General features: G+C 61.3%; 48 protein-coding genes and 2 pseudogenes (1 of these 50 only partly in view). 26 read left to right on the top strand and 24 right to left on the bottom strand.

The genetic code is table 11. From position 1 onward, the window contains the following. Positions 1-919, bottom strand: the 5' portion of a protein-coding gene (locus tag BLW22_RS10225; RefSeq protein WP_074846029.1) for a purine-cytosine permease family protein. The gene continues 488 nt to the left of window position 1, outside the view; only the first 919 of its 1407 coding nucleotides appear in the window; its start codon is at positions 917-919; its stop codon lies beyond the left edge, outside the window. A gap of 321 nt (positions 920-1240) precedes the next feature. Between BLW22_RS10225 and BLW22_RS10220 the strand changes: the two genes are divergently transcribed. Continuing rightward, positions 1241-1726 (top strand): flavin reductase family protein, encoded by a 486-nt coding sequence (locus tag BLW22_RS10220; protein WP_065925516.1) that lies wholly within the window; start codon positions 1241-1243, stop codon positions 1724-1726. A gap of 56 nt (positions 1727-1782) precedes the next feature. Next, positions 1783-2826 carry an LLM class flavin-dependent oxidoreductase gene (locus BLW22_RS10215; protein ID WP_065925517.1) on the top strand — a complete coding sequence of 348 codons (1044 nt, stop codon included), beginning with the start codon at positions 1783-1785 and terminating at the stop codon, positions 2824-2826. A gap of 50 nt (positions 2827-2876) precedes the next feature. Here BLW22_RS10215 and BLW22_RS10210 read toward each other — a convergent pair whose 3' ends face one another. Beyond that, on the bottom strand, positions 2877-4178 hold the full coding sequence (locus tag BLW22_RS10210; protein WP_074846027.1) for an Nramp family divalent metal transporter: 1302 nt from the start codon (positions 4176-4178) through the stop codon (positions 2877-2879). 244 nt (positions 4179-4422) lie between these two features. Here BLW22_RS10210 and BLW22_RS10205 point away from each other — a divergent pair, with 244 nt between their 5' ends. Continuing rightward, positions 4423-6831: a glucose/quinate/shikimate family membrane-bound PQQ-dependent dehydrogenase gene (locus tag BLW22_RS10205; protein ID WP_074846024.1), complete on the top strand. Its 2409-nt coding sequence runs from the start codon at positions 4423-4425 to the stop codon at positions 6829-6831. A 423-nt stretch (positions 6832-7254) separates the two neighbouring features. Continuing rightward, a complete protein-coding gene (locus BLW22_RS10200) occupies positions 7255-7563 on the top strand; it encodes a DUF6124 family protein (protein ID WP_065926263.1) in 309 nt (102 codons plus the stop codon). A 275-nt stretch (positions 7564-7838) separates the two neighbouring features. Here the strand turns inward: BLW22_RS10200 and BLW22_RS10195 are convergent, their stop codons facing one another. Further along, entirely contained in the window at positions 7839-8510 is a 672-nt protein-coding gene (locus BLW22_RS10195; protein WP_159440242.1) for a lysophospholipid acyltransferase family protein, read from the bottom strand. 246 nt (positions 8511-8756) lie between these two features. Between BLW22_RS10195 and BLW22_RS10190 the strand changes: the two genes are divergently transcribed. Then, on the top strand, positions 8757-9467 hold the full coding sequence (locus BLW22_RS10190) for an autoinducer binding domain-containing protein (protein WP_074846021.1): 711 nt from the start codon (positions 8757-8759) through the stop codon (positions 9465-9467). Here the strand turns inward: BLW22_RS10190 and BLW22_RS10185 are convergent. After that, positions 9464-10633: a XylR family transcriptional regulator gene (locus tag BLW22_RS10185; RefSeq protein ID WP_074846018.1), complete on the bottom strand. Its 1170-nt coding sequence runs from the start codon at positions 10631-10633 to the stop codon at positions 9464-9466. The two genes, BLW22_RS10190 and BLW22_RS10185, sit on opposite strands and share 4 nt — an antisense overlap. Before the next feature lie 139 nt (positions 10634-10772). On the opposite strand from BLW22_RS10185, the gene xylA reads away from it, so the two are divergent. From xylA to BLW22_RS10165, 4 genes are all read left to right on the top strand, one after another. Continuing rightward, the gene (gene xylA / locus BLW22_RS10180) at positions 10773-12089 is read left to right on the top strand and encodes a xylose isomerase (RefSeq protein WP_065926259.1); all 1317 of its coding nucleotides are present in this window, start codon (positions 10773-10775) and stop codon (positions 12087-12089) included. 401 nt (positions 12090-12490) lie between these two features. After that, complete coding sequence (gene xylF, locus BLW22_RS10175; protein ID WP_065926258.1) at positions 12491-13489, top strand: D-xylose ABC transporter substrate-binding protein; 999 nt, start codon at positions 12491-12493, stop codon at positions 13487-13489. 128 nt (positions 13490-13617) lie between these two features. Further along, a complete protein-coding gene (xylG, locus tag BLW22_RS10170; protein ID WP_065947962.1) occupies positions 13618-15162 on the top strand; it encodes a D-xylose ABC transporter ATP-binding protein in 1545 nt (514 codons plus the stop codon). After that, on the top strand, positions 15163-16299 hold the full coding sequence (locus tag BLW22_RS10165; RefSeq protein ID WP_027603558.1) for a sugar ABC transporter permease: 1137 nt from the start codon (positions 15163-15165) through the stop codon (positions 16297-16299). Between the two features lie 5 nt (positions 16300-16304). On the opposite strand, the gene soxR is transcribed toward BLW22_RS10165, so the two are convergent. After that, positions 16305-16757, bottom strand: coding sequence for a redox-sensitive transcriptional activator SoxR (soxR, locus tag BLW22_RS10160; RefSeq protein ID WP_065926256.1), 453 nt, complete (start codon positions 16755-16757; stop codon positions 16305-16307). A gap of 88 nt (positions 16758-16845) precedes the next feature. On the opposite strand from soxR, the gene BLW22_RS10155 reads away from it, so the two are divergent. Then, positions 16846-18294, top strand: a complete 1449-nt coding sequence (locus BLW22_RS10155) for an MFS transporter (protein ID WP_074846015.1) — start codon at positions 16846-16848, stop codon at positions 18292-18294. Positions 18295-18337: 43 nt separating this feature from the next. Here the strand turns inward: BLW22_RS10155 and BLW22_RS10150 are convergent, their stop codons facing one another. The 7 genes and pseudogenes from BLW22_RS10150 to BLW22_RS10125 form a co-directional block, all read right to left on the bottom strand. Then, positions 18338-19258, bottom strand: a complete 921-nt coding sequence (locus BLW22_RS10150; RefSeq protein ID WP_065947963.1) for a substrate-binding domain-containing protein — start codon at positions 19256-19258, stop codon at positions 18338-18340. A 17-nt stretch (positions 19259-19275) separates the two neighbouring features. Continuing rightward, entirely contained in the window at positions 19276-20031 is a 756-nt protein-coding gene (locus BLW22_RS35940) for a methyl-accepting chemotaxis protein (protein ID WP_370671265.1), read from the bottom strand. Positions 20032-20133: 102 nt separating this feature from the next. Continuing rightward, positions 20134-20553 (bottom strand): annotated as a pseudogene (locus BLW22_RS35935) (HAMP domain-containing protein); the annotation flags it as partial. Between the two features lie 919 nt (positions 20554-21472). After that, complete coding sequence (locus tag BLW22_RS10140) at positions 21473-22723, bottom strand: glycoside hydrolase family 68 protein (RefSeq protein ID WP_065926252.1); 1251 nt, start codon at positions 22721-22723, stop codon at positions 21473-21475. A 251-nt stretch (positions 22724-22974) separates the two neighbouring features. Next, complete coding sequence (locus BLW22_RS10135) at positions 22975-23913, bottom strand: pectate lyase family protein (protein WP_053139574.1); 939 nt, start codon at positions 23911-23913, stop codon at positions 22975-22977. A gap of 352 nt (positions 23914-24265) precedes the next feature. After that, positions 24266-25414 carry an integrase core domain-containing protein gene (locus BLW22_RS10130; RefSeq protein WP_065924691.1) on the bottom strand — a complete coding sequence of 383 codons (1149 nt, stop codon included), beginning with the start codon at positions 25412-25414 and terminating at the stop codon, positions 24266-24268. 128 nt (positions 25415-25542) lie between these two features. Further along, positions 25543-27042, bottom strand: a complete 1500-nt coding sequence (locus BLW22_RS10125; protein ID WP_027603551.1) for a CoA-acylating methylmalonate-semialdehyde dehydrogenase — start codon at positions 27040-27042, stop codon at positions 25543-25545. A gap of 108 nt (positions 27043-27150) precedes the next feature. Between BLW22_RS10125 and BLW22_RS10120 the strand changes: the two genes are divergently transcribed. The 4 genes from BLW22_RS10120 to BLW22_RS10105 all read left to right on the top strand — a co-directional run bounded on the left by BLW22_RS10120 (position 27151) and on the right by BLW22_RS10105 (position 30850). Beyond that, positions 27151-28089 (top strand): LysR family transcriptional regulator, encoded by a 939-nt coding sequence (locus tag BLW22_RS10120; RefSeq protein ID WP_065924410.1) that lies wholly within the window; start codon positions 27151-27153, stop codon positions 28087-28089. A 69-nt stretch (positions 28090-28158) separates the two neighbouring features. Next, positions 28159-29094 carry an ornithine cyclodeaminase family protein gene (locus tag BLW22_RS10115; protein WP_065924411.1) on the top strand — a complete coding sequence of 312 codons (936 nt, stop codon included), beginning with the start codon at positions 28159-28161 and terminating at the stop codon, positions 29092-29094. Further along, entirely contained in the window at positions 29091-30224 is a 1134-nt protein-coding gene (locus tag BLW22_RS10110) for an NAD(P)/FAD-dependent oxidoreductase (protein WP_074846012.1), read from the top strand. Before BLW22_RS10115 ends, BLW22_RS10110 begins: the two co-directional genes overlap by 4 nt. Further along, entirely contained in the window at positions 30224-30850 is a 627-nt protein-coding gene (locus tag BLW22_RS10105; RefSeq protein ID WP_065947967.1) for a helix-turn-helix transcriptional regulator, read from the top strand. The genes BLW22_RS10110 and BLW22_RS10105 overlap by 1 nt, the downstream gene beginning before the upstream one ends. Before the next feature lie 221 nt (positions 30851-31071). Here BLW22_RS10105 and BLW22_RS10100 read toward each other — a convergent pair whose 3' ends face one another. Next, positions 31072-31848, bottom strand: a complete 777-nt coding sequence (locus tag BLW22_RS10100; RefSeq protein ID WP_074846010.1) for an ABC transporter substrate-binding protein — start codon at positions 31846-31848, stop codon at positions 31072-31074. A gap of 264 nt (positions 31849-32112) precedes the next feature. Here BLW22_RS10100 and BLW22_RS10095 point away from each other — a divergent pair, with 264 nt between their 5' ends. Further along, positions 32113-33795, top strand: a complete 1683-nt coding sequence (locus BLW22_RS10095; RefSeq protein ID WP_065924415.1) for an AMP-binding protein — start codon at positions 32113-32115, stop codon at positions 33793-33795. 47 nt (positions 33796-33842) lie between these two features. Here BLW22_RS10095 and BLW22_RS10090 read toward each other — a convergent pair whose 3' ends face one another. Both BLW22_RS10090 and BLW22_RS10085 read right to left on the bottom strand, forming a co-directional pair. Beyond that, positions 33843-35117: a glucarate dehydratase family protein gene (locus BLW22_RS10090; protein ID WP_065947969.1), complete on the bottom strand. Its 1275-nt coding sequence runs from the start codon at positions 35115-35117 to the stop codon at positions 33843-33845. Beyond that, complete coding sequence (locus BLW22_RS10085; protein WP_065924419.1) at positions 35114-36478, bottom strand: MFS transporter; 1365 nt, start codon at positions 36476-36478, stop codon at positions 35114-35116. Before BLW22_RS10085 ends, BLW22_RS10090 begins: the two co-directional genes overlap by 4 nt. A gap of 106 nt (positions 36479-36584) precedes the next feature. Here BLW22_RS10085 and BLW22_RS10080 point away from each other — a divergent pair, with 106 nt between their 5' ends. Continuing rightward, complete coding sequence (locus BLW22_RS10080; protein ID WP_065947970.1) at positions 36585-37487, top strand: LysR family transcriptional regulator; 903 nt, start codon at positions 36585-36587, stop codon at positions 37485-37487. 14 nt (positions 37488-37501) lie between these two features. On the opposite strand, the gene BLW22_RS10075 is transcribed toward BLW22_RS10080, so the two are convergent. Then, on the bottom strand, positions 37502-38434 hold the full coding sequence (locus BLW22_RS10075) for a helix-turn-helix transcriptional regulator (RefSeq protein WP_074846008.1): 933 nt from the start codon (positions 38432-38434) through the stop codon (positions 37502-37504). 552 nt (positions 38435-38986) lie between these two features. Here BLW22_RS10075 and BLW22_RS10070 point away from each other — a divergent pair. The 4 genes from BLW22_RS10070 to BLW22_RS10055 all read left to right on the top strand — a co-directional run bounded on the left by BLW22_RS10070 (position 38987) and on the right by BLW22_RS10055 (position 42919). Next, positions 38987-40336, top strand: a complete 1350-nt coding sequence (locus tag BLW22_RS10070; RefSeq protein WP_065947972.1) for an MFS transporter — start codon at positions 38987-38989, stop codon at positions 40334-40336. 98 nt (positions 40337-40434) lie between these two features. After that, positions 40435-41127 carry a fumarylacetoacetate hydrolase family protein gene (locus BLW22_RS10065; RefSeq protein WP_074846005.1) on the top strand — a complete coding sequence of 231 codons (693 nt, stop codon included), beginning with the start codon at positions 40435-40437 and terminating at the stop codon, positions 41125-41127. 42 nt (positions 41128-41169) lie between these two features. After that, a complete protein-coding gene (locus BLW22_RS10060; RefSeq protein ID WP_074846002.1) occupies positions 41170-41928 on the top strand; it encodes an SDR family oxidoreductase in 759 nt (252 codons plus the stop codon). Between the two features lie 34 nt (positions 41929-41962). Next, entirely contained in the window at positions 41963-42919 is a 957-nt protein-coding gene (locus BLW22_RS10055; RefSeq protein WP_065947975.1) for a 2-hydroxyacid dehydrogenase, read from the top strand. A 55-nt stretch (positions 42920-42974) separates the two neighbouring features. On the opposite strand, the gene BLW22_RS10050 is transcribed toward BLW22_RS10055, so the two are convergent. After that, positions 42975-44804, bottom strand: coding sequence for a methyl-accepting chemotaxis protein (locus BLW22_RS10050; protein WP_413038075.1), 1830 nt, complete (start codon positions 44802-44804; stop codon positions 42975-42977). A gap of 489 nt (positions 44805-45293) precedes the next feature. On the opposite strand from BLW22_RS10050, the gene BLW22_RS10045 reads away from it, so the two are divergent. The 4 genes from BLW22_RS10045 (at position 45294) to BLW22_RS10030 (ending at position 49934) form a co-directional block, all read left to right on the top strand. Next, on the top strand, positions 45294-45752 hold the full coding sequence (locus tag BLW22_RS10045) for a (2Fe-2S)-binding protein (protein ID WP_065924418.1): 459 nt from the start codon (positions 45294-45296) through the stop codon (positions 45750-45752). Next, positions 45752-47983 carry a xanthine dehydrogenase family protein molybdopterin-binding subunit gene (locus BLW22_RS10040; protein WP_074845996.1) on the top strand — a complete coding sequence of 744 codons (2232 nt, stop codon included), beginning with the start codon at positions 45752-45754 and terminating at the stop codon, positions 47981-47983. Before BLW22_RS10045 ends, BLW22_RS10040 begins: the two co-directional genes overlap by 1 nt. A 16-nt stretch (positions 47984-47999) precedes the next feature. Continuing rightward, a complete protein-coding gene (locus BLW22_RS10035; protein ID WP_074845992.1) occupies positions 48000-49340 on the top strand; it encodes a c-type cytochrome in 1341 nt (446 codons plus the stop codon). Between the two features lie 246 nt (positions 49341-49586). Continuing rightward, complete coding sequence (locus BLW22_RS10030; protein WP_074845988.1) at positions 49587-49934, top strand: BrnA antitoxin family protein; 348 nt, start codon at positions 49587-49589, stop codon at positions 49932-49934. A gap of 41 nt (positions 49935-49975) precedes the next feature. Here the strand turns inward: BLW22_RS10030 and BLW22_RS35295 are convergent. Beyond that, positions 49976-50131: pseudogene (locus BLW22_RS35295) on the bottom strand (C4-dicarboxylate transporter DctA); the annotation flags it as partial. A gap of 172 nt (positions 50132-50303) precedes the next feature. Here BLW22_RS35295 and BLW22_RS10025 point away from each other — a divergent pair. Next, entirely contained in the window at positions 50304-50555 is a 252-nt protein-coding gene (locus tag BLW22_RS10025) for a hypothetical protein (protein ID WP_053139889.1), read from the top strand. Positions 50556-50627: 72 nt separating this feature from the next. On the opposite strand, the gene BLW22_RS10020 is transcribed toward BLW22_RS10025, so the two are convergent. The 6 genes from BLW22_RS10020 to pstS all read right to left on the bottom strand — a co-directional run bounded on the left by BLW22_RS10020 (position 50628) and on the right by pstS (position 55807). Next, positions 50628-51179, bottom strand: a complete 552-nt coding sequence (locus tag BLW22_RS10020) for a hypothetical protein (protein ID WP_027603521.1) — start codon at positions 51177-51179, stop codon at positions 50628-50630. A gap of 56 nt (positions 51180-51235) precedes the next feature. Beyond that, complete coding sequence (locus BLW22_RS10015) at positions 51236-51934, bottom strand: hypothetical protein (protein ID WP_074848128.1); 699 nt, start codon at positions 51932-51934, stop codon at positions 51236-51238. 55 nt (positions 51935-51989) lie between these two features. After that, positions 51990-52751, bottom strand: a complete 762-nt coding sequence (gene pstB / locus BLW22_RS10010; protein WP_010210300.1) for a phosphate ABC transporter ATP-binding protein PstB — start codon at positions 52749-52751, stop codon at positions 51990-51992. Positions 52752-52827: 76 nt separating this feature from the next. Next, positions 52828-53739 (bottom strand): phosphate ABC transporter permease PstA, encoded by a 912-nt coding sequence (gene pstA / locus BLW22_RS10005; protein ID WP_074845979.1) that lies wholly within the window; start codon positions 53737-53739, stop codon positions 52828-52830. Further along, a complete protein-coding gene (gene pstC / locus BLW22_RS10000) occupies positions 53739-54704 on the bottom strand; it encodes a phosphate ABC transporter permease subunit PstC (RefSeq protein WP_027603517.1) in 966 nt (321 codons plus the stop codon). The genes pstA and pstC overlap by 1 nt, the downstream gene beginning before the upstream one ends. A 74-nt stretch (positions 54705-54778) precedes the next feature. Further along, positions 54779-55807 carry a phosphate ABC transporter substrate-binding protein PstS gene (pstS, locus tag BLW22_RS09995; protein WP_027603516.1) on the bottom strand — a complete coding sequence of 343 codons (1029 nt, stop codon included), beginning with the start codon at positions 55805-55807 and terminating at the stop codon, positions 54779-54781. Positions 55808-55994: 187 nt separating this feature from the next. Here pstS and ppk2 point away from each other — a divergent pair, with 187 nt between their 5' ends. Continuing rightward, complete coding sequence (ppk2, locus tag BLW22_RS09990; RefSeq protein WP_065928085.1) at positions 55995-56912, top strand: polyphosphate kinase 2; 918 nt, start codon at positions 55995-55997, stop codon at positions 56910-56912. Positions 56913-57671 lie beyond the last annotated feature (759 nt).

The raw sequence follows: 57671 nt of genomic DNA, 5'->3' as shown, positions 1-57671 counted from the left end.
TCGACAGCACCGCGCCGTACAGATTCAGGGCGTTGTGGCTGATGATATTGAGCAGGAACAGCACCATCAGGATCGGCCCCAGCCAGCCGGTGGCTTGCTTGACCGCGACCATGGCTTCGGTGCCTTCGGGCGTGGCCAGTGCAGCTACCAGGCCAAAGGCGAAGGACAGGATGGTGCCAAGGGTGGCGCCCAAGTAGGTCGCAATGAACGGCCGGGTGATGCCGATATCCGCCGGCAGGTAGCGCGAGTAGTCGCTGGTGTAGGGCGAAAAGCTGATCTGCCAGATCACCCCCAGCGACACGGTGGCCAACCAGCCAGCGGCGTTGAAGCCGCCACGGGTCAGGAAATCTGCCGGCAAGTCATGGGCGAAGATGTAGATAAAACCGGCCAGCAACGCGCTGCCCATCACCCAGGTGCCGATGCGGTTGAGGGTATGGATAAAGCGGTAGCCGATCACGCCGATGGCGGTGGCGCTGAGGGCGCCGATCAGGATGCTCGCCGGCACCGGCACCGACGGCACGATGCCAACGATGGACTTGCCGGCCAGGACGATATTGGAGATGAAAAATCCGATGTAGATCAGCGCGGCAAAGAACACGATCAGCAGCGCGCCGTAACGGCCGAACTGGCCACGGCTCTGCACCATCTGCGGGATGCCCATGCGCGGGCCCTGGGCCGATGCGAGGGCAATCACGATGCCGCCGAGCAAATGCCCGAGGGCAATCGCCAGCAGGCCGCACGCCAGATTGAGATGGAACACCTGGGCCACCATGGCACCGGTGACGATCGGCAGTGGTGCGATGTTGGTGCTGAACCATAAGGTGAACAGGTCGCGGGCCTTTCCATGGCGCTCTGCGAGGGGGACGTAATCGACCGTGTGATGCTCGATCAGGGGGTCTTGCCGGGACATCTGGGGCATGGAAATGAACTCGCGTTTGTCTGATCTTATAGTTGTTTGACGCCAAACCGGGGGAGCTCTCTGGCCGCCCCTCAGATGAACACCATATTATGGTATTCCAACATTTTCACAAGACTGATCCGCTGGTTTTACCTGCAACTGATCCGGTTCCTTGTCGTATTGATTCCTTGATTTTTAAACCTAACACCCCGTATTCATTGAATATTTCGCCACAAAAGACGTTTATCAGGGATTTAAAAAAGCGCTTGCAAGCTTTGTATTACGGTATACCATCATACCTACAACCCGATAAAAACCGTTTCACCGCCAGAGGACCGTCACATGATCGATGCCACCATCTACAAACAAGTGATGGGTTCGTTTCCTTCCGGGGTCACCGTGATTACCACGCTCGATGACGACGGGCAGATCGTCGGCCTCACCGCCAGCGCGTTCAGCTCGCTGTCCATGGACCCGGCCCTGGTGCTGTTCTGCCCCAATTACAGCTCCGACTCCTATCCCATTCTGATCAAGAACAGGCACTTTGCCATCCACGTCTTGTCGGGCGGACAGCAAAATGAAGCCTACGCCTTCGCGCGCAAGGGCAAAGACAAGGCCCAAGGCATCGAATGGACGCTCAGCGCACTGGGCAACCCGATCCTGGCGAATGCCACTGCAGTGATCGAGTGTGAGCTGTGGCGCGAATATGAAGGCGGCGACCACGCGATTATGGTCGGCTCGGTAAAGAACCTGATCGTGCCAGAGCAGGCCAATGGTCCACTGGTGTATTGCCACGGCAAAATGGGTACCCTGCCCGTGCCTGCCTGACCCTCCCTGCAAACCCGGTATTTGCGGAAAATAACAACAGATTAGAGGTAAGCGTCATGAAGTTTTCCCTGTTCGTACACATGGAGCGTTGGGACGAAAGTGTCAGCCACCGCCAGTTGTTCGAAGACTTGACCGAACTGACCCTGATGGCCGAGGCCGGCGGTTTCAGCACCGTATGGATTGGCGAACACCACGCCATGGAATACACCATCTCGCCGAGCCCGATGCCGCTGCTGGCTTACCTCGCGGCCAAGACCACCACCATTCACCTGGGCGCCGGGACCATCATCGCGCCGTTCTGGCACCCGCTGCGGGTGGCGGGCGAATGCGCCTTGCTCGACGTGATCAGCAACGGACGCATGGAAGTCGGCCTGGCCCGTGGTGCTTACCAGGTCGAATTCGACCGCATGGCCGGCGGCATGCCCGCTTCCAGCGGCGGCCAGGCGCTGCGTGAGATGGTGCCGGTGGTGCGTGCGTTGTGGAAAGGCGACTACGCCCACGACGGCGACATCTGGAAATTCCCCACCTCCACCAGCGTGCCCAAGCCGATCCAGCAGCCCAACCCGCCGATGTGGATCGCCGCCCGCGACCCGGACTCGCACAACTTCGCAGTCGCCAACGGCTGCAACGTGATGGTCACGCCGCTGATGAAGGGCGACGAAGAAGTCCTCGACCTGAAAAACAAATTCCAGGCCGCCCTCGACAACAATCCCGGCGTACCGCGCCCGCAACTGATGGTGCTGCGCCACACCCACGTGCATGCCGCCGATGATCCGGACGGCTGGAAAGTCGGGGCCAAGGCGATCTCGAAGTTCTATCGCACCTTCGATGCCTGGTTCGGCAATAAAGAGGTGCCGGTGAATGGCTTCCTGGCACCGAGCCCGGAAGAAAAATTCGCTGCCCGCCCAGAGTTCGAGCTGGAAAGCCTGCACAGGACCGCAATGATCGGCACCGCCGAAGAAATCATCCCGCGCATCCGCTACTACCAGGAACTGGGCGTGGATGAGTTCAGCTTCTGGTGCGACAACAGCCTGCCCCATGCCGAGAAGAAGAAGTCGTTGGCGCTGTTTATCGAACAGGTGGTGCCGGCGTTTCGTTGATCGCTTGCAGGCGTCGCGCCAAACAGCTGCGACGCCTGCCCGCCCGGTCATCAACTGAACAGTTCGACACCCAATTGGAACGCGACCCACAGCGCCAGCCCCGTGGCGAAGAGCAGCGCAATGTTCTCGAACAGGTTATTGCGGTATTCCTTGCTCAGCAGCGACTTCTGGTTGGACATAATCAGCAAGCCGAGGGAAATTACCGGCAGGCCAATGATGTTCAACGCGCTGACGCCGATGGTCAGCGTGACAAAGTCCGGCATGCCCGGCAGCGACCAGATCAGCGGGGTCACCAGGATGAACAACATGAACCACTTGTGCATCGGGTCATGGTGGAACTCTTTGCCGTAACGCTCCCGGCGTCCAGGCCGTACGTGCTGGAAGGCATCGGTGATCAGCATCGGAAACGCCGTGGTTTTGCCGGAGATGCTGGCAAACAGCGTAGCGAATACACCGATAAAGAAAATGTACCAGCCGATCGGGCCGAAGAAGATTTCGAGCGCCTTGCCCAGGTCGCCCAAGGTCTTCACTTCAATACCGTTGGGCCGCAGGATCTCGGCGCCCACAATCCAGATCGCCAGATTGATCACAATGCCGACGAACACGGCGAATAGCAGGTCGTTACGCTGGATGCGCTTGTGCTGTGGGCCGACCCAGCCTTTCTGGCGCATGACATAAGGGTGCACGAAGTTGGCAATCGAGCCCGCCACCGCGCCGATCACCGAGACAGCCACCAGCAACGCCCCGTGTACGCCCTCATCCGGCGGAATGCTGAAACCAATAGTCCCTTTGACAATGCCCGCCATATCCGGCCCGGACATCACCGCCAAGGCAATGAACGCCAGGGTCATGATTGCCAACAGGCCTTTCATCACGCCTTCGATCATCGAATAGATATTGCGCCCCACCAGCAGCCACACCGCCAGCACCACCGCCACCGAACACAGCAGCGCATAGTCGGTCTTGAACAGCATGGCCAGGGCTTCACCCGCCCCCTTGATCATGTAGGCATTCATCAAATGCCCCATCAGCAGCGCGTACACCAGCAGGAACCAGGCGAAGAACGGGTTCAACTGGGCATAACCCTGAAGGATCGTCATGCCTTGGTTATTGCACAGTTGAAAGCGCGCAATGATGTTGACGATCAGGTACCTGAGCAGCAGAGAAACCGCCAGCACCCACATCATGGCGTAGCCGTAATTCGCGCCGGCAACGGAGGAAGTAATCAAATCGCCTGCCCCCAGCCAAGACAGGACGGCGATCACGCCTGGGCCTAATAACTTGAGTAGTCGTACAACATGGCCGCTTACGGGTGCGGCAGACTTGCCTTCTATCGAAGGGAAATCGGTCATAGGGGAGTCTCCGTTGTTGTTTTTGTGAGAGCGGAGATAGTCGAACACAATTGATACGACGTCGTATAACCAATCAGGGCGGGTATGTATTAATAAATGTTTCCTGGCGGGCGCCCCCCCCTTGAATGCTGATTGACCGGACAGAAAGAGGATTGGATCGCTGTGCACGCGGCAAAATGTACTATCTGGTTACTTATATTGCTAAAATCGCGTCTTTGCCCTCTCTCACTCGAGTCCTTTCGACATGAAACGAGCATCGCGCGCCACTGGCGTCTCTAGATTCCTACTCCTGGGCCTGGGCGTAATCATCGCCCTGCTCGGCCTCGCGCTGGCCGTTGGCGGCGCCAAACTGGTGAGCCTCGGCGGTTCCTGGTACTTCCTGATCGGCGGCGTGGCCATGGCGGTTTCCGGCCTGTTGATTGCCCGGCGCAACACCGCCGGTGCATGGTTGTTCGCCGCGTTCCTGATCGGCACGGCCATCTGGGCGGTGGCGGATGTGGGCCTGGTGTTCTGGCCGCTGTTCTCGCGGCTGTTCATGTTTGCGGCCATCGGCCTGGTGGTGGCGCTGGTGTATCCGCTGCTGGCCGGCCGGCCCGCGCGCGGTGCCTATGGCGTTGCCGCCGTGTTGGCGGTGGGCGTGGCGGTGGCGGCGGGCAATATGTTTGTCGCCCATCCCAGCGTCGCGCCGACCGGTGCGGGCCCAGGCATCACGCCCGTGGCCGCGGCCGACGCGCAGAAAGACTGGGCCCACTACGGCAACACCGAAGGGGGCAGCCGCTTCGCCGCGCTGGACCAGATCAACCGCGACACTGTCGACAAGCTCAAGGTGGCCTGGACCTATCACACCGGTGACGTGGCCCTCAGCGACGGCAACGGTGCCGAAGACCAGCTGACGCCCCTGCAGATCGGCAACAAAGTGTTTATCTGCACGCCCCACAACAACCTGATCGCCCTCGACGCCGACACCGGCAAAGAGCTGTGGAAGAACGAAGTCAACGCCAAGTCGGCGGTGTGGCAGCGTTGCCGGGGCATGGCGTATTTCGACGCCACCGCGCCGATTGCCCAGCCGACCCAGCCCAACAGCTCGCCGATCATCGCCGCCAGCGTTCCCGCCGGTGCGCAGTGCCAGCGTCGCTTGCTGACCAACACCATCGATGCACGGCTGATCGCCGTGGATGCCGACACCGGCAAATTCTGCGAAGACTTCGGCACCCATGGCCAGGTGGACCTGAAAGCCGGCCTGGGCAATGTGCCGGACAGCTACTACCAGCTGTCGTCCGCACCGTTGATCGCCGGCACCACCGTGGTGGTCGGTGGTCGCGTCGCGGATAACGTCCAAACCGACATGCCCGGCGGTGTGATCCGTGGCTTCGATGTGATCAGCGGGCAAATGCGCTGGGCCTTCGACCCGGGCAACCCGGAAGACAAACAGGCCCCGACCGGCGACAAGACCTACGTGCGCAGTACACCGAACAGCTGGGCGCCGATGTCCTACGACCCGTTGATGAACACGGTCTTCCTGCCGATGGGCAGCTCGTCCACCGACATCTACGGTGTGGAACGCACTCAGCTCAACCACAAATACGGCGCTTCGGTATTGGCGCTGGATGCCTCTACCGGTGCTGAAAAGTGGGTGTACCAGACCGTCCACAATGACCTGTGGGACTTCGACCTGCCGATGCAACCGAGCCTGATCGACTTCACCCCACCGGGCAGTGACAAGGCGGTACCCGCAGTGGTAATCGGCACCAAGGCCGGGCAGATCTATGTACTCGACCGCGCCACCGGACAGCCGCTGACCGAGGTCAAGGAAGTCCCGGTCAAAGCCGCGAACATCCCCAACGAACCCTACTCGCCGACCCAGCCCAAGTCTGTGGGCATGCCGCAGATCGGCGCGCAGACCCTGAGCGAGTCGGACATGTGGGGCGCCACCCCGTACGACCAGTTGCTGTGCCGCATCGACTTCAAGGGCATGCGCTACGACGGCCTGTACACCGCGCCGGGCACGGATAAATCCCTGAGCTTCCCGGGGTCCCTGGGCGGCATGAACTGGGGCAGCATTTCCACCGACCCGGTGCATGGCTTTATCTTCGTCAACGACATGCGCCTGGGCCTGTGGATCCAGATGCTGCCGTCGCAGAACAAGGCCCAGTCCTCGTCCGGTGGCGAAGCGCTGAACACCGGCATGGGCGCGGTCCCGCTCAAGGGCACGCCGTATGCGGTGAACAAAAACCGCTTCCTGTCGGTGGCCGGCATTCCGTGCCAGGCGCCGCCGTTCGGCACCCTCACCGCCATCGATATGAAGACCCAGAAAGTCGCGTGGCAAGTGCCGGTGGGCACCGTTGAAGACACCGGCCCCCTGGGCATCCGCATGCACCTGCCGATCAGGATCGGCCTGCCGACCCTCGGCGGCACGCTGTCGACCCAGGGCGGCCTGATCTTTATCGCCGGCACCCAGGACTTCTACCTGCGCGCCTTCAACAGCGGCAACGGCGATGAAATCTGGAAGGCCCGCCTGCCCGTCGGCAGCCAGGGCGGCCCGATGACCTACGTGTCGCCGAAAACCGGCAAGCAGTACATCGTCGTCACCGCCGGCGGTGCGCGCCAGTCCACCGACCGTGGCGACTATGTGATCGCCTACGCCCTGCCATAACCTCTCTGTCCGCGCGGTGCCCCTGCACCGCGCTCCGGCATCAGCAACTAGCCCCCTCCCACATCGCCTGCATTTCAATAGGTGAGCGGCATCGTTAGTGGCATTTGGTCATGGTTTGTAAAGGGCCAGCAAGTCGGCTCGCTTTTAATTGCAGGACGTTTCCTAGACAATCCCTGCCGCCTTGTGCCTGTTGGAATCGCTGGCTAGTCTGCGGTCCGTCACTGCCAAATCAGTGATCGGGTTTAGTCGCCTGACCTTCCAACGCGTGCATGGTCCTCCATGAGTTTTATGGTGGCTGTGCGCAGGGCACCTTCGGGTGCGCCGGTATTTTCGCGTTGGAGCCGGTCGACTAACCTGCGTACAGCCGCCACCCTCGTTTAGTCGCGAAGGGTGTCGGCCTCTCATCCAACGCGAAGGTACACCATGAATAAAGTTATCCCCGATCCATCCCACGACCCCGCCAAAGACCGCGCCGCTTTCAACCGCGCCATCGACCACTACCTACCCACCCAAGGCCTCCACTCGGTCAACGAAGACCTGAGCTTCGAAGACGCCCTGCTTTACACCGCCAGCTTGCTCGACAGCGCTTCCGCCACGGCGCTGGATTGCGGTGACCTGCTACCAAACCCCGAACGGGCGAAGATTCTGGCCGTGTGGCATTTGCTGGAAATTGCAAAGACCACCGTGGATCGCTCCATCGACTGCCTGAAACCCGCAAAAGCAACTGCCTGAACGCGTTAAAAATGTGGGAGGGGCGGTGCGACGATTCGACTTGCCCCCCTCCCACATGGTGAGCGCTGCAAGTTTCGGCTACTGCGCACAGGTGACGCGAAGCGTCACGGGCTGCATTCCCACGCAGGAGCGTGGGAATGATCTTTGATCATCGAGCCGGGGACATTTCCGGGGGATAACATCGACAGTGCGCTGGTGCCGGGATTGCAGGTCAAGGCGATGTTCTGACTCGCCCGTGCGCAAATCGGCGGATGGTCCCCCCCGGTTTGCGACGGCTAACCCAGTGGAATCGACTTGGCGATAATCTCTCGGGCGTGATTGGCCAGCTGTTTGGCACTCATCGCAACCACCTCCTCGGCCTCAATGGGCGGGTGGGCGATGATGCTGACGTCGGTGCTGCGCAAGGCGTTGTAGGCGATATGGTTGACCGCCGGGCTGATCGTGACGGGAATGATCCCAACCCCGATATCCTTGGCAATCCGAAACGCCCCACTCTTGAAAGGCTGCATCTCCCCGCCATGGTTTCGAGTGCCCTCGGGAAAGATCCACAGCGAAGTATTCTCTGCGACAACCCGCTTGGCGATCTTGCGCAAACTGCCGATGGATGCCCGTGGGCTGTTCCTGTCAATGAACAGACTACCGGTCAGCCAATACAACTGCCCCACCAGTGGCAGCCACTTGAGCGACTGTTTACCGACGATTACCGTGCCGGGGTTGAGCGCATGCGCCACGATCAACACGTCATAGTTGCAGTGGTGGTTGGCCACATAGATGTAAGGCCGGGTGGTGGGAACGCTGTCAAAGCCACGAACATCGACACGCACCCGGAAGATTTTATTGATCACCGAATAGGCCCGGCAGGCCACGTACAGATTTCTATTCTTTGAGGTGTTGATCAACATGTAGAGGCACAAGAACGGAAAGCTCAACACGATCCACAGCAACACCAACAGCCCTCGGGCCAACGCAATCATAAATTACCCGCTTTACCTGAATCTCTGAGCTTGGTTAACGGGGCTTCTCGAACCTCGTCAGCATTATCCATGCAAGTACAACAAACCTGCGGCGTTTTGAGTAGCTGCCCGAATGGGCAGGTCGATCGCGTTCAACCGCGCGCCCTCCGTCACGCGCACAAGCGGTATAATCGGCGCGCTCCCGTCTGTAACGGGTGCCGACCATGGAAGGGACGATCGGTGAAAGAATGGCGAGAAACCTTGATAGAAGCCGTATCCGGCTGCATGACCGAACATGAACTATTCAATAAAATTCATACGATAACGTCCAACCTGGGCTTCGAGTTCTGTTCTTACGGACTGAAAATCCCGTTGGCCACATCGCAATATGTGCTGATTTCGAACTACCCAGGCGCTTGGGAAAAGAAGTATGTCAGCGAAAATTACTTCTCCCAAGACCCCACCGTTGCCCACGGCCTGACCCGCTCCATCCCGCTGCACTGGTCCGCCGCACAACAGCAACAACAGCACCAGGCCTTCTGGGAGGAGGCGCGCCATTACCAGCTCAACCATGGCTGGTGCCTGTCTTCGCAACGCGGCCCTGACGCGATTGGTTTACTCTCGGTATCGCGCTCCAGTGAATGCATTTCAGCGACTGAACTTGAGCACATCGAGAACAAGTTGACCTGGTTGACGCAGTTGGCGCACGAATCGATGACACGCTTCTTCTCCGACAAATGCCTGCCAGAAATTCACCGCCCCCTGACCGCACGGGAAAAAGAGACCTTGAGGTGGACGGCCATCGGCAAAACCTATATCGAGATCAGCCTGATCCTCAACATCGACACAGGAACCGTGAAGTTTCATCTGGCCAATGCCATGCGCAAACTCCAGGCCCACAACAAAACCCAAGCTGCCGTCAAAGCCTCCTTGCTGGGATTACTCTTTTAGCCCTGCTGGTACTCCCGCGGCGTACAACCAAACTCGCGACGAAACACCGTATGCAGGTACTGCGCCGACTTGAAGCCGCACTTGGCGGCAATATCGGCAATCGCCAGTTCGTGGCTTTCCAGGCCCTTGGCGGCGGCGGCGAGTTTGAAACGCAGGATCTCGTCATGCACGCTGCAGCCGCGCACCTTGCGAAAGTGCGCTTCCAGGGAGGAGCGCGACACGCCGACATAGGCCGCCACCTGCGCGGTCTTGATGCCCTGGCAGGCGTACTGGCGGATAAACAGCAGCGCCTGCATCACGTACGGATTACCCAAGGGTTGATGCAAGCTGGAGGCCTGCACATTGATCGCTTCCGGCGGCACCAGGACCTGCGTGCCCACGCACGGTTTGCCGTGCAGCATCTGGTGCAGCAAGGCGGCGGCCGTGCGCCCCATGGTTTCCGTGCCCTGGATCACCGAACTCAGCGGCACGCGCGTGAGGGTGCGGGTCAGGGGGTCGTTGTCGATACCGATCAATGCGACTTGCTCCGGCACGGCGATGCCGGCGGTGAGGCAGGCTTGCAGCAGTTGTCGGGCGCGGGCGTCGGTGACGGCGATGATGCCGATGGGCTTGGGCAGACTGTGCAGCCAGGCAATCTGCTGTTCCACCGCGCTGTCCCACAACGGCGCGCTGGTGCCCAGGCCGCGATACACCTCGACGTGCAGACCATCGCGTTGCAGCAGGCGGCGAAAGGCTTTTTCACGCTCCTGGGCCCATCGATTGACCTGGGCCTCGGGCAGGCTGAAACAGGCAAATCGGGTCAGCCCGGCCTCGATCAGGTGCTCGTACGCCAGCTTCATCAACGCATGGTTGTCGGTGGCCACGTAGGGAATGCCCTTGGGATAAGCGCGCGCGTCTTCATACGAGCCACCCACCGCCACCACCGGCAACGTGCTGTCGGCCAACGCTTCGCCGATCAGCGGGTCGTCGAAGTCGGCAATGATGCCGTCGCCCTGCCAGCGCTCGATGCCGCGCAGGCGACAGAGGAAATCCTCCTCGAGGAACAAATCCCAGGACGCACGGGTGCTGCTCAGGTAATTGCCGATGCCGGCGATGATGCCGCGGTCGTAGATTTTGCTGCCGTTGAACAACAGGGCAATACGGTGGACGGGCGGTAGGGTTTTCATTGTTTTTGTCCTCGGGCCTGTGGCAACAGACTAGCCCTCGCCGGTCAAAATCGCACCACCCCTTGGTGATTTTCATAATCAGCGGGCCAGGAGCCGTTGCTAGTATCCAGACACCGCCAAGAACAATAAGGAAAACGCCATGCTGTACTTCCCCGGTGTCGAGAAGGTTCGCTTCGAAGGCCCCAGCAGCGATGCCCCCCTCGCCTTTCGCCATTACGACGCCAACAAACTGGTCCTCGGCAAACCGATGCGCGAGCACCTGCGCATGGCCGCGTGTTATTGGCACACCTTCGTGTGGCCTGGCGCCGATATGTTCGGCATGGGTACCTTCAAGCGCCCGTGGCAGCGCAGTGGCGAGCCCATGGACGTGGCCATCGGCAAGGCTGAGGCGGCCTTCGAGTTTTTCTCCAAGCTGGGCATCGACTACTACAGTTTTCACGACACCGATGTGGCGCCGGAAGGCAGTTCGATCAAGGAGTACCGCAACCACTTCGCGCAGATGGTCGACCACCTGGAGCGCCATCAGGAACAGACCGGCATCAAGTTGCTGTGGGGCACCGCCAACTGCTTCAGCAACCCGCGTTTTGCCGCCGGTGCCGCCAGTAACCCAGACCCGGAGGTGTTCGCCTATGCCGCCGCCCAGGTGTTCAGCGCGATGAACGCCACGCTGCGGCTCAAGGGCGCCAACTATGTGCTGTGGGGCGGCCGTGAAGGTTATGAAACCCTGCTCAACACCGACCTCAAGCGCGAGCGCGAACAGCTCGGGCGCTTTATGCGCATGGTGGTGGAGCACAAGCACAAGATCGGCTTCAAGGGCGACCTGCTGATCGAGCCCAAGCCCCAGGAGCCGACCAAGCACCAGTACGACTACGACAGCGCCACGGTGTTCGGCTTTTTGCATGAGTACGGCCTGGAACACGAGATCAAGGTGAACATCGAGGCCAACCACGCCACCCTGGCCGGGCACAGCTTCCACCATGAGATTGCCACGGCCGTGTCCCTGGGCATCTTCGGCAGCATCGACGCCAACCGTGGCGACCCGCAGAACGGCTGGGACACCGACCAATTCCCCAACAGCGTCGAGGAGATGACCCTCGCCACCTATGAAATCCTCAAGGCCGGTGGCTTCAAGAATGGCGGCTACAATTTCGACTCCAAGGTCCGCCGCCAGAGCCTGGACGAGGTCGACCTGTTCCACGGGCATGTCGCCGCCATGGATGTACTCGCCCTGGCGCTCGAACGTGCGGCGGCGATGGTGCAGAACGACCAGTTACAGCAGTTCAAGGACCAGCGCTATGCCGGCTGGCAGCAGCCGCTGGGCCAGGCCGTGCTGGCCGGTGAGTTCAGCCTGGAGTCACTGGCCGAACATGCGTTTGCCCACGAACTGAACCCGCAGGCCGTGAGTGGTCGCCAGGAGATGCTGGAGGGGGTGGTCAACCGGTTTATTTATCGGTGACAGTGTGGTGATTGCGTTTGTTGTGATGAGTGGAGTTGGTGTGGTGAGAGGCTTGGTGTGGTGAGGGGGGGTTATTGTGGTGAGCGGGCTTGTTGTGGTGAGCGGGCTTGCCCCGCGCTGGGGCGCGAAGCGGCCCCATTGCAGGCGATGTGTTTTTAGCTGACACACCGAGGTGCCTGGGTTTGGGGCCGCTTCGCGCCCCAGCGCGGGGCAAGCCCGCTCACCACAACAAGCCCCCTCACCACACCAAACCCATTCACCACGACAAGCCCATTCACCACAAAAGTCCTGTTCACCACAAAAGCCCGGCTTGCCACAACACGCCGGTTAGCCACACCTACAGTGTTCGCCTAAAGTCTTCACCCAGTGTCTTTCCAACAACAATAAAAGGACGCACCACCATGAAGTCATTCAAACGTACCCTGCTCGCCACCGCCCTGGCCCTGCTCGCCCTGCCGGTGATGGCCGACTCCGCCCACCCGAAAATCGGTTTTTCCATCGACGACCTGCGTCTGGAACGCTGGTCCCGGGATCGTGACTACTTCGTCGCCGCCGCAGAAAAACTCGATGCCAAGGTCTTTGTGCAATCCGCCGATGCCAACGAGCAGAAGCAGATTTCGCAGATCGAAAACCTGATCTCCCGGGGTGTCGATGTGATCGTGATCGTGCCGTTCAATGCCACCGTGCTGACCAATGCCGTCGCCGAAGCCAAGAAAGCCGGGATCAAGGTGGTGTCATACGACCGCCTGATTCTCAACGCGGACATCGATGCGTACATTTCCTTCGATAACGAAAAAGTCGGCGAGATGCAGGCCAACGGCGTGCTGCAAGCGGCGCCCAAGGGCAATTACTTCCTGCTCGGCGGCGCGCCCACCGACAACAACGCCAAGGTGCTGCGCGAAGGCCAGATGAAGGTGCTGCAACCGGCCATAGACAAGGGCGACATCAAGATTGTCGGCCAGCAGTGGGTCAAGGAATGGAACCCCACCGAAGCCCTGAGCATCGTCGAGAACGCCCTGACCCGCAACAGCAACAAGATCGACGCCATCGTCGCCTCCAACGACGCCACCGCAGGCGGTGCGATCCAGGCCCTGGCCGCCCAGAAACTGGCGGGCAAGGTGCCGATCTCCGGCCAGGACGCCGACCTCGCCGCCGTCAAGCGCGTGATCGACGGTACCCAGACCATGACCGTGTACAAGCCGCTCAAGCTGATCGCCACCGAAGCCGCCAAGCTCTCGGTGCAACTGGCGCGTAACGAGAAGCCCACCTACAGCTCGCAGTACGACAATGGCAGCAAGAAAGTCGACACCATCCTGCTCACCCCGACCCCGCTGACCAAGGCCAATATCGACCTGTTGGAGAAGGACGGGTTCTATACCAAAGAGCAGATCGGCCTGTAGGCGCTGGCTTGCCAGCGAAGATCGCGAACGAAAACGCGGAAAGCCTGAATAAACGCGGTGACTTGGCGTTTTTCGCGAGCAAGCTCGCTCCTACAGTCATGTCGTCAGTCCTGTGTGTGAGCCATGGTATGTCCGACTACCTGCTGCAAATGAACGGCATCGTCAAAACCTTTGGCGGTGTCCACGCGCTGAACGGCATCGACATCAAGGTGCGGCCGGGGGAATGTGTCGGCCTGTGCGGCGAGAACGGTGCCGGTAAATCCACCCTGATGAAGGTGCTGTCGGCGGTCTACCCCCATGGCACCTGGGAGGGGGAAATCCTCTGGGACGGGCAACCGCTCAGGGCCCAGTCCATCAGCGAAACCGAGGCCGCCGGTATCGTCATCATTCACCAGGAACTGACCCTGGTGCCCGACCTGTCGGTGGCCGAGAACATCTTCATGGGCCACGAGCTGACCCTGCCCGGCGGGCGCATGAACTACCCGGCGATGCTGCACCGCGCCGAAGCGTTGATGCGCGAGCTCAAGGTGCCGGACATGAACGTCGCGCTGCCGGTGTCACAGTACGGCGGCGGCTACCAGCAACTGGTGGAAATCGCCAAGGCCCTGAACAAACAGGCGCGCCTGCTGATCCTCGACGAGCCTTCCTCGGCCCTGACCCGCTCGGAAATCGAGGTACTGCTCGACATCATCCGCGGCCTCAAGGCCAAGGGCGTGGCCTGCGTGTACATCTCCCATAAGCTCGATGAAGTGGCGGCCGTGTGCGACACCATCGCGGTGATCCGCGATGGCAAGCACATCGCGACCACGGCCATGGCCGACATGGACATCCCGCAGATCATCACGCAGATGGTCGGGCGGGAAATGAGCAACCTGTACCCCACCGAGCCCCGTGCCATCGGCGAGGTGATTTTCGAAGCGCGCAACGTCACCTGCTATGACGTCGACAACCCCCAGCGCAAGCGCGTCGACGATATTTCCTTTGTGCTCAAGCGCGGCGAAATCCTCGGCATAGCCGGGCTGGTGGGCGCCGGGCGTACGGAGCTGGTGTCGGCGTTGTTCGGCGCCTACCCCGGCCGCTACAGCGCCGAGGTGTGGCTCGACGGCCAGGTGATCGACACGCGCACGCCGCTCAAATCGATCCGCGCCGGGCTGTGCATGGTGCCCGAGGACCGCAAGCGCCAGGGCATCATCCCTGACCTGGGCGTGGGCCAGAACATCACGTTGGCGGTGCTCGACACCTATGCCCACCTGACCCGCATCGATGCCGAGGCCGAACTGGGCAGCATCGACCAGCAGATCGCACGCATGCACCTTAAGACCGCCAGCCCGTTCCTGCCGATCACCAGCCTGTCCGGTGGCAATCAGCAAAAGGCTGTGCTGGCGAAAATGCTGATGACCAAGCCCAAGGTGCTGATCCTCGACGAGCCCACACGCGGGGTGGATGTGGGCGCCAAGTATGAGATCTACAAACTGATGGGCGCGCTGGCGGCAGAAGGCGTGTCGATTATCATGGTTTCCTCGGAATTGGCCGAAGTGCTCGGCGTGTCCAACCGCGTGCTGGTCATCGGCGACGGCCAGTTGCGTGGCGACTTCATCAACGAGGGGCTCACCCAGGAACAGGTGCTCGCCGCCGCGCTCAGCCAAAACAATAACAATCGGAAAACCGCGTAGATGAATCAGGTCAAACAGCTGTTCACTCGCTACAAAATGCTCGCACTGGTGATCGCCGTGGCGTTTATCTGGCTGTTTTTCAGCTGGCAGACCGAGGGCGGTTTCCTCACCCCGCGCAACCTGTCCAACCTGCTGCGGCAGATGTCGATCACCGGCATCCTGGCGTGCGGCATGGTGCTGGTGATCATCAGCGGTGAGATCGATTTGTCGGTGGGTTCGTTGCTGGGACTGTTGGGCGGGCTCGCAGCGATCCTGGATGTGGTCTATCACATTCCGCTGCTGGCCAACCTCAGCCTGGTGGCGTTGTGCGGCTTGATGATCGGTTTGGCCAACGGCTACATGACCGCTTACCTGCGCATTCCGTCGTTTATCGTTGGCCTCGGCGGCATGCTGGCGTTTCGCGGGATCCTGCTGGGGATCACCGGCGGCACCACCATCGCGCCGGTGTCGCCGTCGCTGGTGTATGTAGGCCAGGGGTATTTGCCGCATTCGGTGGGGGTTGGCCTTGGGGTCTTGCTGTTTGCCCTGACTCTGTTTTTGACCTGGAGACAACGGCGCAACCGCGCGCTGCATGGCTTGGCACCGCACGCCCTGATGCGCGATGTGCTGCGCGTGGGGGTGATCGGCGCGGTGCTCGCCGGGTTTGTCACCACCCTCAACAGCTACGACGGCATCCCCGTACCGGTGCTGCTGTTGCTGGTGCTGCTCGGCGTGTTCAGCTACGTCACCAGCCAGACCGTGTTCGGCCGCCGCGTCTACGCGGTGGGCAGCAACATGGAAGCCACGCGCCTGTCAGGCATCAACGTGCAGGCGGTGAAACTGTGGATCTTCGGCATCATGGGCGTGATGTGCGCCCTCGCCGGCCTGGTCAATACTGCGCGTCTCGCGGCGGGCTCACCGTCAGCGGGCAATATGGGCGAGTTGGATGCCATCGCTGCGTGCTTTATTGGGGGTACGTCGATGCGCGGCGGCTCGGGCACGGTGTATGGCGCTTTGCTCGGGGCATTGGTGATTACCAGCCTGGATAACGGCATGTCGATGCTGGACGTGGACAGTTACTGGCAGATGATTGTGAAGGGCAGCATCCTGGTGTTGGCGGTGTGGGTGGATGTGAGTACGCGCACGGGTCGGCGCTGACTGCCTCACTTCCCGAGCAACACGGCCCCATCCCCCAGCCGCCCCAACTGATCCCCCGGATTGCGCAACGGGCAATCATCCAGGGACAGGCATCCACAGCCGATACAGCCATCGAGTTGGTCGCGCAGTTGAGTGAGGCTGTTGATACGCTCACTCAACAGGTCGCGCCAGCGTGTGGAGAGTTGGGTCCAGTCCTTGGCCGTCAATGGCCGTCCTGAAGGCAGTTCGTCCAACGCGTCCTTGATAGTCGCCAACGGAATGCCCGCGCGCTGCGCGACCTTGATCACCGCAATTCGGCGCAGTACATCACGCTGATAACGACGCTGATTGCCCGCGCTGCGTTGTGCGTGAATCAACCCCTTGGCTTCGTAGAAATGCACCGTGGCCACGGTCACGCCGCTGCGGCGGGCCAATTCGCCCACGCCGAGGGGGATGCGCACATCGATTTTCGCTTCCATCCAGCTCTTGACCTCATCTAAACATGAGGTTTTATAAAGGGTGTCGGCTTGCCTTGGCAAGCCTTCAGTCCTTTGAATCGGAGCCTGCATGGACACACCTCAACCCTCCCCCTCCAACTGGGCCGCGCTGTTGTCCGGTGCCAACGGCGTACGTTCGCTCGCACTGGCAGGCGGCGTGGTGCTGCATGCGATCAACGTGTACATCGCCACCACGATTCTGCCGTCAGTGGTCCAGGACATCGGCGGCATCGACTACTACGCATGGAACACCACGTTATTTGTCGCCGCCTCGATCCTCGGCTCGGCATTGTCGGCGCGCCTGCTTGGCAGCCTCGGGCCGCGTGCGGCGTACCTGGTCGCCAGCCTGGTGTTCGCCGGCGGGGCCTTGGCCTGTGCGTTTGCGCCGTCCATGCCGGTGATGCTCGTGGGGCGGTTGGTGCAGGGACTGGGTGGTGGGTTCTTGTTCGCGCTGTCCTACGCGATGATTCGGTTGGTGTTCGATGAAAGCCTGTGGCCGCGCGCGATGGCGTTGGTGTCGGGGATGTGGGGCGTGGCGACGCTGGTCGGGCCAGCGGTGGGCGGAGTGTTTGCCGAGCTGGGCATATGGCGCGCGGCGTTCTGGTCGTTGATTCCGGTGGCCGGGTTATTCGCGGTGCTGGCGGCGGCGGTTCTGCCCAGGCGCAGCACCGAGAGCGCTGCGCCGACCCCGTTGCCACTCGCCCAACTGGTGCTGCTGACGGCGGCGGTACTGGCGGTGTCGGCCGGCAGTGTCTCGTCCACCCTGCCCCTGAACCTGCTGGGGCTGGCCGTGGCGGCGGTGTTTACCGCGCTGCTGATCGTCACGGAAAGCCGCGCCCGCCATCGACTGTTGCCCGCCGGAGCGTTTCGGATCACCACTGCGCTCGGCGCGCTGTACGCGACGATGTCATTGCTGGCGGTGGCCGTGACCAGTGGCGAAATCTTCGTGCCGCTGTTTCTTCAAGTCCTGCACCACCAGTCGCCGCTGGTGGCCGGTTATCTGGCGGCATTGATGGCGGCTGGCTGGACGCTGGGGTCAATCGCCAGCGCGGGTGTGACGGGCAGCAACATTCGACGGGCGATCCTGGCCGGGCCGATCCTGGGCGTGGTGGGCATGGTGGCGCTGGCCATCTTGATGCCCGTCGAAAGCAACGGCAGCGGGCAGACGCTCACACCGATCTGCCTGGCGCTTATCCTGATTGGGTTGGGCGTGGGGCTGGCTTGGCCGCACTTGCTGACCCGGGTGTTCCAGGTGGCGCCGGCCGGTGAGCAGGAGCTTGCCAGCGCGTCGATTACCACCGTGCAGCTGTTCGCTACCGCGTTTGGCGCGGCACTGGCGGGCATGGTCGCGAACGTCGCCGGCCTCACTGAACCCGGCGGTGTCGAAGGCACCGCAAGCGCTGCGGTGTGGCTGTTTGGGGTGTTTGCACTCGCGCCTGTGGTGGGTGTTCTGATTGCCAGGCGGGTGGTTCGCATGATCGGTCAGTACCATGCCAAGCTCACCAATACCCCTGCCTGAGCACATTTGACTGCATTCCAAGGTTGGATCGAGGTGCTCAGTGCTATTCAAACGCCTGGCGATTCTCAGGCGTAATCAACTTGAACGGCACCCAGACCACCGCCGACTCCAGCACCTCGCCGCGTACCAGGCGCAGTGCGGTGTCCACTGCGCCGCCGGCCTGGCCGGCGGCATCCTGGAACACGCTGACCGCCATCTTGCCCTCAGCCATCAATTTCAAGCCGTCCGGTGTGCCGTCGATGCCGCCGACCCAGTAGTCCTTGGCCTGCTTGCCGGCCTTTTCCAGGCCCATGATCGCGCCGATCGCCATTTCATCGTTATTGGCCGCGATGATCGAAAAATCGACGCCCTGCTTGACCCAGTCAATGACAATCGTGGCGGCCTGGCTACGCTCCCAGTTACCGACTTTTTTCTGTACGACTTTCATATCGGGGTATTTGGCGACGACTTTTTCCACGTCCTCGGTGCGCATCAAGGAGGACGCGTTGGCGGGGTCGCCCACCAGAATCACCACGTTGCCCTTGTAACCGGCGCGGCGCGCCAGCTCTTCCATCTGCAAAGTACCCGACTCCAGCTCGTTGGAGCCGACAAACGCGGTCTGCGCCGGCCACTTTTGCGGGTTCGGGTTGCGGTTGACGAACACCAGCGGGATCTTTGCATCCGAGGCCAGCTGCATCATCTGCGCCGCACTTTTGCCGTCGACCATCGCGACGATGATCGCATCCACCTTGGAATTGACCAGGTTGCGGAATTGGCGCATCTGCAAATCGACGCTGTCCTGCCCGTTCTCCATAAAGATGTCTGCGTTCATGACGCTGGCCTGTTGCTGCACCCCGTTGCGCAGCAGGGTCTGGAAGTTATCGTCGTACTTTGCCATGCCTACACCCAGCAAGGGCGTGGCGGCCTGGGCTGGGCCCGGAATGAACAGCGTCGCCCCCAAGGCGAGGATTAACCATGCTTTCATGTTCTGACTCCCGCAGCTCAAACGCTGAAATGATGGAGCAGCTCGCGCTGCACCTTGGCCATGTCCGACAGCTCGTGGCTGCTGATGGCGGACTGCTCGGCGCCGTCTGCCGTCTGCTGGGCCGAATCGTTGATCTGGATGACCATCCGACTGGTTTCCTGCACCGTGGCGCTCTGCTCCTCGGTGGCGGCGGCGATCTGGATATTCATGTCGCGGATACTGTCGACCGAGTCGCTCATCGACAGCAGCAAGTCACCCGCGCCCGAGGCCAGGGACACGCACTGGGTGGACTGCGCCTGGCTTTCGTTCATCACGTGCACCACCGAGTGAATCTTTTCCTGCATGAGCCCGATCATGTCCTGGATTTCGCTGGTCGAGGTCTGGGTACGGCTGGCCAGGGAGCGCACTTCATCGGCCACCACCGCAAAACCGCGTCCCTGCTCGCCGGCACGGGCCGCTTCGATCGCCGCATTCAGGGCGAGCAGGTTGGTCTGTTCCGCAATGGTGCGAATGGCGACAACAATGCCCTCGATATTCTGTCCGTACTTCTGCAACTCATCGGTCACCTGCGTGGCCTTGTTCACCTGGTCGGCCTGCTGGCGGATGTTGACGATGGTCTCGGCCACACGCGCCTGCACCTTGTGCGTAAGTTCACTCGTGTCGTCCACGGCCTGGCGGGTGTCCTGCGCACGCCGGGCCACCTCTTCGACCGTGCTTTCCATCTGCGTCATGGCCGAAGCCGCCGATTGCAAGCGGTCCTTCTGTTCATCCACCACCCGGGTGGTCTGCTCGCTGTTCAGGGCGTTGCTGCCCGCGGTAACGGCCAGCGCATCGGCAGAGCCGATCAATTCACGGAAGGTTTTGCGCAGGGCCGTGGTCAGTTCGTTCAGGTAACCGCCCAACTCACCGAACTCGTCTTTACGGCTGACATCGAAACTGACCCGCATGTCTCCCGCAGTAAGCGTCTTGAGGACTTCGCGAAACGCCGCCAGCGGACGCCGCAGGCTGAAGGCGACCCAGGTACCAATCGCCACCGCCGCCAGCACCGCCAGCACACACGCGATCAACAGCAAGCTGCGGCTGGTGCCGATGGTGGCATTGGCCGACTGGCTGGCCTGGTTGGCGACCTCCAGGGACTGGCTGCCGAACTCGCCAATCCTGTCCAGGGTGGCTTTCAGCGCCGCGTCAACCGCACTGCGTTGCTGCTGCACCTGCGCGGCCAGTTTTGCCTCCACCTGATAAGCCTGGAACAGGCCGTCAGGGGCGGTCAGGTCACTCAGCAGGCGATTGACCATGACGCCGGCAATCCGCCCGACCCTGGGGTCAATCGCCGCCAGGGCCTGGGCCCGGGTGCTGATCACTTCGTCCTGGAGATTGAGCACACGCTGTAATTTATCAATAGCCGGCGTGACGGTATGAGCCGCGAAGCCATCGTAGGATTTGTTGACCTCCAACAGCAGCTTTTCCGCTGCGGCCACCTGTTGCGGTTCGCCGACACTGCGTGCATGGGCAATGTAATCGCGCAGATAGCTGGTCAGTTGTATCGCCTGTGCACTGCTGTAGCCTTGCAGTTGCCGCGTCAGCGCCAATTGCTGCACGTGTTGCACGTGGGACGCCATCAGCGCCTGCGCCTGTTCGGCGTAGGCCGCTACCTGTTGGCGCTGCTGCGCCAGGTTCGCGCGCAGCGCCTCATGCTCGCCCGTATAGGCAACGGTGCTGTCGAGCAATTGATTGAACTGGGCGATGCTCTCGGTGAACGGTCGCTTGCCGTCCTCGATCTGCTTGGGGTCGGTGCTGATCTGAAGGGCCAGCAACGCCTGGTTGGCGCGCAGGATGTGCACGTATAGCTCACTGGCGGCCCGGCTCAAGGGTGCCGACTCGCCGGTGATAATGTTCAAGCGACTGCTGATGGATTGCGTGTTCTGATAACTGATCCCCGCCATGACTAGCAGTAACAGCACCAACACCGCAAACCCGCCGATCACACGCTGCAATATGGTCATGGCCACCCCTTTTGATTTTTATTCGTTGACCTGAGCGACGACCAGGCGTGCACCTACGAGCTCGGGATCACTCGTGCTGCTAGTGCCTGTATCGGCCAGGTGGGCGAGGACTTGAGCCTTGAAGGCAGGCTGAAATGCGGTCAAAAAAAGTGGGAGGGGGCAAGCCCCCTCCCACCTACCTGATGAATTCAGGCTGGGTTTTGCACTGCGGTCACTGGCTCAACACCACATCCCGCATCGCCGGAATGTAGCCATAGTCATAAGCCTCCTGCACAAACGAACGATCGCCCTTCAACACGATCCTGACCGTCGGCGCCTCGGTGCCGCCGATGCGATAGTCATCGCCGGTGGTGGGCACGCTGTCGATAAACGACGTCACCAGGCCGTTGGGCATCACGCAGTGGGAATACGTCTGGAACGGCTGCGACGGCGGATTGCCGAGGACCAGCCCGGACGCGTTCATCGGCGTATAGGGCCCGAACAGATGATCGCTGACAAACCCATAGACGCCATCCGGCCCCGTCACGCCATCGGCATAGGTGAACTTGTGGCTGATGGTGAACAGGTAGTACTTGTTGTCCTGGAACACATAGTGCGGCCGTTCGGTCTGGTCGTTCACGCCAACGGCCGTGACCAGTGGCGGCAGGATTTCCCACTCGTCACCGTTGAGGTCCTTGGCCACGGCGATGCCGATGCAGCCCACCTGGTAGCGGGCACCGCCCACGTCCTCGTGCCCCGGCGGCACCAGGCCCAGCTCGTTCGGGCCCACTTCGTGAGTGCCGCGCTCACCGGCGACATTGCCTTCGAACACCATGTACAACTTGCCATCGACGGGATCGATAAAGGGGCTGGGATCGCGAAAGTTCCAGGTCGCATTCTGCGCTTCGGTTTGATAATAGGTGCCGTCGGCGTCGAACAACGACTTGACCTGATCAAAGCCCTGGAGGGTGACACCGGTGTCCGACGTAATGACCTGGCCTCGGACCTTGGCAATCGTGGCACCCGGCGTGACGCAGGTGTAGTACAGGTCGATGTCACCGTTGTTATTCAACAGAATCGGCGTGCCCGCCCATTCACGGGTGGTCGGCGAAACCCCTTCGGCCATGACACGGCCGCCGAAGATCCAGTCCTTGCCGGTGCGCGAATACCAGTAGCAGATCCGCGCATGACCATGACGGTCTTCCCAATCGCGCTTGATGTCGTAACGGCCATCGGCATTGATGAATTGTGGATCATGGGGGCGACGGTCGGCGGTCAGGGTGAAGATCACCGACCAGCCATCCACCGATACCACCGTGCCATCGAGTTCACGCAAGGGCATGGTGTCCCAGATAAAGACCGTGTCACTCATGACAGGAAAGTCAGGACTCACTAACGGCTGTGTCGTCGTCGGGTCATTTTCATTAACTTTCAGCGCATCGGCCCGTGTCCAGCGAGTGGGTGCGTGATTCGCATGTTTCATGATGATGTCCTTTTGCTGACGCTTAAGTGACAAGCGAAGATTAAATAGCACCGAACAGCCAGCAACTTAATACTGACTGAAAGAGCAAGAGATAGTTGGCTCTGCAAGTGCGCACCAAGGTTTAACATGGGCACTTGCTTATCGCAACATGAAGAATTATTTATATGACAAAGGCCATCACTGTATTTATATCCTTGATATAAATACAGTGGCACTTGCAATAAATGACAGCTCAGTAGAAAGCTAGCTAATCAACTACCGAATACCAGCGCCGCAGCCTGGGCACCGGCATTCTTCTGGGTGAAGTCCTTGGCTTGCGCCGCAGTCTTCAAGGTATAGGCGTAGTTGGAACTGGCCGTCCATTGTGCTTTGGGCGACTTCTGGTTGGTGATCGGCGGCACACTGTTTGTATCCGTGAACGTCCCGGTGCCTTTGTCATCCAACATGCCTTTGTTTTGGCTGCCCTCGCCAAAATAGTTACTTTCAGACAGGATATTGGCGTTCTGCGCCAGGGTAAAACCGAGGTGGAAGTTATTGATGTAGTTGTTATACACATGGAAATAACCATAGCGCATCAAGCCGGGTGCGCGCACTTCCATATTGTCGAAGCGGTTATGGCACAACGTCAGGCGCGGATAACCGTTGAACTCTGCCTTATTATCATCCGCTGGGTGACCGAAGATCAGCCCGTACTTGTGGCTGCCAAAGAAGCAGTTGCTGATGGTGGCATAATCGGCTTTTTCACCGATATACAGCAGTTTATCTTCACTGCCGTCAGTGGTGGACCAGCTGTGACCGACAAACGAGCAATGGTCAATCCAGTACTTGCTGCCGTAGTTCAGGTAGACCTGAATATCGTCATTGGCCTTAATGCTCGCCGAATGCTTGAAGATAATATTCTGCAGAATAATGTTCTGCGACTGCGCGGTTGCACGCAGGTGAATATTCTCCAACGTGCGGTTCTGGAACGAACCGATCAGGGTCTTGTTGGCGCCCAAGTTGACTTTGGTCAGGCTCGACGCCGAGATATTACTGTTGATCACCAATACCCGTGGGGTGGTGTCGCCAATATTGGCCTTGAGTTGATCCAGGGTGGTGATACTGACCACAGGACCGGACCAGCCGCCAGTGACTTTTGCCGCGAGGGCGAAACCGGTCAAGCCGGTGAGTTTGCTTTCTGGATAGGACATGAGTTCCCTCTCTATCAATCAAACGGCTCGGTATAACGAGCCTGTGCATTAAGTTAATCCATTAACTTGCACACAGTGTTTGGCGTGGCTGATGTTGCCATCCTGGTTGATCAGCGCTTAAACACTGTGCTTATGTACAGTATTCGTCATTCGCCTGGCCGTCAACCCTCAAGTGAAAAACAACCAAAAGTGGGAGGGGGCTTGCCCTAATGCTGATCAGTAGAGAGATAGAACGGGCAAACAGTAACCAGTGGCGAGCGGGCTTGTCCCGCTCACCACAGTTACAGTGTTTTTCCTTAACTGACTGTGTAGAACCGTAGACATCGTTTACATCTGAAACCGGGGACATCGTTTACACATTTGAGGCCTGGACGCGGGTCATACCTCGTCCAAGCCTCCCCAAGGGATAATCACACAGGTACAAATCCCAAGCTTCATCTTCAGCTTCTTTGAGCCCTATCCTTTCCCCGGACAGCGCCTCGCTGATAAATACCAACTTGCCGTTCCACTTGATCGATCCGTCCTGCCTGACGCTTCGAACTTTCATTTCTGCCGGATATTCCACATCGGGCAAGCATCCTGGATAAATTCGGGTGGACGGCACATACAAGTCTCCCGGACGTTTCATGCCGAGCGCTTCGTGAGGGCGTACGTAATTAAACTCATGCCTGAAATGCTCCAGCAAAAGCTGCTGCTCGACTAAGTTTTTCCCTAAGGGCAACTCAAGTTTCAAGCTACGGTGCATTCGTTCATGGCGACCATTCTGGGCGGGTCTTCCCGGCATGGTTCGCTCGGGATAAATACCCAGCCGAATCCACCAAACTGCCAGTGTGGATATTCTTGCCAGGCCAGGAGAGGCGAACGGTACCCCGTTGTCCGAACGGATAACTTCCGGCATGCCGTACTCCTGAAAAAGCCTCTCAAAGGCCTGTTTTACAGGCTGGGTCATGATCTTGGGATGGGCCCTGCACGCTAAAATCAGCCGCGACGCATGGTCTGTGACGGTCAAAGGGAAGCACATCTGAGCATTAAGCATCTTGAACTGCCCTTTGTAGTCAGCACACCACGTCTTGTTAGGTTCGTCGGCCTTTCGCATTTGTGCGTGGGAAATGCTGTGTCGGCGTTTGAAGCGCCGCTTTTTGACGAGCCCAAGTCGGTCAAGCCATTGACCGGCCGTACTTGGAGAGGGCCAGGTGACGGAGGGATCTTCCAGCCGTAATAGCTCGAGAAGCTTTTTCGGCCCCCATTTATCGTGAGCCTCCTTCATCGCGACTACACGGGCCAAAATCTCGTCGTCGGTTTTATTTGGGCTGTTGTGAGGTCGCCGGGACAGTTCGGATAAAGACCTCAAATCGCCGTCGTGCCGGGCAATCCACTTATCGACGGTAGGTCGGCTAACGTCAAAGCGGCGTGCCAACTGGCTTTTGGTGAAGTTGCCAGAAAGCCAATCAGCTACCAGCTTGATTCTTTGATTCATGGGGGACTCTTGGTTCCAGGGCATGATCAGTTACCTCCTGATCATGCGTATTAGCCTGTAAACCATGTCCCCGGTTAGAAATGTAAACGATGTCCCCGGTTTGTACCCTGGCAAGCCCCCTCCCACAGGGTTCCGCTGTGTTCTTTTGGCCGTTATTTGGACACCGGCATCGCAAACTCCGCGCCCTGCTCGATGCTCTCCGACCAGCGCTGCATGATCGATTTCTGCTTGGTGTAGAAGCGCACACCCTCAGTGCCGTAGGCGTGCATGTCGCCGAACAGGCTCTTCTTCCAGCCACCAAACCCGTGCCAGGCCATCGGCACCGGGATAGGCACGTTGATGCCGACCATGCCCACTTCGATACGCCGGGCAAACTCGCGGGCAATGTTGCCGTCGCGGGTAAAGCAGCTGACGCCGTTGCCGAATTCGTGGTCGTTGACCAGCTTCACCGCCTCGGCGAAGTCATTCACGCGCACGCAGGCCAGTACCGGGCCGAAAATTTCTTCGCGGTAGATGCTCATCTCCTGGGTCACGTGGTCGAACAGGGTCGCGCCGAGCCAGAAGCCGTTTTCCAGGCCAGCCTCGGTGGGTACATAGTCACGTCCGTCGAGCAGCAGTTGCGCGCCGGCCTGCACGCCTTGTTCGATGTAGCCGCTGATGCGCTCCAGTGCGGCGCGGGACACAATCGGGCCCATCTCCGCCTTGAGGTCGCGGCCGTCGGTGATGCGCAGATGCCTGGCGCGTTCGGTCAGGGCGGCGATGACCTTGTCACCGACATCGCCGACCAGCACCGCTACGGAAATGGCCATGCAGCGTTCGCCGGCACTGCCGTAGGCGGCGCCCATCAAGGCATCGACGGTTTTTTCGATATCCGCGTCCGGCATCACCACCATGTGGTTCTTCGCACCGCCCAGGCCTTGCACACGCTTGCCGTTGCGCGCACCGGTTTCGTAGATGTACTGCGCAATCGGCGTGGAGCCGACGAAGCTCACGGCCTTGACGTCCGGGTGCGCGATCAGCGCGTCCACCGATTCCTTGTCGCCCTGCACCACGTTGAATACGCCTTTGGGCAGGCCGGCTTCACGCAGCAGTTCAGCCATGAACAGCGAAGCACTTGGGTCGGTCGGGCTTGGCTTGAGGATGAAGGTGTTGCCCGCCGCAATGGCGATCGGGTACATCCACATCGGCACCATCACCGGGAAGTTGAATGGCGTGACACCGGCCACGACGCCCAGGGGTTGGCGCATCGTCCAGTTGTCCATGCCACGGGAGACCTGGTCGGAATGCTCGCCCTTGAGCAGGTTGGGGATGCCGCAGGCGAATTCGAGAATGTCGATGCCACGGTCGACTTCGCCCTGGGCATCGGTGAAGACCTTGCCGTGTTCGGCGACGATGATGCGCGCCAGGTCGTCCTTGCGCTCACGCAGCAGGTGCAGGTATTCGAACAGCACGCGGGCGCGACGGATAGGCGGGGTGTCGGCCCAACCGGCAAAAGCGGCCTGTGCAGCGGCGACGGCTTCGGACACGGTCTGGCTGCTGGCCAGGGCAACGCGGCCGGTGATTTCGCCGGTGGCCGGGTTGTAGACGTCCTGATAGCGATCATCGCGGCTGACGCGCTGGTCGTTGATGTAGTGCTCGATTGTTGTAGTCATGGCAGTCGATCCAGGTGGGTTGCGTTGGGACACACGATAGGCTTTCGGTTTGTTCCAAACCAGAGCAGAATCAAGAACTGATTGTCCTTATAAGCGAACAATAAGCCCATGGAAAAATCCGAGATCGAAGGGCTGTGGACCCACATTCACTGGCTCTCAGTGCTGGAGGAACACGGCACCTACACCGCCGCCGCTGCGCGCCTGGGGGTGAGTAAATCCGCGGTCAGCCAGCGCATTTCCGACCTCGAGAAAGCCACCGGCACACGGCTGGTGACCCGTACCACGCGCAGTGTGCGGTTGACCGATGCCGGGTTGTCGCTGACCCGTGAAGTGCGCGGTGCCTATGAGCAAATCGCGCGCAGCTTCTCGTCGGTGCGCGATTCCGCCGGGGAGATTCGTGGCCTGGTGCGCTTGACCGCTCCCGTGGCATTTGCCCGGCAACAGTTGGTGCCGCACTTGGCGGAGTTCCTGCAGCAGTACCCGCAGGTGCGTATCCAGCTGGATGTCTCGGATGCCCTGAGTTCGCTGGCGGCCGAAGGCTACGACCTCGCTGTGCGCCACGGCTTCCAGGTGCCGGAAACCCATGTGGCCTGGAAGCTGTGCGACACCGGTTCGGTGCTGGTCGCCAGCCGCGATTACCTGCAACGCCACGGCGAACCCCGCGAACCCGGCGACCTGTCGGCGCACAACTGCCTGTTCTACCCGCGCGGCACCGACCAGCCCGCATGGACCTTCGAGCGCGGCAGCAAAAAGGTCGAACGCCTCACCGTGCCCATCGCCGGCAGCTTCGCCACCAACAACAGCGAAGCCCTGCGTGATTCGGCGCTCAACCACCTGGGCATCGCCCTGCTCCCGGACTTCAGCGCCCACGCTGCGCTGGCCAGCGGCAAGCTGGTACAGGTGCTCAAGGGCTGGACACTCAAGGGCGCGTTTGCCGATGAGATCTACCTGATTCGGCCGTATTCGCCCCATGTGCCGAAGTCGGTGAGTGCGTTGGTGGGGTATTTGAAGGAAAAGTTATCGACGGGATTCCGCTTCGAGGGCTGAGGTTTTTAGCTTGCCCAACGGAACTAAAAGTCCATAATGGACAAATAAGTTCAGATATCGGAGATATCCATGTCCAGCGCGCCCCATGTAATCAACCAGGCCCAGGCCCGTGAACTGCTCGCCCAAGTCGATGTACCGCAGATCCTGCACACGCTGTTTCGCGCCCTGGCCGCCGGGCACGCGGTGCAACCGGCGCAGCAATTAGTGGCGTTCCCCCACGACGCCGGCGATTTCATCAATTACCTGGGCGTGCTGGCTGAAGAGGGGGTGTACGGGGTCAAGACCTCGCCGTATATCGTGCGCGAGCAAGGGCCGCTGGTGACGGCCTGGACGCTGTTGATGTCGATGCAAACCGGCGAGCCCCTGTTGCTGTGCGATGCCGCCGAGTTGACCACCGCGCGCACCGCCGCGACCACTGCGCTGGCTGTGGAGGCGCTGGCCCCGCAGGTGGCACGGCGCCTGGCGATCATCGGCAGCGGCAAGGTCGCGCTGGCACATTTGCATTACGTGAAGAATCTGCGGGACTGGCAGGGCATCAGCCTGTTTTCGCCACGCCTGGCCACTGCCAATACCGACGCCATCAAACGCCTGGATCCACGTTTGAGCATCGCCAACAGCTGCGATGCGGCGGTGGCCGACGCCGATGTGATCCTGCTGTGCACCTCATCGGCCGGCCCGGTGATCGACCCGTCGCGCTTGAGCAAGCCGGCGCTGATCACCTCGATCAGCACCAACGCCCCGCGTGCCCATGAAGTGCCGCCCCAGAGCCTCAACGCCATGCAGGTGTTCTGCGACTATCGCCAGACCACCCCCGGCTCGGCCGGCGAAATGTTGATTGCCGCTGAACAGCACGGCTGGGACAAGAACGCGATCGTCGGCGACCTGCCCGAACTGCTCAGTGAGCAGGTACAGCGCCCGGCCTATGACCGCCACGTATTTTTCCGTTCCATCGGCCTGGGCCTGGAAGACATCGCCCTGGCCAATGCCCTCTGGAGACTGTTATGAGCCATGCCGACTTCATCATCATCGGCGGCGGCATTGCCGGCGCGTCCACGGGTTTCTGGTTGTCGCCCCATGGCAAGGTGCTGGTGCTGGAGCGTGAATCCCACCCGGCCTATCACTCCACCGGACGCTCGGCGGCGCTCTACACGGCGGCGTATGGCACCCCGCAGGTGCGGGCGTTGACCCAGGCCAGCCGCGCGTTTTTCGATAACCCGCCGCCGGGTTTCTGCGAGCACCCGCTGCTGACGCCACGCGGCGAAATGACTGTGGACTTCAACGGTGACGCCGCCGAATTGCAGGCCCAGTACCTGAGCGCCAAGGCCACGGTGCCCCAGGTCGAACGGCTCACGGCGGATGAAGCCTGCGCGCGCCTGCCGATCCTGCGCCGGGAAAAAGTCCATGGCGCGCTGTATGACCCGACCGCCAGCGACATCGACACCGACGCCCTGCACCAGGGCTATTTGCGCGGTATCCGACGCAATCAGGGCGAAGTGCGTACCGACAGCCATGTACTGGGCTTGAGCCGTGACAGCGCGGGCCTCTGGCACGTAAACACCCAGGACGGGACCTACACCGCGCCGATCATTATCAACGCCGCTGGCGCCTGGGCCGATCATATCGGCGGGCTGGCGGGCGCCGCGTCCATCGGCCTGCAACCCAAGCGGCGCTCGGCATTTATCTTCGCCGGCCCCGAAGGCGTGGACAGCCACGCCTGGCCGATGCTGGTGGCCCTCGACGAAGCCTTCTACATGAAACCCGACGCCGGCATGTTCCTCGGCTCGCCGGCGAATGCCGACCCGGTGGAGCCCCAGGATGTACAGCCCGAAGAGCTGGACATCGCCATGGGCATCTATCAGATAGAAGAAGCCACCACCCTGGCTATCCGCCGCCCGACGCGCACCTGGGCCGGCCTGCGCAGTTTTGTGCACGATGGTGATTTGCTCAGCGGCTTCGACCCACAGGTACCCGGCCTGTTCTGGGTGGCGGCGCAAGGCGGTTATGGGATCCAGACATCGCCCGCCATGGGCCAGGCCAGTGCAGCGCTGGTGCGCGGTGAAGCGTTGCCGGAACCACTGACACGGTTCGGCCTCGACGCTGGTATGCTCTCCCTCGCCCGCCTGGAGCCCCATTGATGAACAGCGCCGAACACGAAAAAGTCATGCAGAATTTCCGTGCGATTGCCGATGCAATCGCCACGCTGTTCTTCCCCCACGCTGAAGTGGTGCTGCATGACCTGCGCACGCAAAAAGTCGATTACATCGCCAATAACCTGTCCAAAAGGGGCATTGGCGACGACTCGGCGCTGGAGGACATGCTCAGCGCCGACGTCAGCGACGTGAATATCGGCCCCTACGAAAAGCTCAATTGGGATGGCCAGAAAATCCGCAGCCTGAGCACCGTGCTGCATGACCACACAGGTCGCCGGCTGGCAGTGCTGTGCATCAACCTGAATATCTCACTGTTCGAAAACGCCAAGGCGGCGCTGGACCTGTTCCTGTCGCCGAGCAAGCTGATCCCGCAACCGGACTCGCTGTTTCGCGATGACTGGCAGGAGCGCATCAACACATTCCTGCATGCCTGGATGCGCGAGCGCCAGCTGAGCCTGAACCTGCTCACCCGTGACCACAAGCGTGAGCTGGTACTGGCGCTGCATGCCGAAGGCGCGTTCAAGGGCAAGAGCGCCTCGAACTACGTGGCCAACGTGCTGGGCATGGGCCGGGCCACGGTCTACAAGCATTTGAAGGAGCTCAAGGGCTGATCAAATGTGAGAGGGGGCTTGCCTCAATGCCAGTCAGTTAAGGCTTTTTGTAGGAGCGAGCTTGCTCGCGAAAAACTCGCAGGCGCCGCGTTCATTCAGGAAGCACGCGTTATCGTTGACGTTTTTCGCGAGCAAGCTCGCTCCTACAGGAGGCGATGTACGCTTAACTGACTGGCATTAGGGCTTGCCCTCTCCCACCACATTTTGCCCGCGTATGATGCTCAATCGCCGTAGATGTCGGCCTTGAAGTACTGCTGTGAAATCTTCTGGTATTCCCCACTGGCACGAATGCCGTCGATGGCGCTGTTCAGTTCGCTGACCAGCGCGGTATTGCCCTTGCGCACCGCGATCCCGGCGCCCTCGCCCACGTATTTCGGGTCCTTGAGTTCCGGGCCGACAAACCCGTAGCCCTTGCCCCGAGGCATCTGCAAAAAGTCATTCAAGGGAATGGTGTCGGCAAAGATTGCATCCAGCCGGCCTGCCGCCAGGTCCATGTAGATCTCTTCGTTATTGCTGTAGCGCTTGACGTTGATGCCCTTGGGTTCGAACACCTCGGTGGCGTAACGGTCGGTGGTGGTGGCGCGCTGCACACCCACGGTCTTGCCCTTGAGGCTGGCGTACTGGTCATCCACCACGGCACCGTCCCTCATCACCAGGCGCGAGGAGGTGAAGTAGTACTTGTGGGAGAAATCCACCGACTTCCTGCGATCGTCATTGATGGTCATGGACGACAAGGCCATGTCGATTTTCTTCACTTTGAGGGAAGGAATCAGGCCGTCGAATTCACCTTCGACCCACACACACTTGACCTTCATCTGCGCACACAGCGCATTGCCGATGTCGTAGTCGAAGCCGACGATCTTGCCCTCTTCGGTCTTGGACGCAAACGGTGGGTAAGCCGCTTCGATGCCGATACGCAGGGTTTTCTCGGCGGCCAGCAGGTGGCTGGAGGCGATCAGGCCCAAGGCCAGGGCGGTGATGAGGGGGAGTTTCTTCATGGTCGTGTCTCGCGAGTTGTTATTGGTTTTGGCAAGCGTGAAGAAAAAGCTGGAGCGGGATTTTTTGTACTTATAATTCCATACTGGACTTTTACGTATAACCCGTCAATCACCACTCGCCAGCCCTTATCACCCATGACTTTTTTGCACAACGCTCCGGTGTTTTTGAGCGTTTTGCTCTTATTTATGCGTGCCTATACTCGGTCCAGCCTCTCGGTGCACCCGAAGGGCCAGTCCCCACAACAATAATTAAGGACACCGACCATGACCCAGTCCTTCCTGGCTGCCCGGGATTTTCTGCTCGCGCACCGTACCGACTACGCCACCGCCGCCCGTGACTTTCGTTGGCCGCAACTGGACGCCTTCAACTGGGCCCTGGACTACTTCGATGCCATGGCCGAGGGCAATGCCGCCGACGCGCTGTGGATCGTCGAAGAGGACGGCAGCGAGCAGCGCTACAGCTTCCAGCAACTGGCCGCGCGCTCCAACCAGGTCGCTAACCACCTGCGCGCCCTCGGTGTTCGGCGTGGCGAGCGCGTGCTTCTGATGCTCGGCAACGATGTGGCGCTGTGGGAAACCATGCTGGCGGCCTTCAAGCTCGGCGCGGTGGTGATCCCCGCCACCGCCCTGCTCAACCCGGTTGACCTGCACGACCGCATCGAGCGGGGCCAGGTCCGCCACCTGGTGGTCGGCGCGGCGCATGTCGGCAAGTTCGAGGGCCTGGGCGAAGGTTGCAGCCGCGTATGCGTGGGAGCGGCGCCGACTGGCTGGGTCGCGCACAGCGCCGCCTTTGAATACCCCGAGCGGTTCGAGGCCGAGGGCCGTACCTTGGCCACGGACCCGATGCTGCTGTATTTCACCTCCGGCACCACCTCAAAACCGAAGATGGTGCTGCACAGCCACCAGAGCTATCCGGTCGGCCATCTGTCGACCCTGTACTGGATCGGCCTGCAACCCGGCGACCTGCACCTGAACATCTCCTCGCCGGGCTGGGCCAAGCATGCCTGGAGCTGCCTGTTCGCACCGTGGAATGCCGGCGCCTGCATCTTTATCCATAACGTCGCGCGGTTCAGTGCCCAGGCGTTGCTCGGCGCGCTGGAGAAGTACCGGGTGACCAGCCTGTGCGCCCCGCCCACGGTGTGGCGCATGCTGATCCAGGAAGACCTGGCCAGCTACAAATCACGCCTGAACCTGCGCGAACTGGTGGGCGCCGGTGAACCGCTGAACCCGGAGATCATCGAGCAGATCCAACAGGCCTGGGGCCTGCCGCTGCGCGACGGCTTCGGCCAGTCGGAAACCACCGCGTTGGTGGGCAATACGCCGGGCCAGGTGCTCAAGCCAGGCTCCATGGGCCGCCCGTTGCCGGGCTACCAGGTGGCCCTGCTGGACGCCGACGGCGTACCGGGCACCGAGGGTGAAGTCGCCCTGCCCCTTGAGGTGCGCCCACTGGGCCTGATGCTCGGCTACGAAGACAGCCCGGAGAAAACCGCCGAGGTGATGCGCGACGGTTACTACCGCACCGGCGACACCGCGCAGATCGACGCCGACGGCTACATCACCTTTGTCGGGCGCGCCGACGACGTGTTCAAGGCCTCCGACTACCGCATCAGCCCCTTCGAGCTGGAAAGCGCGCTGATCGAACACCCGGCGGTGATGGAAGTGGCCGTGGTGCCCAGCCCCGATCCGTTGCGCCTGGCGGTGCCCAAGGCGTTCCTGATCCTGGCCCATGACGCCCCGGGCAGCGCCGAACTGGCCGCGCACATCCTCGCCTTCGCCCGCGAGCATCTGGCGCCCTACAAGCGGGTGCGGCGGATCGAGTTTGTCAGCGAGTTGCCCAAGACCATTTCCGGCAAAATCCGCCGGGTGGAGTTGCGGCAGATGGAGGTGGTGCGGCGCCAGAGCGACACACGGGGTGAACAGGAGCACTTCGAAGAAGATTTCAGCTAAAAAAAGCCCGGTGACGCAAGTCACCGGGCAAAACGAAGCGACCAGCTTCAGAAACGCGGTTTGACGGTCTTCCAATCCGGTTGATAGCGCTGCATCTGCTTCACGTCGTCGCGCTGGCGAATGCCGCAGCTGAGGTATTGGTCATGCAGCTTGCCCAGTTGATCAGGGTCCAGTTCCAGGCCCAGCCCCGGTGCGCGGGTGATCTTCACGCAGCCGTCGACAATCGGCAGTTTGCCGCCCTTGATCACTTCTTCGTCCGGTTCTTGCCAGGGGTAGTGGGTGTCGCAGGCGTAGTCGAGGTTGGGCACCGACGCGGCCACGTGGGCCATGGCCATCAGGCTGATGCCCAGGTGTGAGTTGGAGTGCATCGACACGCCCAGGCCAAAAGTCTGGCACATCTTCGCCAATACCTGGGTGTCGCGCAGGCCGCCCCAGTAGTGATGGTCGGCGAGTACGATCTGCACGCTGTTCAGGGCCACGCTGCGGCGGAACTCGTCAAAATCGGTGACCACCATGTTGGTCGCCAGGGGCAAGCCGGTGCGTGTGTGCAACTCGGCCATGCCTTCCAGGCCGGGGGTGGGGTCTTCGTAATACTGCAGGTCGTCGCCGAGCAGTTCGGCCATGCGGATCGAGGTTTCCAGGGACCAATTGCCATTCGGGTCGATGCGCAGCGGCACGCCGGGGAAGGCTTTTTTCAGGGCCTTGATGCACGCCACTTCATGCTCAGGGTCCAGCGCACCGGCCTTGAGCTTGATGCTTTTGAAGCCATAGGTGTCGATCATCCGCCGCGCCTGGGCGACGATCTGTACTTCGTTGAGGGCTTCGCCCCAACTGTCGGGTTTATAGGGCGAGTCGATGTGCTCGGCGTACTTGAAGAACAGGTAGGCGCTGAACGGGATCCGGTCGCGGATCGCGCCGCCCAGCAGGTCCACCAGCGGCACATTCAGTGAGTGCGCCTGCAGGTCGAGAAACGCCACCTCAAACGCCGAATAGGCATTGCTCACTGCCTTGCTCGCATGGGAACCGGGGGCCAGTTCGGCGCCGGCAATGCTCGCGGGTTTGTGCGCCGCCACGGTGGCCTGCACGATGGCGCGCAGTTGGTTGAGGTTGAACGGATCAAGGCCGATCAGTTGATCCTTGACCTGTTGCTGGATCGCCAGCGCCGGGGCATCGCCGTAGCTTTCGCCAAGGCCGATGTAGCCGGTGTCGCTCTCGATTTCGATGATCGAGCGCAGCGCGAAGGCTTCGTGGATACCGCTGGCGTTGAGCAGCGGCGGGTCGCGAAACGCGATGGGGGTGACGGTAACGCGGACGATTTTCAAGAGGCGGCTCCCTGTGGGCCTGGACGCAAGGCATGATGATGAGTCGGTTTGGAGGTGGGCGGCACACCGGGCCGTGGTGCGGTGCGCGCAAAAAACACCACCACCGCGGCCACCAGCGAGGTCGCGGCCAGGCCGTACAGCCCGCCTTCAATCGAACCGGTGGTCTGCTCCAGCAGGCCGAAGGTGGTGGGGGCAACAAAACCGCCGAGGTTGCCGACCGAATTGATCAAGGCAATCACCGCCGCGGCGATGCGCGCATCCAGGTAACCCTGGGGGATCGGCCAGAACAGCGCGGAAGCGGCCTTGAAGCCAATCGCGGCAAAACAGATGGCGACAAACGCAAACACCGGCCCGCCAGTGGTGGACATGAACATGCCGACGGCGGCGATCACCAGCATCAGCGCCACCCACGCCTGCTGGTGTTTCCACTTGCTCGCCAGGGCGGCGAACCCATACATGGCGACGATGGAAATCAACCACGGGATCGAGTTGAACAACCCCACCTGGAAGTCGCCCAGGTTGCCCATTTTCTTGATCATGCTCGGCAACCAGAACGTGGCGCCGTAGATGGTCAGGGCGATGGAAAAGTAGATAAAGCAGAACAGCGCGATCTGCTTGTCGGCCAGCAGCTTGAACATCGACGGCCGCACGCTCTGGGTGGCTTCGCGGGCCGTTTGCTCAAGCGCGATGGCCGTCACCAGCGCGTGTTTTTCTTCGTCGCTGAGCCACTTGGCCTGATGGGGGTGGGACTGCAACCAGAACCACACAAACCCGCACAACAGGATGGAGGCAAAACCCTCGATCAGGAACATCCACTGCCAGCCATGCAGGCTCAAGCCGCTGACGTTGAGCAACGCCCCCGACACCGGCCCGGAAATCACCGAGGCGATGGCCGAACCGCTGAGGAAAATCGCCATCGCCTTGCCGCGCTCGGCGGCCGGCAACCATTGGGTGAAGTAGTAGATGATGCCGGGGAAAAAACCGGCTTCGGCCGCGCCGAGCACGAAGCGCAGGATATAAAAGCTGGTTTCGCCTTGGACAAAGGCCATGGCCATCGCAGCCGCGCCCCAGGTGAACATGATGCGCGTCAACCAGGCCCGTGCGCCGTAGCGCTGCAGCAGCAGATTGGACGGCACTTCGAAGATCGCGTAACCGATGAAGAACAGCCCGGCACCCAAGCCATAGGCGGCGGCGCCAATGCCCAGGTCGGTCTCCATATGGCTGCGCACAAAGCCGATATTGACACGGTCGATGTAATTGACGATGAACATCACCACGAACAACGGCAGTACATGGCGCTTGACCTTGGCGGCTGCGCGGGCGAGCACGCTCGGGTCGGGCGGATTCTGGACGGTATCCAAGGGCAACTCCCAATCATTGTTTTTTTAGGGACGCACCGATGATGGACGCCGGGGATTGTTCCCGTCTAATCTAACTTGGCATTCGATTGATACCTGGATTAGATCAATGTTCGAACTGACGCAACTGCGCTGCTTCACCACCGTGGCCACCGAGCTGAATTTTCGCCGCGCCGCCGAACGGCTGAACATGACCCAGCCGCCCCTCAGCCGACAGATCCAATTACTGGAGCATCACCTCGGCGTAGAGCTGTTTACCCGCACCACCCGCAGCGTTGCCCTCACCGCCGCCGGACGGGCGTTTTTCATCGAGGCGCAGAACCTGTTGGAGCGCGCCCAGCAGGCAGCCGTGACCGCACGGCGTTTTGCCGAGGGCGATATCGGCACGGTGAATATCAGCTTCGTCGGCAGCGCGGTGTATGAGTTTTTGCCCAGGGTCATCGCCGAGGCACGGCTCAAGCAGCCCCAGGTCAGGATCGACCTCTCGGAGATGAACACCTACCAGCAATACGAAGCCCTGCGCGCGCGGCGCATCGACCTGGGCATCGTCCGCGCGCCCCTGCTGGAACCCGGTTATGCCACCGAATGCCTGGTGCGCGAGCCCTTCGTGCTGGCGGTGCCGAGCAGCCATCGACTGGCCAGTGCCGACAGCGTCAGCGTCCACGACCTCGACGCCCAGCCGTTCCTGATGTACGCCCATGCGGCCTACCCGCCGTTCAACGAACTGCTCACCGGGCTGCTGCGCTCGGCCCGTGTCGCACCGGAATACGTACAGTGGCTGGGCTCGTCCCTGACCATCCTGGCCCTGGTCAACGCCGGCATGGGGCTGGCGCTGGTACCGCGTTGCGCCAGCAGTGTGGTGTTCAAGAACGTGGTGTTTCGCGATATCGACCTGGGCGAAGGCGCGCAAAGTGAACTGCACCTGATCTGGCGCGAGAACAATGACAACCCGGCGTTCGCGATGTTGCTGGAGGGGATTCGCAGTGCGGTGCGTGACGGGTGGGCGAACTGACGGCGCGTGCCGACTCAGGTGCCGGTGGGTGATTGCGGCGTGTCAGGGTTGAGCTGCTGGCGCCTGAATTGCCCCGGTGGCTGGCCGTGTATCTGGCGAAAACGTCGGGAGAAATACGCCTCGTCGGCGAAACCGCACAACCTGGCCACCTCACCCACCGGTCGTGTGCCATTGAGCAAATAATTGCGCGCCGCGTGCATCCGGCGTTCAAGCACCAACTCCGTAAAGGTCTTGCCGATTTCCTTGCGCAACCAATGCGTCAGGTAGGTCGGTGACAGGTAAGTCGCCGCCGCCACCTTGATCAGGTTCAGATCGGGGTCTGCAATATTCTTGCGCAGGTACTCAGACATTCTGCTCAGTGCATCGCGCCGACTGACTTCGGCGGCATTCTCTTCGGCCAAGCGCTTGAGCGGTTCGGCATACAACGCGCACACGCGCCCTACCAATTGCAGCAACAATCCCTTGAGCATCTCGCGAGTGCCAAACTGGCGGTTTTCATCCAGGGCGCGCATCTGTTCGATCAAGCCACGGACGATGCCGAAGTCCTCATCGCCGAGGATGAAATCCAGATGCTCCTGGAAGCGGAACGGTGACAACTCGGGCGCCAGCAGGATCGAAACCTCTTCCAGATCCATCGGGTCGCACTGCAAATGCGGCAGCAGGAAGGTCTGGGAGAAATTGATCACAATGAAGTTGCTGTCTGCCGGATGGGGAATCACATGCACCCGATGCGGCAGGATGAACGCCAGCGCATTGCGCGGAAACGGCCGTTCGGCATTGCCGATGTGCTGCACGGTGTCGCCACCCAGGTTGACCTGGATCTGGAAATACTCATGGCGGTGGGGGCTGGTTTCCGCGCGACGGCCTTTTTTGTCGCGGATGTAAAAGTCGGTCAACTCGCTGCGTTGCTGCATGACGTAAGTGGGGACTCGACTGGGTGATGACATTGCCTGAGGCTCCTCGACAGGTACAGGGTCGGGGTGATTGTGCAGGCGGACCGGCGCGGCTTCAATATGTCATCGGATGACAGCCAGGTGTGACGGATTATTTTCACCTGCGTTGGCGATTTTCTCTGTCCAAAAAAATCGGGCGCACCACAAAATAATTAATCATTAAAAAACAATAGATTATTTAAAAAACGCAGCGGTTTTAGCCAAATAAATTAATCCGTTTTTTCTTGGACTCCTGCATTCAAGGCCTTTTCATAAAGAAAAAACGATCTAACGCACGCGTTGATTTTGGAATGTTGTACGACCACTGTAATCACCCATGCAGCCCGAACCTTCCAAAAACAATCAAAAGGTGCGCACCCCATGAACCTGCTTTTTTGCCCTATCCCCCCTCCCCCGGCCCGACCCGTGCGAAGGCATCTCTGAGCGCCTGACAGCGGCTGTTCGCGCCTCCCATTAATGCAGCGATTGCTCTGCCCCGGTACTGGGGGCATCGGCTTCGGCTGCGCGCGAACTTCACGATTCACCTGACAATAAAAAGGTCTACCCATGTCGAACTCGCACCTCTCCCCGTCCACCGCGCCGTCGGTGAGTGCCGGCGTACGGGACGCCGTCCTGCCCCAGCGGCTGCCGACCCGGCGTCGCTGGTTCATGCTGTCGTTGCTGCTGATTGCAACCATCATCAATTACATCGACCGCGTGAACATCTCGATTGCGGCACCGTTCATGGCCAAGGACCTGGGCCTGGACAAGATCGAAATGGGCCTGGTTTTCTCCGCGTTTGCCTGGACTTATGCCCTCGCCCTGGTACCAGCAGGCTTTGTGGCCGACCGCTTCGGCTCCCGGCTCACCTACGGCGTGTCGCTGATCAGTTGGTCAACCGTGACCGTGTGCCAGGGTTTCGCCACAGGGTTTGCATCGTTATTCGGCTTGCGCCTGGCCGTCGGCGCCATGGAAGCACCGGCGTTTCCGGCCAACAGCCGGGCAGTGACGGTGTGGTTCCCGGCCCGCGAACGCGGCATGGCCAGCAGCATCTATGTGTGCGGCCAGTACCTGGGCACGGCTCTGTTTACCGGCGTGCTGCTATGGCTGGCCACCACTTATGACTGGCGCCATGTGTTCTACAGCACAGGGTTGCTCGGCATCGTGTTCGGTGTGGCCTGGCTGTACCTGTACCGCGACCCGTTGAACTGCAAGCGCGTCAGCCAGGAAGAATTGAAGTACATCGAAGGCGGCGGTGGGCTGGTCAAGAGCAGCCAGGAGCGCACCCGCTTCAATTGGCGACAGATCACCGAGCTGTTCGGCTACCGGCAGATATGGGCCATTTGCATCGGCAAGTTCGCCAGCACCTCGGCGCTGTACTTCTTCCTGACCTGGTTCCCGACATACCTGATCGAAGAGCGCAAGTTGACCATGATCAAGGCCGGGATCTTCGCGGTGCTGCCGTTCGTGGGCGCTACCGTCGGCATTCTATTGGCCGGCATCGTCTCCGACTTGCTGATACGCCGTGGCTACTCAATGTCCTTCGCGCGCAAGTTGCCCCTGGTGGTCGGCTCGATGCTGGGCATGTCGATTGTGCTGGTCAATTTCACCGACTCGAACGTGATCTGCATCGCGATACTGACCATTGCCTTCTTTGCCCAAGGCATCGCGTCGTCGTCGTGGGCCGCCGTATCGGAGGTGGCACCGAAGGAGCTGATCGGCCTGACCGGTGGGATCACCAGCCTGGCCGCCAATATCGGCGGGATCGTCACCCCGATCGTGATCGGCGGCATCGTTCACGCGACAGGCTCGTTTGCCTACGCGTTCTGGTTTATCGGCGGTGTCGCGCTGATTGGCACCTTGTCTTACTCGTTGCTGCTCGGCCGCTTGTACCGCATCGAACTCAAGGCGCGCTGAGTCAACAACATGTTTTTCTCCAACACCAGGCCGCAATCGTCCAACTTCACCCATGAATGCCGCCGTAGGCTGCGGCTTCCAACAGGACACTGATAAAAATGACCATGACCGAGTATGTGTTTACCCCCGATCTGCCCGTGACCTTGCCGGTGGCCGGTAGCCTGCAGCGCTTTCCCGTCGGCCGGGTATTTTGCGTCGGCCGCAACTACCCGTGGCCGGATACCCAAGGCCAGTCCCGCCAGCCGCCGGTGTTCTTCATGAAACCGGCGAGCAGCGTGGTGGACGCGACGGGCGAGGTGACGTTCCCGCCGTTGACCGAAGAGTTTGCCCACGAAATCGAATTGGTCGTGGCCATCGGTGAGGGTGGCGCTCATATCCCAGAGGGCCAGGCGCTGGCTTATGTGTGGGGCTATGCCGCCGGCCTGGACCTGACCCGCCGCGATGTGCAGCGCGCAGCCAAAAGCCAGGGCTTGCCCTGGGAAGGCGCCAAGGTGTTCGACGGCGCCGCGCCCATGACCGCCATTGTGCCGGTGACTCACGCCGGGCACCCGAGCGGCGAGTTGTGGCTCAACGTCAATGGCCAGGAGCGCCAGCGTGACAGCCTCGACAGCCAGATCTGGTCGGTCAGCGAGATCATCAGCCGGATCTCCCAGTCGGTATCGCTGCGGGCCGGTGACCTGATCATGACCGGCAGCCCGGCGGGCGTGGATGTGCTGCAACCGGGCGATCTCATCAACGCCGGGATCGACGGCATCGGCCAACTCGAAATGCGCGTCGGCCAGCGCGCTTGAACCCGACACACCTACCCGAGAATGGAAAAAGGAGATAACACCATGTCGAATCTTTTGAAGGTGGCCCTGGTTACCGGCGCCGGCAGCGGAATCGGCCGCGCCGTGGCCCTGGGCTTGATGGCGGACGGTTTCACCCTGGTACTGGCCGGGCGCCGGCCGGAGCCGTTGCAGGCCTTGGCCGAGTTGGCGACCAGCGAAGGCCACGAAGCCTTGGCCGTCCCCACTGATGTGCGCGACCCGGCCAGTGTCGACGCGCTGTTTGCAACCATTGCCGAGGTGTACGGACGTCTCGATGTGGTGTTCAACAACGCCGGGGTCAACGCCCCTGCCGTGCCATTGGATGAACTGACGTTCGAGCAGTGGCGCAACGTGATCGATACCAACCTCAACGGGGTTTTCCTCTGCGCCCGTGGCGCCTTCGGGCTGATGCGCCATCAACAGCCACAGGGTGGACGCATCATCAATAACGGCTCGATTTCCGCGCATACCCCACGGCCTTTCAGCAGCGCCTATACCGCCAGCAAACATGCGGTGTTGGGGCTGACCAAATCCCTGGCCCTGGACGGGCGCGAATTCAACATTGCCTGCAGCCAGATCGACATCGGCAACGCCTTGACCGACATGTCGGTGCGCATGACCAAAGGCGTACGCCAGGCCAACGGCACCATCGCCGTGGAGCCGATGGTCGACGTCAAGCACGTGGCCGATGCCGTGCGCTACATCGCCGCGCTGCCCCTGGAAGCGAACGTCCTGAACATGACCGTCATGGCCAGCGCCATGCCGTTTGCCGGTCGCGGTTAAACCGGCCTTTTTATTCCGTGACACGAGGTTCCCAATGAAACCAGAAGTCTTGCAGCTCAGCCCTATCCTGATCCCTGAAATCAACGCGCGGCTCGATGAGCTGTTTACCGTCAGACGTTACTTCCAGCAGGCCGACAAGCCGGCTTATTTACAGGAACACGGTGCGAACATTCGCGGGGTGATCACCGGCGGGCATACCGGCATCAGCCAGGCGCTGATGGCGCAACTGCCGAGATTGGAAGTGGTGGCGGTCAATGGCGTGGGCACCGATGCGGTGGACCTGGCGTATGCCCGGGATCGCGGGATCCGCGTGACCGCAACGATCGGCGCGCTGACCGAGGACGTCGCCGACCTGGCCATCGGCTTGCTGATCGCCGTGTGCCGTGGGCTGTGCACCAGTGATCGCTATGTGCGTTCGGGCCAGTGGCCGCAGAGTCCGACACCGCTGGCGCCCTTGCCGTTGGCGCGCCAGGTGTCCGGCATGCGCATCGGCATCGTCGGCATGGGTCGGGTCGGGCGGGCAGTCGCCACTCGAGCGGCGGCCTTCGGTTGCCCGATCTGCTACACCGACCTGCAGCCGATGAGCGATGTGAGCCATACCTTCATCGCCGACCTGAAACAGTTGGCCAGCCAAAGCGACGCGCTGATCCTGGCCGCTGCCGCCGACCAGGCTGAAGCCATTATCAACGCCCAGGTGTTGCAGGCATTGGGCAAGGACGGCTACTTGATCAACGTGGCACGCGGCAAGCTGGTCAACGAGGCGGACCTGGTAGCCGCGCTGGCCGCCGGTGAGATCGCGGGGGCGGCCCTGGACGTGTTTGTCGACGAGCCGAATGTTCCCGAGGCGCTCTTCGCCAATGAGCAAGTGGTGCTGCAACCCCACCGCGCCAGCGCGACGCTGCAAACCCGCACGCGCATGGGGGACATGGTGGTGGCGAGTCTGCTGGACAGTTTCGCCGGGAAAAAACCCCAGGGTTGTGTGACGGATTGAGCATTTGATCGTTCCCACCTGCGTGGGAACGATCAAAGCCCCCCTCACCACCGCCTCACGCCACCTTGAACCGATTGACCAGCCGCTGCTGGTGCTCGGCCAAACGCGCCAATTCCTGGCTGGTGATTGCGGTTTGCTCGGCGCCGGCACTGACCTGGATGACCAGGTCGTTGATCTCGTTGACGTTACGGTTGATGTCTTCTGAAACCGCACTCTGCTCTTCGGCCGCCGAAGCAATCTGCAGGTTGCGATCACTGATACTGGCCACGCCTTCGGCGATCTCCAACAACAATTCACCTGCACGTTCGACCTTGCGCGCACCGTCCTGGGCCTTGCCCAGAGTCTCCTGCATGGACGAGCTCGCCCGATCGGAACCACTTTGCAGGTTGCTGATCATCTGCTGAATATTCCCCGTGGACTCCTGGGTCTTCTGCGCAAGTACCCGCACCTCGGACGCCACCACGGCAAATCCGCGCCCATGATCCCCTGCCCGCGCCGCTTCGATGGCCGCGTTCAGGGCCAGCAGGTTGGTTTGCTCGGCAATGCCGCGAATGACGTCGAGCACGGAGGAAATCCCATCGCTTTCCTGCTTGAGTTCGCCAATGATCAGCGCGGTGTCCTCGGCCTGCCCGGAGAGCTGGCGGATCAGGGTGATGGTGCCTTCGATCTCGGTACGTCCTTGGGTGGTGCTGGTATTGACCCGTTGCGACAGTTGCGCCGCATCGTTGGTGCTGTGCGCCACCTCGCGCACGGTGGCGCTCATTTCGTTGATCGCCGTGGCCACCAGTTCAGTGCTTTGGCGCTGCTGCTCGACGCTTTGGCTGGTCTGCATCGTCACGGTTGAAGACTCCTCCGCCGCCGTTGCAACCTGTGCGGTGGCGTTGCCGATTTCCTGCACCACGCCACTGATCTCTTGCGCCATGCGGTTGAGGTTGCGCGAGATCTGACCGAATTCGTCCTTGCTGTCATAAGTCGCCCGCGCGGTGAGATCGCGCTGTGCCAGGTCATTGAGCACGCGGTTGAGGTCGCGCACCGCCGAATCGATCATGCGGATGATCAGCCAGGACAACACCGCCACCGCCAACAGGGCCACGATCACTGCGCCAACGGTCAACCATAGGGCGCGGCGGGCGTCATCCCGCTCGTGCATCGCCAGGCTGCTGACACTTTGGCCCAGGGCTTCCTCCACTTGGCTCATCAGGTCAATGCGTTGGGTAGAGGTTTCAAACCAGGCTTCGGGTTTGATCCCCAGCGCCTGCCCCATCGGCACCTCAAACGCCAGGCGCTGCAACTTGGCGACTTCGACGGCGGCCGGTTGCTGCATTTGCGTATCGAACTGCGCAAGCGAGGCCGCGGGCGCTTTGCGTCGGAACGCATCGTAATAGGCGCCGAACTCGCCCAGGTTGCGGCTGAAGCGCGACAACAGGGCCTCATCGAAATGCCCCTGGCTGAAGACCAGGCCCAGCACCACGCGCTCGCGTCCGGCCCGCTCTTTCATTTCGATAAATTGATTCAGGGCCCCCAGGGCGTAGACGATGGTCGCGTTGTTGACGCTCGCTTCCAGGGAATGGGTGTAACCGGTCAGCACTTGAATGATCTCGGTATACCGCGCGCCGGATTCGGTGCTGTTGATGCTCAGTTTATCGACCTGCCCGCGCATCGCCGGCAACTGGTCCAGGGCCCGCAGGACGTTGTCCAGGTTCGCACCGCCGGAGGTGGACAAACCGCGCACCACCTCGACGGCCGCGCTGGAGTCCCTGCGCATCTGCACCATCCGATCGCCCATGGACTTGCCGCCACTGCCGAGGAACACGCCACTGGCACCACGCTCACGCTGCAAGGTGGTAATCAACTGGCTCAACTTCTGGGCGGTGGCGCTGGCCATCACCGTGGTGTTCATGTCACGCAGCGTTTTGTAGTTGTCCACCACAAACACGCCGGCCAGGGTCAGGAACCCGAGCATGGGCAGTAGCAGAATCAACAACAGTTTCAGACGCAGCGGAGCGTTCTTAAGCATTTCCCTAAAGCCTCATGTCCATGGATCAGACTGGCGCCTGTCACGCCAAGATAGTGGCGCCATAATATCACCCATGAAAACAGCGCTACCGCTCTCGGACGGCCATCTGGAGCCAATAGGGGGTTGTACTGACCCAGATCAATAAACCCTCACAAACCAATCGACTGCCGGCCCCTGTGTTGATCGAGCACCTTGCTTGACTGACTCAATCCTCTCGAATACTTGCCTGATCCTCCGAATGTTCGGTTTTTTCGTAGATGGCCCTTGTGCCCTGATCTAGAGTTCGACAATGGGCGCCCATCGCCTTTCTTATAAGAAACACGCCATCCCGACCGATGATCAGCAGGTGAGCCAGCCATGGAATTACGCATCAACCAAAAAACCTATCAGGTCGACGCCGACGCCGACACGCCGCTGCTGTGGGTGATCCGCGATGACCTGGGGCTGACCGGCACCAAGTACGGCTGCGGCCTGGCCCAATGCGGCGCCTGCTCGGTGCTGGTGGACGGCAATGTCGTGCGTTCGTGCGTCACGCCGGTGGCCGGGGTGGTCGGGCGTGAGATCACCACCATCGAGGCTATCGAAGCCGATGCAGTCGGCAAGCGGGTGGTCAGTGCCTGGGTCGAGCATCAGGTGGCGCAATGCGGTTACTGCCAGTCCGGGCAGGTGGTGGCAGCCACCGCGCTGCTCAAGCACACCCCCGCCCCCACCAATGCGCAGATCGACGCGGCCATGGTCAACCTGTGCCGCTGCGGCACCTACAACGCCATCCATGCCGCCATGCATGACCTGGCCGCCGGGAAGGAGAGCGCCTGATGAACACGCCATCCGTCATCCCTGGCATCACCCTGGGCGAGCCGATCAACCTGTCGCGTCGCCGCTTCCTGGCCAGCACGGCCGTGGGTGCGCTGGTCATCGGTTTTGGCCTGCCGCTGGGCTCGGCCCGAGTGCAGGCCGCTGCCGCCGCAGAACGCGGCACCCAGGTGCCGGCGTTCCTGGAGATTCGCCCGGACGGTACGGTGCGCCTGCTCAGCCCCTTTATGGAAGGTGGCCAAGGCACCCACACCGCCATGGCGCAGATCGTCGGCGAAGAGCTGGATGCCGACCCTGCCACCTTTATCGTCGAAGCCGCGCCACCCGGTGAGGCCTATGTGGTGATGGACAACGGCATGCGCATCACCGGCGGCAGCATGTCGGTGCGCATGAGCTACCCGGTCATGCGCCGCCTGGGCGCCCTCGCCCGCGCCATGCTGTTGCAGGCCGGCGCCGAGCAGCTTGGTGTGCCGGTGGCCCAACTGACCACCCAGCCTGGCCGCGTGGTGCACGCCGCCTCCGGGCGCTCCCTGGGCTACGGCGAGTTGGCCGGCCGCGCCCTGGACATGCCGGTGCCCGACCCGGCCAGCATCACCCTGCGCGACCCGAGCCAGTTCCGCTGGATCGGCAAGCCGGTCAAGCGCCTGGATGCCTATGACAAATCCACCGGCAAGGCGCAGTACAGCATCGACATCAAGGTCGACGGCATGCTCCACGCCGCCGTGCAGCACGCGCCGCGCCTGGGCATGACCGTGGGCAGCCTGCGTAACCAATCCCAGGTCGAAACCATGAAAGGCGTGCACTCGGTGCATGTGCTGCCCGGTGCGGTAGCCGTGGTGGCCGAACGCTGGTGGCACGCCAAGCGTGCGGTGGAGGCGATCCAGGTCGACTGGCAGGAACCGACGGCCGACTCAAAAGTGCGCGGCATGCCCGCGGATTTCTCCAGCGACGGCTTTCGCGATTTTCTCGCGGCCCAGCAAGGTCCGGCCCGTGACGACGAGAACGAAGGCGATGTGGCCGGCGCGTTGAAGAACGCCAAGACCCAGGTCGAGGCCACCTACCACAACCAATACCTCAACCATGCCCAGCTGGAACCACCGTCAGCCCTGGCGCGCTTCAACCCCGACGGTTCGCTGGAGATCTGGCTGCCCAACCAGGCGCCCGATATGTTCCGCGCCGACATCGCCAAGCGCGCCGGGCTCGACCCTGCGCAAGTGACCCTGCACTCGCCGCTGCTGGGCGGTTTTTTCGGCCGGCACTTCCTGTATGACTCGGCCAGCCCCTACCCCCAGGCGATTGCATTGGCCAAGGCGGTGGGCCGTCCGGTCAAGCTGATCTGGAGCCGTGAGGAAGAGTTCCTGCGCGACGTGTTGCGCCCGGTGGCGGTGGTCAAGTTCCGCGCCGCGCTGGACGCCGACGGCCTGCCGGTGGCGATCGAAGCGGTGAGCGCCACCGAAGGCCCCACCGAGGCCATCGCCGGCAAGCAGGGCGAAAAACTCGACCCCACCGCCCTTGAAGGCCTGTCGGGCAAGAGCTACGCCATCCCCAACAAACGCATCGCGCAGATCTACGTCAAGGGCCCGGCCATGCTCGGCTACTGGCGTTCGGTGGGCAATTCGCTGAATGACTTCTTCTACGAAGCGTTCCTTGATGAGCTGGCGGACAAAGGCGGCCGCGATCCCTATGAGCTGCGCCTGCACCTGCTGCGCGACAACCCACGGCTGACCACCCTGCTCAAGGCCGTGGGCGAGTTGTCCGGTGGCTGGAAACGGGGCCCCTACACTGCCGAAGACGGTACCCGGCGTGCCCGTGGCGTGGCCATGGCCTCGCCGTTCGGCTCCCACGCGGCAGTGATCGCCGAAGTGTCGATTGAAAACGGCCAGGTCAAGGTCCACCACATCTGGGAAGCCATCGACCCCGGCAGCATCGTCAACCCGGCGATTGTGCAAGCTCAGGTCAATGGCGCGGTGGCCCTGGGGCTCTCGCAAACCTTGCTGGAAGAAGCGGTGTACGTGGACGGCAAGCCACGGGCGCGCAATTACGACCTCTACCCGATCCTGCCGCCCTCACGGATGGCGCAGGTGCACGTGAAGATTGTCGAGAGTGGCGAGAAGATGGGCGGCATCGGCGAACCGCCGCTGCCCGCCGTGGCACCGGCCGTGGCCAATGCGGTCGCGCAATTGACGGGGCAGCGAATTCGCGGCCTGCCACTAAGCCGATACACCTTCAGCTGACTCACAGGGAACGCCCATGAACAACCGTCGATTCGTAAGAACCGCAGGCTGGCTGGCGCTGCCCTGCCTGCTCGCGGCAGCCCTGCTGGCCTGGTATGTCACCCGCCAGCCCGCCACCCCGTTCGCGCAGGAACAAGCCGCCAGCGTCGACCCCGCACAGGTCAGTCGCGGCGAATATGTCGCCCGCCTCAGTGACTGCGTCGCCTGCCACAGCCTGCCGGGCAAGGCGCCCTTCGCCGGGGGCCTGGAAATGGCCACGCCGCTGGGCGCCATTCACGCCACCAACATCACCCCGGACCGCACCCACGGCATCGGCACCTACAGCCTCGCCGACTTCGACCGTGCAGTGCGCCACGGCGTAGCACCGGGCGGCCGCCGGCTCTACCCCGCGATGCCCTACCCGTCTTACGCCAAGCTCAGCGACGATGATATCCGCGCGATGTATGCGTTCTTCATGCAAGGCGTACAACCGGCCAACGAGCCCAACATCCCCAGCGACATTCCCTGGCCGCTCAATCTGCGCTGGCCCATCGCCCTGTGGAACGGCCTCTTCGCGCCGACCGCCACTTACGCGGCCAAACCCAATCAGGACGCGCTATGGAACCGTGGCGCCTACATCGTCCAAGGCCCTGGCCACTGCGGCAGCTGCCACACGCCGCGCGGCCTGGCCTTCAACGAAAAAGCCCTGGACGAATCCGGCAAGCCGTTCCTAGCCGGCGCCCTGCTCGACGGCTGGTACGCACCGAGCCTGCGCCAGGACCCGAACACCGGCCTGGGGCGCTGGAGCGAGCCGCAGATCGTGCAGTTCCTCAAGACCGGGCGCAACGCCCATGCGGTGGTCTACGGCTCGATGACCGAAGCCTTCAACAACTCCACGCAGTTCATGGAAGACGCCGACCTGGCCGCCATCGCCCGTTACCTCAAGTCACTGCCCGGCGACCCACAGCGCGACGGCACGCCCTGGCAGTACGTAGCCGCCGATACACGCCAGGACGTCCCCGGCGCCCACACCTACGCGACCCGCTGCGCCTCCTGCCATGGCCCGGACGGCAAGGGCCAGCCCGAATGGATGCCGCCCCTGGCCGGCGCCACCTCGGCATTGGCCAAGGAAAGTGCCTCGGCGATCAACATCACCCTCAACGGCTCACAGCGGGTAGTCGCCGCCGGCGTACCGGACGCCTACCGCATGCCGGCGTTTCGTGAACAACTGTCCGATGCGGAAATCGCCCAGGTACTGACCTACGTGCGCAGCACCTGGGGCAACCACGCTGACGCGGTCGACGCCAAGGCAGTCGGCAAGCTGCGCGGGCATACCGACCCGGCCAGCAGCAGTCCGATTATTTTGCATATGCGTTGAAGGTAGCGTCCCGACCTTTTCCCCGGCGTGGGCAGTGAAATGAGCATGCCGGGGAATAAAGGGGCAATGTGAACAAACGCAGTCTTGAACTGACCCCGTGCACGTTGACCTGTCCAGACTATTCGCACATTCAAGTTCGCCTCTTCTGACAATTAAAACAGAATCAATCTATATGGCGGATCAGCCATTATCAGCGCCAAACTCGCCTCAAGAAATGAACCGTGTCGGTACCTGGAGGCTTGGACCTTGAAAGACGAATACGATTTCACCCACAGCAAACGCGGTGCTGTCGCCAGCAACAAGGGCAAGACCCGCATCACCATCATGCTTGACGATGCGGTTATCGATGCCGCCCGTGAACGCGCAGAAAGCGCCGGTACGGGCTATCAAACCGTGATCAACAATCTATTGCGTCAGGCGTTGATTTCGCAACACGCACACAATCTGGCGCCCGCCCTAAAGAAGCGGGCTAAAACCCTGCAAGTTATCAACAATGGCATTAGCCTCTCTGAAGTTGAAGCACTGGAACAACAACTCATCGCTGTCGCTGGCGAGTTGAATCGCGTGCTGGGCACAGCCAAACTGGCCGATTGACCAAGGCTTTCTGCGACCTACCCCAACTCCCGCTTGAGTGGCTAACGGTCCAGCGCCCCATCCCAGCGGGCAATGAACAGGGTGGCCACGCCGTTGCCGATCACATTGATCAGCGCGCCGCCTTCGGAGATAAACCGGTAGACGCCCAGTATCAGCACCAGGCCTGCTGCCGGTATCACATAGATCGAGCCGAGGGTGCGCCCGCCCCCCGAACTAATTTGAACGAACCCCCACGTTTATCCATCAACATTGAAGGACTTATCAGACACGAGAACGGCTCGTGTCGCTCCTACGCGAGCAACGAACCCGGCGGCCTCGACCAGGCCCCTGCTCTCTTCGCTCGCACATGACGACCTTGGGGTGAAGGCCATGGCAGCGAATAGGCGTGAAGCGTCAAAACAAACCGGCTGGGAAGCGGAGCTGGCCAGGAACACCGAACTGTTCTACGAGGCCGACCGCCTGGAAACACAGGCCTACGCCATCATAGGCAGCAGCTTGGCCGACGCCGGTGACTGGCTGCGCTTTACCGAAGCGAAACAGATAGCCGATGCAAAGCGCACCGAGGCGTATCAGGACCTGATGCGGATCCGGCGCGGCATGGAGGCTGCGCGCTCCGACTGAGGCCGCTCGGGGCGCTGCGGCAAGACAAAAAAACCACTCGTTCGAGTGGCTTTTCTGGATTTTCACAGCGCCTCAGGAAGAAAAAACCTCCGCGCGCTGCCGTGTCGTCTTTTTGTACCGGAGCGGCTGCTGCCAGGCCAACTGCGCCTGGACCTGCGCTACGGCCTCCAACACCCGCTGCGCCCAGTTTTCGTCTTGAGGGTCCACCACTACCACGCGAAAACCATGGTCATGGCCTTCACTGCGCACGCCTTCGGAGTCATCCACATGCAGGTCGATGTCGAAGGCCGGGGGGAATTTCGAGGGTGCGTTCGACAGCCCGCGTGCCGTCAGGGCATGGTTGTGCAGCACGCTGTTGACCACGCCGTCGACGCGGATGCCGTAGAGCATCAGCCAGCGGCGGATATACGACGGCGTGCGACCGGACGAGGTGTAGACCCAGATGCTGCAGCCCTGGCGGCGTAGCTCGCGGGTCAGGGAGCGCGTGCCGATCCGCAAGGGCTCACCCAGCCAACGGTGCACGCAGGCCGGCAGCCGGCTCGGCTCAACGTCGCAGTGGTGCAGCTGGCAGGCCAGGGTGTCGTCGATATCGAAGGAAATACGGATACGCGGGCGCTGCTGCATCGGCAGGATGCGCTGGAGGGCCCGCCCTGCCCTGGCGAATACCGGAGAACCGCTCATCAATGCCCCCCTTGAGAAATGGGCTGGCGCGGGTCCTTGAGAAAAAACTTGTGCGGATCCGGCGCCTGTTCTTCCAGGAAGGCGGCGTATTTTTTCTTGATCTTGGGCAATTCGTACAACGCCTTGACTCCATGTTTGGCTGAGTTGCGGATCACCGACGAAGGGTTGAAGTAGCCCTCGGCGTTCTCCAGCGTCAGCACGAACGGCGGCAGGCCTGCACGCATCAGCAAATAGCTGACGATCAGCGAACCGCTGCGGTTGTTGCCTTCAATGAACAGCTGCGGCTTGCTGAGGATGCGTACATACACCCCGGCGGCGCGCTTCCAGACTGATTCACTGCGATACGCGCAGTACCAGTTGTACAAGTCCTTGATGCCACCTTCGACATTGTTGAAGAAGTGTTCTTCGGTCGCCGCCAGGTGGTGGGCGTATTCCAGGCGCCGTGAAGGGTCGCTGCCACAGAGCACGGTGGCGTTGATCTCCAGCATCAGGTCCAGCTGCTGCAGGTCGAACAGGTCGACGCCCCGCGCGACATAGTCGTCAATCAGCGCGTAGCCTTCAAGCACGTTGTGCAGCACTTCGTCGGTCAACGGGTCGCGCGGCTCGGTAAAGTCCCGGCTGAGCTCGGCAAAGCGCTGTTGCACCTCACGCAGTGCGCGTTCAATCGCGGGCAAATCAAGGCGTCGTGTTGCAGGCATCGGCATTCCCATAAGCAGTTGAAAATACGGGAGCATCCCAGCTCCCGCAGGGGCATCAGCTGAACTTGCCGCTGATGTAGTCCCCGGTCATTTGTTCACGCGGGTTCTCGAAGATCTGCGCCGTCGGGCCCATCTCCACCAGGTAGCCGGTGCGCGTGCCCTGGGAAATGTCCACCGAGAAAAACGCCGTGGTGTCGGCCACGCGGATGGCCTGCTGCATGTTGTGGGTCACCAGGGCGATGGTGTAGTCCTTCTTCAGCTCGACCATCAGCTCCTCGACCCGGCGCGTGGCGATCGGGTCCAGCGCCGAGCACGGCTCGTCGAGCAACAGCACTTCCGGCTCGGTGGCGATGGCGCGGGCGATGCACAGGCGTTGCTGCTGGCCACCGGACAGCGACAGGCCGCTGACCTTGAGCTTGTCCTTGACCTCATCCCACAGCGCCGCGCCTTGCAGGGCGTGCTTGACGCGGTCGCCCAGGTCGCCTTTGTAGCGGTTCAGGCGCAGGCCGAAGGCCACGTTGTCGAAGATGCTCATGGAGAACGGGTTCGGCTGCTGGAACACCATGCCGATATAACGGCGCACGACCACCGGGTCCACGCCCTTGCCGTAGACGTCCTGCCCGAGGAAATGCACATGGCCCTCGAAGCGGAAACCTTTGACCAGGTCGTTCATGCGGTTGAGGCTACGCAACACGGTACTTTTACCGCAGCCGGAAGGCCCGATGAAGCCGGTGATCTTGTTCTTTTCGATCGGCACATGGCTGTCACGCACGGCCATGAAGTTGCCGTAGAAGATCTTGTCCAGCTTGCAGTCCATGACCACAGGCGCCTGGGTGACAAACGGAGCGGCTATTTGCGCAGTTGATACGTTCAAGATTCAGGTGCTCCCGTTTTCAATACTTTGGCTTGCCGAAAATACGGCTCACGATATTCACGACCAGCACGATCATTACCAGTACCAGCGACGCCGCCCAGGCGAGTTCAAGCTGGTTGTCGAAGGGCATGCCGGAGAAGTTGTAGATCAGCACGGCCAGCGAGGCTGTCGGGTTCATCACCGCCAGGCTGCCGTCGTGGTAGATCCAGTAGTTGCTGAACAACGCGGTAAACAACAGCGGCGCGGTTTCGCCGGCGGCGCGGGCCACGGCGAGCATCACGCCGGTGAGAATGGCCGGCAGGCCGGTGGGCAGGACGATTTTCCAGATCACCTGGGAGCGGGTGCAGCCCATGCCGTAGGCGGCGTCCTTCATGATCTTGGGCACCATGCGCATCGACTCTTCGGCGGTCAACACCACGATGGGCAGCATCAGCACCGCCAGTGCCACACCACCGGCCGGGGCCGAGTAGGTGCCGGTGGTCATCACCACCAAGGCGTAGGCAAACACACCGGCCAGAATCGACGGCAGGCCGGTGAGCATCTTCGCGGCAAAACGTGCGGCGTTCGCCAGCTTGCTGTCCGGGCCCAGTTCGGCGAGGAAGATTGCCGCCATGATGCCGACCGGCACGGCGATGGCAGCGGCAATGCCGACCATCACGAAGGTACCGGCCATCGCGTTGCCGAAACCGCCGCCGGTCTCGAAACCGGTGGGTGGCAGCTCGGTAAACACTTCAAGGCTCAGGCGCGCGCCGCCGCGGGTGATGAGCATGTAGAGCACGGAAATCAGCGGCACGCTGGCCAGCAGCGCGCCCGTCCAGACCAGGGTGGTCAACACCAGGCTGCGCAGGGCACGGCCTTCGAACCGGCGCTGGAGGCTGGGCATTGCGCCTGCGGGGGACGTCAGGTCGGTTGCAGCAGTGAGGTCAGTCATCACTTATTACCCCGTTGGGCGTACATCATGATCATGGAGCCGAAGATGTTCACGATCAGCGTGATCAACATCAGCACCAGTGCGGCGTACATCAGTACTTCGATCTCGTTCGGCCCGGCTTCGGGGAAGTTCAGCGCCAGCAAGGCTGCCAGGGTGTTGGCCGGGGCGAACAGCGACAGCGAGATGTTGTTGGCGTTGCCCACCAGCATGGCCAGGGCCATGGTTTCGCCGAGTGCGCGGCCCAGGCCCAAGACCAGGGAACCGAAGATGCCGGTGGCGGCGGACGGCACCATCACCTTGAGAATCGCTTCCCAGTGGGTGGTCCCCATGCCGTAGGCGGCTTGCTTGGTTTTCATCGGCACGGCGGTGAGCGCATCCTGCGACACGGCGGCGATGGTCGGCAGAATCATGATTGCAAGCACCAGCGCCGCCGGGAGCAACCCCGGGCCGCTCAGGGACGTGCCGAAAAAGGGAATCCAGCCAAGTTCAGTGTTCAACCATGCGGTCAACGGCCGGATCGCCGGGATGACCACGTAAATGCCCCACAGGCCATAAACGACGCTGGGGATGGCCGCGAGCAGTTCGACGATGGTACGAAACACCGCCGCCAGCTTCGCCGGCAAAAAATCCTGGGTGAGGAAAATCGCCATGCTGACGCCGAAAACACCTGCGATCAGCAACGCGATAAAGGCACTGTAGAGCGTGCCCCAGATGGCCGGCAGAATGCCGTACTTGCCTTGGTTGACATCCCAGACGCTGCCCAGCAGCACGTCAAAGCCGTGCTTTTCCATGCCTGGAAGGGCCTTGCGCCCGACTTCGAACACCAGGGCAAACACCAACGCCAGCACCAGAACCACGCCTATTCGTGCAAGCGCACGGAAGGTGCGATCAACCAGGAAATCCTTCGCAGAAGGTGGCTGGCAGGCAGAATCCGGGTTACCCGGTACGACAAACGGTGTGTTCATTGGCTAATTCCGGAACAGGGGGGTAACCCTCCCGGCCGGGCTGACAGCGCCCGCCGAGAGAGGCCTCACAAGCGTTACTGGATGTTGGCGGACGCTTTACGAACCTGATCGACCACCGACTTCGGCAGCGGGATATAGCCCATCGAGTCGGCGATTTTCTGCCCTTCGGTCAGGCTGTACTCGACCATTTCACGCATGGCCTTGGCCTTGGCCGGGTTGCCGTTGTCCTTGCGGAAGATCATCCAGGTGTAGGACGTGATCGGGTAGGACTTGGCGCCGTCCGGGTCCGGCAGCCAGGCCACCAGGCTTTCCGGCATTTTCACCGCAGCCAGGGCTTCGGCACCGCTTTCGGCGTTAGGTACCACGTACTTGCCGGCCTTGTTCTGCAGCTGGGCAAAGTCAACCTTGGCCAGCTTGGCGAAGCCGTATTCGATGTAGCCAATCGCGCCTGGGGTCTGGCGTACGGTGGCGGTCACACCATCGTTCTTCGGCGACTTGATGAATTTGTCGCTGGCTGGCCAGTTGACGGTGTTGCCTTCACCCAAGTCCTTCTGGAACTGCGGGTTGATGGCCGCCAAGTGCTTGGTGAATACGGCTGTGGTGCCGCTGGAGTCTGCACGCACGACCACGGTGATCGGCATGTCCGGCAGTTTCAGGCCAGGGTTGGCGGCGACGATCTGCGGATCGTTCCACTTGGTGATCTTGCCCAGGAAGATGTTGGAGTACACATCCCGTGGCAACTTAAGTTCTTTAGGATTGCCCGGCAGGTTGAACGCCAGGACGATTTCGCCTGCGGTCATCGGCAGCAACTGCACGCCTTCGGCGACCTTGGCGATGTCTTCGTCCTTCATGGCCGAGTCACTGGCGGCGAAGTCCACGGTTTTGTTCAGGAAGTCCTGTACACCCGCGCCACTGCCTTTGGACTGGTAGTCAACCGTGACGCCTTCGGTCTTCTTGCTGAAATCCTTGAACCAGGTGAGGTAGATCGGCGCTGGGAAACTGGCGCCAGAACCTGTCAGACGGACGTTCTCGGCAGCAAATACCGAGGTGGCACTTAGAGAAACCGCAACGGCGAGTGCAGCTGACTTCATCAGACGTTTCATTCAGGGAAATCCTTGTGATTACGGGCTCCCGGAACTTTGCAGCAGCTTTGTTACGCTTTTATGAAAATTGGGTGGCAAACCGCTATTTCGTCCCGTCTTTCCGCCACAGCCACGTATTTCGATGTAATTGGTTGGTAACAAAATGCGACTAAGACTTTGCCATCCCCCCACGACGCGAGTGCCTCCCATGTCTGCAGTAGACGACGCCTTGATCCAGCGCATCCACCGAGAGCTGCTGGATCACAGTGACGAAGAGCTGGAACTGGAATTATCCGAAGACGGGCACGACCTCAACGCGCTGTTCGACGAGCACGTCGAGGAAAGCCCCGAAAAGGCCGCGCGCAGGATTTACTTCAGCGAACTGTTCCGCCTGCAAGGCGAACTGGTGAAGCTGCAAAGCTGGGTGGTCAAGACCGGCGCCAAGGTGGTGATCCTGTTCGAAGGGCGTGATGCCGCCGGCAAAGGCGGTGTGATCAAGCGCATTACCCAGCGCCTCAACCCGCGAGTCTGCCGCGTCGCCGCACTGCCCGCGCCCAACGACCGCGAACAGACGCAGTGGTATTTCCAGCGGTATGTCTCGCACCTGCCGGCCGCCGGTGAAATCGTGCTGTTCGACCGCAGCTGGTACAACCGCGCCGGCGTCGAACAAGTCATGGGCTTTTGCAACGAAGACCAGTACGAGGAATTCTTCCGCACTGTACCGGAGTTCGAACGCATGCTCGCGCGCTCCGGCATCCAGTTGATCAAATACTGGTTCTCCATTTCCGACCAGGAACAGCACCTGCGCTTTCTCAGCCGCATTCACGACCCACTCAAGCAGTGGAAACTCAGCCCCATGGACCTGGAGTCGCGGCGGCGCTGGGAGGCGTACACCAAGGCCAAGGAAGTCATGCTCGAGCGCACCCACATCGCCGAAGCGCCATGGTGGGTGGTGCAGGCCGACGACAAAAAGAAAGCCCGCCTCAACTGCATCCACCACCTGCTTGGGCAAATGCCTTATGAAGAAGTGGAACTGCCGGTGATCGAGCTGCCGCAACGGGTCAGGCAGGAGGACTACTCGCGCAATCCGACGCCGGTGGAAATCATCGTGCCGCAGGTCTATTAACGCGGGACGCAATAGATTCCCCAGGGGTAGTTAAGAGCGAACACCGGACCTGTGGTGAGCGGGCTTGCCCCGCGCTGGGCTGCGTAGCAGCCCCAATAAGAACGCTGCAGTGTGCCAGACAGTTCCGGGGCTGTGTTTTGGGGCGGCTGCGCAGCCCAGCGCGGGGCAAGCCCGCTCACTACAAGGGTCCATTCGCCATAACGTTTGCGCTTACGGCGTCGGCTCCACCTCCTTGAACACCAGCCCTTGGCTATCACCCAGGGATAGTTAAGAGCGAACACCGTACCGGTGGTGAGCGGGCTTGCCCCGCGCTGGGCTGCGTAGCAGCCCCAATAAGAACGCTGCAGTGTGCCAGACAGTTCCGGGGCTATGTTTTGGGGCGGCTGCGCAGCCCAGCGCGGGGCAAGCCCGCTCACTACAAGGATCCATTCGCCATAACGTTTGCGCTTACGGCGTCGGCTCCACCTCCTTGAACACCAGCCCTTGGCTATCACCCAGGGATAGTTAAGAGCGAACACCGTACCGGTGGTGAGCGGGCTTGCCCCGCGCTGGGCTGCGTAGCAGCCCCAATAAGAACGCTGCAGTGTGCCAGACAGTTCCGGGGCTGTGTTTTGGGGCTGCTGCGCAGCCCAGCGCGGGGCAAGCCCGCTCACTACAAGGGTCCATTCGCCATAACGTTTGCGCTTACGGCGTCGGCTCCACCTCCTTGAACACCAGCCCTTGGCTATCACCCAGGGATAGTTAAGAGCGAACACCGTA

The sequence above is a fragment of the Pseudomonas marginalis genome (genome assembly GCF_900105325.1).
Classification (GTDB): domain Bacteria; phylum Pseudomonadota; class Gammaproteobacteria; order Pseudomonadales; family Pseudomonadaceae; genus Aquipseudomonas; species Aquipseudomonas marginalis.
Note: the sequence above shows the minus strand (reverse complement) of the source record. Positions and strands in the feature narration are given on the sequence as shown.

Excerpts from the sequence above, each read along its gene's own strand:
- BLW22_RS10075 (WP_074846008.1), bottom strand. The coding sequence starts at position 38,434 with ATGTCATCACCCAGTCGAGTCCCCACTTACGTCATGCAGCAACGCAGC.
- pstC (WP_027603517.1), bottom strand. The coding sequence starts at position 54,704 with ATGAACACACCGTTTGTCGTACCGGGTAACCCGGATTCTGCCTGCCAG.
- BLW22_RS10060 (WP_074846002.1), top strand. The coding sequence starts at position 41,170 with ATGTCGAATCTTTTGAAGGTGGCCCTGGTTACCGGCGCCGGCAGCGGA.
- BLW22_RS10095 (WP_065924415.1), top strand. The coding sequence starts at position 32,113 with ATGACCCAGTCCTTCCTGGCTGCCCGGGATTTTCTGCTCGCGCACCGT.
- BLW22_RS10200 (WP_065926263.1), top strand. The coding sequence starts at position 7,255 with ATGAATAAAGTTATCCCCGATCCATCCCACGACCCCGCCAAAGACCGC.
- BLW22_RS10050 (WP_413038075.1), bottom strand. The coding sequence starts at position 44,804 with ATGGCCAGCGCCACCGCCCAGAAGTTGAGCCAGTTGATTACCACCTTG.
- BLW22_RS10125 (WP_027603551.1), bottom strand. The coding sequence starts at position 27,042 with ATGACTACAACAATCGAGCACTACATCAACGACCAGCGCGTCAGCCGC.
- BLW22_RS10130 (WP_065924691.1), bottom strand. The coding sequence starts at position 25,414 with ATGCCCTGGAACCAAGAGTCCCCCATGAATCAAAGAATCAAGCTGGTA.
- BLW22_RS10040 (WP_074845996.1), top strand. The coding sequence starts at position 45,752 with ATGAACACGCCATCCGTCATCCCTGGCATCACCCTGGGCGAGCCGATC.
- xylF (WP_065926258.1), top strand. The coding sequence starts at position 12,491 with ATGAAGTCATTCAAACGTACCCTGCTCGCCACCGCCCTGGCCCTGCTC.
- BLW22_RS10205 (WP_074846024.1), top strand. The coding sequence starts at position 4,423 with ATGAAACGAGCATCGCGCGCCACTGGCGTCTCTAGATTCCTACTCCTG.
- BLW22_RS10120 (WP_065924410.1), top strand. The coding sequence starts at position 27,151 with ATGGAAAAATCCGAGATCGAAGGGCTGTGGACCCACATTCACTGGCTC.
- BLW22_RS10065 (WP_074846005.1), top strand. The coding sequence starts at position 40,435 with ATGACCATGACCGAGTATGTGTTTACCCCCGATCTGCCCGTGACCTTG.
- BLW22_RS10210 (WP_074846027.1), bottom strand. The coding sequence starts at position 4,178 with ATGACCGATTTCCCTTCGATAGAAGGCAAGTCTGCCGCACCCGTAAGC.
- xylG (WP_065947962.1), top strand. The coding sequence starts at position 13,618 with ATGTCCGACTACCTGCTGCAAATGAACGGCATCGTCAAAACCTTTGGC.
- pstB (WP_010210300.1), bottom strand. The coding sequence starts at position 52,751 with ATGGACTGCAAGCTGGACAAGATCTTCTACGGCAACTTCATGGCCGTG.
- soxR (WP_065926256.1), bottom strand. The coding sequence starts at position 16,757 with ATGGAAGCGAAAATCGATGTGCGCATCCCCCTCGGCGTGGGCGAATTG.
- ppk2 (WP_065928085.1), top strand. The coding sequence starts at position 55,995 with ATGTCTGCAGTAGACGACGCCTTGATCCAGCGCATCCACCGAGAGCTG.
- BLW22_RS10035 (WP_074845992.1), top strand. The coding sequence starts at position 48,000 with ATGAACAACCGTCGATTCGTAAGAACCGCAGGCTGGCTGGCGCTGCCC.
- BLW22_RS10215 (WP_065925517.1), top strand. The coding sequence starts at position 1,783 with ATGAAGTTTTCCCTGTTCGTACACATGGAGCGTTGGGACGAAAGTGTC.
- BLW22_RS10045 (WP_065924418.1), top strand. The coding sequence starts at position 45,294 with ATGGAATTACGCATCAACCAAAAAACCTATCAGGTCGACGCCGACGCC.
- BLW22_RS10015 (WP_074848128.1), bottom strand. The coding sequence starts at position 51,934 with ATGCCTGCAACACGACGCCTTGATTTGCCCGCGATTGAACGCGCACTG.
- BLW22_RS10100 (WP_074846010.1), bottom strand. The coding sequence starts at position 31,848 with ATGAAGAAACTCCCCCTCATCACCGCCCTGGCCTTGGGCCTGATCGCC.
- BLW22_RS10070 (WP_065947972.1), top strand. The coding sequence starts at position 38,987 with ATGTCGAACTCGCACCTCTCCCCGTCCACCGCGCCGTCGGTGAGTGCC.
- BLW22_RS10020 (WP_027603521.1), bottom strand. The coding sequence starts at position 51,179 with ATGCAGCAGCGCCCGCGTATCCGTATTTCCTTCGATATCGACGACACC.
- BLW22_RS10080 (WP_065947970.1), top strand. The coding sequence starts at position 36,585 with ATGTTCGAACTGACGCAACTGCGCTGCTTCACCACCGTGGCCACCGAG.
- BLW22_RS10185 (WP_074846018.1), bottom strand. The coding sequence starts at position 10,633 with ATGAAAACCCTACCGCCCGTCCACCGTATTGCCCTGTTGTTCAACGGC.
- xylA (WP_065926259.1), top strand. The coding sequence starts at position 10,773 with ATGCTGTACTTCCCCGGTGTCGAGAAGGTTCGCTTCGAAGGCCCCAGC.
- BLW22_RS10105 (WP_065947967.1), top strand. The coding sequence starts at position 30,224 with ATGAACAGCGCCGAACACGAAAAAGTCATGCAGAATTTCCGTGCGATT.
- BLW22_RS10025 (WP_053139889.1), top strand. The coding sequence starts at position 50,304 with ATGGCAGCGAATAGGCGTGAAGCGTCAAAACAAACCGGCTGGGAAGCG.
- BLW22_RS10135 (WP_053139574.1), bottom strand. The coding sequence starts at position 23,913 with ATGTCCTATCCAGAAAGCAAACTCACCGGCTTGACCGGTTTCGCCCTC.
- BLW22_RS10220 (WP_065925516.1), top strand. The coding sequence starts at position 1,241 with ATGATCGATGCCACCATCTACAAACAAGTGATGGGTTCGTTTCCTTCC.
- pstA (WP_074845979.1), bottom strand. The coding sequence starts at position 53,739 with ATGACTGACCTCACTGCTGCAACCGACCTGACGTCCCCCGCAGGCGCA.
- pstS (WP_027603516.1), bottom strand. The coding sequence starts at position 55,807 with ATGAAACGTCTGATGAAGTCAGCTGCACTCGCCGTTGCGGTTTCTCTA.
- BLW22_RS10140 (WP_065926252.1), bottom strand. The coding sequence starts at position 22,723 with ATGAAACATGCGAATCACGCACCCACTCGCTGGACACGGGCCGATGCG.
- BLW22_RS10115 (WP_065924411.1), top strand. The coding sequence starts at position 28,159 with ATGTCCAGCGCGCCCCATGTAATCAACCAGGCCCAGGCCCGTGAACTG.
- BLW22_RS10055 (WP_065947975.1), top strand. The coding sequence starts at position 41,963 with ATGAAACCAGAAGTCTTGCAGCTCAGCCCTATCCTGATCCCTGAAATC.
- BLW22_RS10150 (WP_065947963.1), bottom strand. The coding sequence starts at position 19,258 with ATGAAAGCATGGTTAATCCTCGCCTTGGGGGCGACGCTGTTCATTCCG.
- BLW22_RS10110 (WP_074846012.1), top strand. The coding sequence starts at position 29,091 with ATGAGCCATGCCGACTTCATCATCATCGGCGGCGGCATTGCCGGCGCG.
- BLW22_RS10155 (WP_074846015.1), top strand. The coding sequence starts at position 16,846 with ATGGACACACCTCAACCCTCCCCCTCCAACTGGGCCGCGCTGTTGTCC.
- BLW22_RS10165 (WP_027603558.1), top strand. The coding sequence starts at position 15,163 with ATGAATCAGGTCAAACAGCTGTTCACTCGCTACAAAATGCTCGCACTG.